Here is a 56,940-nt window from a genome sequence, read left to right as displayed (position 1 = left end):
TCATGGATCGCGACAATCGTCGTAGTACCGAGTTCGGCGACCAATTCCATCAGTTCGAGTTGAGCTCGGATGTCGAGGTGGTTGGTGGGCTCGTCCAAGACCAGCACCGACGGTTGTTGAGCGATCGCCCGGGCCAACATCACACGCTGCTTTTCTCCGCCGGACAGTTCGGCGAAGAGTCGTGATCCGAAGCCGTGCATACCGGTTCGTGCCAGTGCGGCACTGACGATGTCCCGGTCGATTTCACCGAGTCGAGAGAATGCGCTGTGATGCGGCGTCCGGCCCGTCGCCACCACCTCGCGGACGCTGAACGAGAAGTCGGATGAATGCTCCTGCCCCACAACACCGATGATGCGTGCTGCGGATCGTGGCGAGAGATCGTCCCACACGTTCACCTCGTCGACCTTCACGATTCCGCTTCTCGGCTTCATCGAGCGGTACAACGCGCGCAGGAGGGAGGACTTTCCACTGCCGTTCGGCCCGACGAGTCCGACCACGCTCCCCTCGGGCGCTTCGAGATTTACGCCGGAAACCACCAGACGCCCACCTCGAACGACGTGAATCCCGCTGGCCGACAATCTCATGACTGCGCACCTCCGTCGCGTCGAAGTAACCAGAGGAAGAACGGGGCACCCAATCCGGCGGTGATGATTCCGAGTGGTAATTCGTTGGGCGCATCCAACATCCGAGCCGCAAGATCGACGATCACCAGGAAGGTTGCACCGACCAGCGCGGTTGCCGGCAGCAGCTTGCGATGGTCGGATCCCACGAGGAGTCGTACGGCGTGCGGCACGAGCAGCCCCACGAAACCGATTCCGCCGGCAACGGATACAACAACCGCGGTCAGCAACGACGCGATCACCAGTAGTAGCAACCTGGTACGGCGCACGTCGACGCCCACCGATTGCGCGCTCTCGTCTCCCATCGCCAGCGCGTTGAGTTGGCGAGACTGCGTCAACAGCACTGCCGCACAGACGGTGATCACCGCGGCGGGCACACCGAGATCCGACCAACCTGCCCCGCTCACCGAACCGAGTAACCAGAAGAGCACTCCCGAAAGCTGACTCGGATCGGCGCGCAACTGCACAAAACTTGTTGCAGCCGAAAGCAGATAGCCGATGGCAACTCCGGCCAAGACCATGCGCAGCGGGACAAGCATTCCCTCGCGCCGACCCAGTACGAGAACCGCGATCAGGGAAACCATGGCCCCCAGGAAGGCTGCCACCGGAACACCGATCGACAGGCCGGTTCCGATGCCCGTCGTCATGATCAGCACTGCGCCGAAGGACGCTCCCGAACCGACACCCAAGATGTACGGATCGGCAATCGGATTGCGCACCAACGCTTGCAGTACCGCGCCGGCCAGTGATAACCCGGCACCTGCCAGTGCCGCGATCAGAATGCGCGGGACCCGCAGTCCCCACACGATCCGATCGAGCAGCGGGTCGACCGGCGGCCCACCGACGTGCGCGTACAACACCGCAAATACGTCGGCGAAGGACAGCGACGCAGCGCCCGACCACACCGCGACGGTAGAGACGGTGGCAAGGACCACGGCCGTGGCCAACATAAACGGGACGTATCCGCGGTCGCCGACGGGATGCGCACGCGACGGGGCATCAGGTACTGCTTCGCTGGTCAGCGTCATCGCACTCCTGAAGAGGTGGGGGTTCACAGGGATGAACAGGTGGATCTAACCATAACGACAGTCGTTTTCATTAATAGTGACATGCTCATCTGTGCGGACAAGGATCGGTCCGCAGGGCGCTCACCCACGCGAAGAGTGCCCCGACCAGCGCAAAGCTGCACGCAACGAGGTAGGCGGTGCCGATATCCCAACGTCCTGCAATTGCCCCGGCAATCAAGGCACCCACCGGCGAACCACCCCAGGCGACCATCCTCGCCGTGGTGTTCACGCGCCCCTGTAGACGATCCGGAGTCAGACGCTGACGTGCACCGATGCCGTTGAGGATCGTGACAGTCGCACAGCCGGAGTAGACGGTCAGAGCGGTGATCGCGGCGGCGGTGTTGCTGGTTGTCGCAACGACGAACAGCACCACCGGGGCGATGGTCAACGCACCGACAGTGATCGCGCCGACCGGCCATTGCCCCGGTAGGCGTGGGAGCAAGACTGCGCCGACCACACCACCCACGGAGACTGCCGTCCACACGGCCCCGATCATCGGACTCGACGTCGAAATCCCCAGCCTCTCGGACGCGTACACCACCAGGAGCGCCGTGACAGCACCCTGCGTCAGCGAATTGACGAAGCCGACGCCGGTCAAGGCTCGCAGGAGCGGAGACTGCCAGAGGAAGCTGAGGCCTTCGCGTATGTCACGCGCAATTCCGGGTTCCGACTTCTTCGGCGCCGCAGGAATACTCGAGAACGAGGCTCCGATCGACGCCATGGCCAGCCCGGCCAATACGTAGGCCAGTGCATCGGCACCCAATGCGTAGGCCGGGCCGATCGACGCCACGAGCACTCCGGCAATAGCCGGAAAGGCAACATCGACGAGCGTGCTGGAAGTCCACAGCGCACTGTTGGCGGCCGGTATTCTCTGCCGACCGACCAGGGCAGGCAAGGCTCCGAAAGCTGCGGCATCGAACCACACGAAACACGTTCCGATGCACATCGATACGCCGACCGCGTGCCATGCCGTCAACACACCGAGCGCCTGCGCCGCCGGAATGCTCGCCAAGGCAAGAGCAGCAACGGCCTGCGCACACAGGATGACTGTCCGTCGGTTGACTCGGTCTGCCACGGCGCCCGCGAACAAGCCGAACACGAGGTACGGCAGAACCGTCCCCGCAGCCGCGAGCGAGGTGAGAAACGGAGACCGGCTGATGTCGAACACCAGGATCGGCATTGCCACTCCGGTGACGGCCGCACCGGCCACGGCAATCGTGCGAGCCGTGAAGAACAATCGAAACGATCTGTCCCGAAACACATGTGGTTGCGCTTCGGCGGATCCCGTCGTCGAGGTCTCGCTCATGTATGCACTCTCTTGTACCTGTTGCTCTCCGTGGCGATCTTTCGTACGGTGGCATCGTAATGGAAATGGTTTCCATTACGGAAGGGATGACAATGAGCAACATTTCGTTCGACAGCGTCTCCAACTCGGCTCCGGCCAATGCACTCCAGGGCGTCGGCACCAACGCCCTCGTCGACAACCCGTTCACCTTCGAGCCGGTTGCCGAGGCGACGTCCGCACACGCTCTGCAGGGTGTGGGCACCAACGCCCTCGTCGACAACCCGTTCAGCTTCCAGAGCTGAAACCTTCCCTGATCCAGACCGTTTCGACGGTCTGATCTGCCGATGACCCCGCCCGCATCCGACTCGTCGGGTGCGGGCACCGACAAGGAGATCCGTGTACGCCCTCGCCGACGGACACCAGCTGTATCCGACACCGGACGGTGTTTGGCATTACCTGACACCGGACGAGAACGCGGTCACGATCGGTGCGCCGGCCGAAGACCTCGCGGAACTCGACAACTTTCTCCGGCGCTCTGGTTCGGTGCTCGGCCCGGGAGCGATCGAGATCGCCGACGCTCTCGTCTCTCGCGGCGTGCTGGCTGTTCCAGGTCAAGTGCCAGAGATTCCGGGTCCACAGCGTGTGCTGATGGACGGGGTCGGACCCGTTGCCGATGCCTGCATCGCTCTGCTCTCCAAGGCTCTTCCGGACCTCGACGTCGTATCCACCACTGCGCCAATCGAAGACGACGTTGCGTCTTCGGACCTCGTACTGTCGGTTGCCGACGCTCCTCCTCACGACGCGTGGTCGGAACTCGATACCTGGTGCCGCCACAGCCGAACTCCGTGGCAACGCGTCCACACGGAGCTGGGTGAGATCTGCATCGGTCCCTTCTTCGACGGCATCGACAGCGCGAGCTACCGGGACGCCTGCGGTCGACGACTAGCCGCGTCACGTGTACCGGATCACCTGCTGGCTCTGTGGAACCACCTCGCCGACAGCGAACGTCGTCCGCTTGGACTTTCACCCACCGCAGCCGCAATGGTCAGTGCACTTGCATGTTCGGACGTCGTGGCTAGTTCTTACGGCGCACCGCCATCACACATTCACCACCAGATCCGGATGAATCCACGAACCCTGATGATGACTCGACATCCCGTGCTACCACTGCCAGGCGGCGTTCTCGAACCTTCGCCGACGCTCCGGTGATCTCACTCGGAGTGAAGATCCCGGCAGCAGACGGCTCTTCGCTGGCTACGGATGTGCTTCTCCCAGATTCTTCACCGCGGGGACTGATCGTGATCCGAACCCCGTACGGACGCGGGTGGCATCTGGCCGAGGGGCTCGAATGGCGATCACGAGGAATTGCCTTCATCTGTCAGGACGTACGTGGACGGCACGATTCCACCGGATCTTGGGAACCCTACGTTCACGAGCGCGAGGACGCCGCCGCCCTTGCCGAGTGGCTGCAGGATCAGCCGTGGACACCCGAGTGCGTCATCGCAAGCGGGGCTTCGTATGCGGCCGGAACTGCGTGGGCGTTTACTGCCGAGACCAACGGCGCCGATCGGGCATTTCGTGCTCGCGGCGTCGTCTCCAAAGTGCCGACCATCGGAAGCGACCGCGTCAAACGTGATCCCTCGGGGATACTTCTCCTCGCCGAGCATCTGGCGTGGTGGGGCGAGCACGGAGATTCGTCTTCCTCTCGTGAGGGTTTCATCCCTGCCCTGATGCGCTCGGATTCGTCTTTGCTGGAACATCTCCCGGTGCAGTCGATGATCGAGGATGTTGGCCTGACCTCCGATTCACCGGGCTGGTTGACGCCGATCCGTCGCGCTCGCGAGCGCGAAGACTTCGGTGGCGATGATCTGGTGTCCGCGGACGAACTCTCCGAACTCGACGTCGCCGGGCTGCACATCGGCGGTTGGGACGATGCGATGATTCGGGAGACACTGCGGCACTTCGCATCCGTGTGGCGCGGGCCGCAGAGTTTGATCGTGGGCCCCTGGGCGCACGACCTCCGCCCGGGAAGGGTCGGCGAGACAAGTTTCGGCCGCCTTCAGGTCGAGTGGATGGAATCGATATTCTCGGCGCGGCCCGTGACCATCAATCGGGTATTCGACCGGGGTGCCGGCGAATGGTCGACCGAACCGTACGTCACGGGTGCGAACCGGATTCGTCTCGAACCAGACCCGAGGACGGCGCCTTTCAACTTCACGCACCACGCAGACGAGGGCCGAAACGACTGTGTTGTCTGGACTTTCGACATGGAGGTCGAGTGTGTGCTGTCGGGAATGCCTTCGGTGGAGTTGACAGTGCATTCACCCCAGGGCGAAGCCGATTGGATCGCCGAACTGAGCGTCGTCGATCCCACTCGAGTCACGAGATCGATCGCTCGTGGCGCGGGCGTCAGCCTTTGCTCCGGCACGTTGACCATAGATCTCGATCCCGTGCTCCACACTGTGCGCGCGGGTGATGTCTTGACGCTGCGGATCGCCGGCTCGGACTTCCCACGGCTCGCACGCAATCTCGGAGACGGTGATCGCTATCGAGGAACACGCAGTACCGCACTGCACCAATCATTTTCCGGGTCGTTGACCCTGCCCATACTCGGAGGAACTGCCGGTGGATGACTTGCTGGTCGACGCCCGAAGCGGCGTGCTGACCTCACTGGAACCACACATTCGCTCGGACATGCCGACAGGCTGGGTCGGTTGGGCCGCGAGGGTGGCCGACACCAGAAACTTCGGCGGCAGCGGTTCACTGTTTCGCGCGGACCCTTACGGATTCGGGGCTTCGATACGCGACGACGCAGCAGCTCGCGGTGCTGCAACCGGTGAGGCTGTCGAAAGATATTGCGGCAACGTAGTCCCCGAAGATCTGATCCGCAGCAGTGCGTCAGCGCTGGAACTGGCAGGCTCACGGGTCGTCGATCCCGCGAAATTTGCGTTGTACAGCGAGGACCAGTACCGCCTTCCCGGATTCCCCTTTGTTCCCTTCACATCGGCTCTGGAAATCCGCTGGGCGCTGGGTCACACCATGGACGAAAAAGTGCCCACCTATGTGCCAGCCGCCCTGACCTATCTCGGGTACTACACCGGCACCCGTCGCGGCGAACCACCGATCGCGTCGTTGCAGTACGCCGGAATCGCCGCGGGACGCTCACGCGCCGAGGCCGAGATGTCAGCTCTGCTGGAACTTCTCGAACGCGATGCCACCGCACTGTGGTGGTGCGGGGACCGGTCACAGCCGGCAATCGAACTCGCCGACTGGGAGCGGTTACCTGTGCACCGCCAACTCGGGGATCTGGAGAGCGACACTCGGAGCGTTCGAGTGCTTCTGCTCCCCTCCCCCTTCGGCATTCCCGTCGCCGCAGTGTGGATCCGGGATGACCGACGTGGATTGGTCGCGCTGGGCACAGCTTGTCGACCAACGGTGGAGGCGGCAGTCTCGAAGGCCCTTGTCGAGGCGTACGCCGTACTTGCCATCACGATCGACCTCGCCGACCCCGACGGGCCGACCTGGCGCAGCGTGGCGGACGGAACGCTGCCGGCGCACCTGTACAAACCCTTTCGGGCCGACCGTCGTTACCGGGACGAGTTCGATGCGCAGTGGAAGGACGTCGTCGATCTGCCGACCGTCGCCCAGCTGTATCTCGACCCCGTGATGGCTGGGGCAGCGGAAGAGCATCTCTTCGATTACACCGAAACACGCTCGGTATCAGAGATTCCCGACGAAGATCCTGTGAATCTTGCTTCTCTGGTAGCCCTTCTGACGTCTCGAGGGTACCAACCGATTTCCGTCGATCTCACCACCCGCGACATCTCGATTGCCGGGTTGCACGTCGTCCGCGTCCTGTCTCCCGGCCTCTACAACAATGCGCCGGCAGCTTTTCCCCTTCTTGGAGGTAGCAGATTGACCAGCGCATCGACCACCCATCTGCATCTGCCGGTCCCTCTCGCATGAGGTCTTTGCTCGTCGACCGCCGAACTGGGATCATTCGAGAGTTGGTCGACGCCGTTGTTCCCCAGCACTTTCCGCCGGAGTTCAAGCTGATTCACTCGTATGCCTCCGACTCGGCACGCTTCTCACCCTGGTCCAGCGACTCGGCGGGCGCCGGATATTGCTTCGATCTGGGTGACCGTGCGCGGCCTACCGCAGCTGCGATAGGCGAAGCGGTGGAACGATATTGCGGGAACATCGTCGCCAAACCGATCGTCCGCGGGTCGGCCGATGCATTGATCGGAGCAAGCATCGACCTGTCACAACTCGCGCGTTTCGACGCCGCCCAGTACGCGCGGCCACAGTTCCCGTTCGTCGAACCAACCGACGATCTCGAGTTGGACTGGACTCGCGGAGTCGACCTGATCACGGGTTCGGATATCTGGGTACCGGCCGAACTCGTCTGGGGTTCGTATCCTCATTTCGTCGCCCGGACGGGTCCGGCGATCTCTCCAGTAGCGCAGGCGGGTCTCGCTGCCGGTCCCACGACGGAATTCGCGATACGGAATGCATTGCGCGAGATAGTCGAGCGCGACGCGATGACGCTTTCCTGGACCGGAAGACGCGGCGTTCGGATAGTCACCGGCATCCCCGAGGTGCTTCGCCGCCTGGGCAATCACGGCAGCCTCTCGACCAGGTGGTTGTCATTCGACAGCGATTTCGGCATCCCGGTGCTCGGCGCCCTCGTCCACGACCGACTCACCGGATACTCGACCATGGGTACCGCCTGCCACGAAGAAGCGCAGACGGCTGCTTTCAAGTCGCTCGGCGAAGCGCTTCAGCTGCAACTGCTTTCCGCCGACTACGACAACCCGGAGAGCGGCATCGGTCGAGCCGCGGCCTCCCCGACCAGCCCGCTTGCGCCTTGGCGAGCTGACCGAAGCTATGCAGGCGCCTACCGATCGGACTTTGCCGACGTGATGGATTACGGGTGCCACTTGCAGCTCCACCTGGACCCGGAGATCCAAGCACGATTCGAGAGTGAGCTGGCAGGTGCCGTCGTCGGCGAGGTGGACCTCGACTCTCTGACGTCACCCATCGACACCGAAAGCGCACTGACAGGCTCGGGTTTCAGGCCGGCATGGGTCGATCTGACCACAACTGATGTTCTCCGCGCTGGCTTGCATGTCGTCCGCGCCGTCGTACCCGGTTGTCTCACCAATGCGGCCGCCGGATTGCCGTTTCTCGGATCACCACGACTAGTCGACAGTCTTGCCGGACATCCAATTCGCACCATCCCATTGCCGCACTGACAGTTCCGGAACTGCCAGTTGTAACGACTCTGCGGTCTCCACCGCGTGAAACCACGTCGGCTTCGAGATTGCACGGTCTCGAATCACCTGCACGGCACGCGCGGCGATGGTTGCCGTCGCGGCCGACTGGCTACGCCCCGAAACCCACAGCGCCGGAACGGTATCCGTTCGGGCCATCGCAACCCAACGATCCGAACCCCACAGCTTCTTCGGCACAACCTTCTGGAGGGCGGGCGCCCACGTCATGGCTGCAAGCCCGAGTGTCGCTGTGGACGTGTCCAATCGCAGGTACGTCCGCACCGGTACGCCAAGGTCGCGCGTCAGGGCATGTTGGTCCGAAAAATCGGCCCGCACAGCAGGACCGGTGCGGTAGCCGGTCGCGTCCGCCGGCATCCGAAACGTCTTCATCCCGGCGTAGTTCCGGATCGATCGCCCGTCGGGATCGGGAAACCTCGTTCCCAACATCCCGTACGTCCACGCCGTCGCGGCCGGTCCGTGTAGTTCTCCGCCGCCGAGGCCGATCACGATGTCCACGGGTCCGTCGCCGAGTCGATGCGCTTCGGCGGCAAGGACACTGGTCAATCCCGGTGCCAATCCGACGCCCATCAGAACTGGGCCGTCGACCGCTTCCAGTTCTTCGCAGTAGCTCGAGGTTGCCGTGATGTCGACGAATGCCGCCCCACCGCGTACCGCTTCTTCTGCCAGGCGAACATCCTCGAAACCCGAGGCATTCACCACGACATCGAAGTCTCGAACCGCAGCCGAATACGCGCCTGGTTCTTTAAGATCAACGACGACGTCAGCGCGAGCACGATCGCGCCCGGCGGAGTACGCGGAGATTTCGGGGACCTTCGCGAGTTGTTTCATCAGGGGAATCCCGACGGCACCGTAGCCACCGAGTACAAGAACCTTCGTCATTATTTCGCCTCCCGAGTCGCTAGAGTTCGACTCTAGAGTTAGACTCTAATCATGACTGAGGTACTTCGGGAAGACACGTCGGCGCGGCGCAAGATCATCGAGGCAGCGCGTGAAGTTTTTGTCGATCCCGGCTACGCGGCCGCCACGATCAAACAGCTTGCCGCGGCGGCGGGCGTGTCGGTGCAGAGTGTCTATTTTGTGTTCGGCAACAAGCCGAGCGTGCTGTCAGCATTGCTCGACGTGGCCGTTGCGGGCGACGAGGAAAAGACGGCAACTCTCGACCGTCCGTGGGTGGCGGCAGCACTCGGCGCCCCACATCCACTCGGGCAACTCCGGATTCAGGTTCACCACGGACGGCTCATTCTGGAGCGCACCGCAGACATCCTGTTGGCACTGCGGGCTGCCGCTTCCGCTGACGAGGACGCCGCCCGTCTGTGGCAAATCAACCGCACTCAGCGACGCACAGTCCAGGAACATCTGATGGTCGGCATAGTCGAAAAAGCGCCAACCGTCGACCTCGAGACAGCCGTGAACGTCGCACTCACGCTGCTCAGTCCCGAGACGTACACAGACCTCGTGGTCGGCGCGGGTTGGACCGGCCAAAAGTACGAAGAATGGGTGGTCAACACCCTTGCCGCCACCCTGGGCCTGGACCGAACCGTCAAATCCCGGAAGTAGCTGGGACTACTTGGTGGGCTTGTCGTCGATGTGCCGTGGGTTGTTCCACAGGCGTTCCGTCAGATCGTGAAGGACGGCGAGGGTGATCGTGTCGTCGTCCCGTCGGAGCAGAGACTGACTGACCGTCGCGCGCACCAACGTGGAGTCGGAGTGCACGAACTCCTTGACCGAGCCCGGCTCGGAACTCAGTTCACGATGAGCCTGCTCGGCACTGACGTCGTCGGCATCCTTGTCGTAGAGAATGTCCTGCAAACGCAACGCCGAGACGGCCTTCTTGGGATATCCCAGCATGTCAGCGAAGGACGGGTTGGCAAAAACGATGCTGCCGTCGCGGTGAACGGCCATGACCGGCACCGGAAGCCTGTCGAGGAGAATCAGAGCAGGCATCTGCTCCAGATCCGCAATCGGCGATTGTGGCGGCTGCGCAACATTGCGGCGGCGTTCCATAACACGTCCTCTCAAGTTGCCCGAGTCGACAACAGTCTAACTGCCCAGCAAATCGCGGGTTGACTTCCCGCCCGGATGCAGTGACGAATGCCCGAATCGTGCCCGCCTGAGTTACGCCGCGAGCGCCTCCTGGTCCTCCGCCAAGGAACCGTCAACAACACGATAGACAGTATCCATCCGAGACAGGTGACTTCGGTCGTGTGTCACGAGAAGGGTTGCCGCCTCGCGTTCCCGCACCACCCCGATGATCAGATCCATGACAGCGGCACCGCGCTCCTGATCGAGCGCGCTGGTGGGCTCGTCGACCACCAGAAGCTGCGGATCGTTCATCAATGCTCGCGCGAGATTGACGCGCTGTCGCTGCCCACCCGACAGCTGAGACGGCCGTTTTCCGCTCTGATCCGCGAGCCCGACAGCGTCCAGCAAATCCATCGCTTTTGATTTCACGGCTTTGCGACGGGTCCGTGACGTGAAAACGGACTGCCCCAGATGCGCCATCACCTCGAGCTGTTCCAGAGCCGTCAGCGACGACACGAGGTTGGACTGCTGGAAGACGATTCCGATCGACGAGCGTCGCAATTCCGACGCCGCCCGCCGACTCAGCGCCGCAATGTCGTTGCTGCCTTCCGGCGTCCGGAGATAGACGTGCCCGGAATCCGGACGGATCAGGGTCGACGCCACCGCCAACAGGCTGGACTTGCCTGAACCCGAAGGTCCGGTGATCGCGGCGATCTCGCCGCGGTGCAGTCGCAGAGACACGTCGTCCAGCGCCGTCACCCGCGATTGCCCGTCTGGAAACGTCAGATCGACGTTCTGGATGTCGAGAACTGTGGTGCCGGTTGTCATGGTCATCGTGCGCTCCCCAATGCTGTGAGTGGATCAGTGGTCGAGAGGAATCGAAGTGCAAAGGCCGCGCCGAGCAGGCCGAGTCCGATCAATGCCACGGCAGGTACGACGGTCGTGGATGCGTCCAGGACAAACGGCATGGCGTCTCCGATCAGCGAGCCGGCCACGGACGTCAGCCCGATTCCGACGGTGACGCCGGCGATCAGAACGATGAGCGCCTGGCCCAGTGCGTCGCGCACGAGAGAACCGGTGGTTGCGCCGAGCGCTTTCAACGTCGCGATATCCGGGGTTCGCTGGATCGTCCACACCGTGAAGAACGCACCGATCACCAGGGCCGAGATCGCGAACAACATCAGCGTCATCAGCGTCAACGACCCGTTTTCCGACTTGTACGAACCGATCGCGTCGAGCGAACCGCTGACCGTCGTCGACGTCGTCACGGCTGACTTGTCCGTTGCGGAAGCGTCAGAGGCTCCGGTGACAGCCAGTACTGTCGCAACTCCGCCGCGTGGATTGGCCGCCTGCCAGTCACCGAGCGTCATCCAGACGACGGGCGAATGGCTGTACCAGTCGTCACCGCGAACGTCGCTGACGGTGAACTGCTGCGTACCGACGCTCACCTGATCGCCGGCGCCCGCCCCCAGATCGCGGGCGGCACCTTCGCTCAACACCACCGTGCCTGACGCCGACGGCGTCACGTCACCGAAACCGCCGTCAGCACCGAACAGGGCCACCGACTTCTGATTTCCGTCGGCCAATCCTGCCTTCCCGCGGCCGATTCCGATGGGATCGACATCCTTCGCGGCCCCGGCCCAGGCGTTGACCTGGTCCTGTGTGAGCGCCGACTCGTCGAACGACGCCCCAGCTCCGGTGTCTGCAAACACCACCGTGTCGGCATTCATGGCCTCGATGGCCGACACGTTCTGATGGCGAAGTCCTGCAGTCAACCCGCTGAGAAAACTGACCAGAAGTGCAACCAACAGAACCACGACGGAGATCAGCGCGAAACGACCTCGCGCTGCCCGTAAGTCCCTCATTGCGACAAACACTGTGAATTCCTTTCCTGTGCTTGCCTCTACGCTCTCGCGGATGCAGACTCTTTCCATCGCACCTCGGATCGACATTCCAGCGCTCGAAAGAACCATCCCGGTTTACAACTTTTGATGGATGAACCAGGCCCGAACCTCGCTAAGCTGGGCGAGATGCACCGATCTCCGCTCACGCCTGTCTTCGCCGGCCTACAACTGGGCCTGCATGTCCTTGTCATGGCGCTGGCCGGTGTGGTGTTTCTTCGAGCGCTGATCGACGAATCCGACCTGACCGCAACAATCATCGCGTTGGCCGTGATCTTTGTTGCCGTCTATCTTTTCGGCGTTGCCAAAAGGCTGCGCGGCAACGCTGCCCGCTGGTGGCTGGCCGTGCTGACCCTCGTCTGGATCGCGACGATGGCGGTATCCGCCGACGCCGCCTACCTCGCATTCGGACTCTTCTTCCTCTATCTCCATATTCTGCGGCGCCCCTGGAGCCTGCTGGCCGTCACCGCGGCAACGGCCGTCGCCGTGATCGGCACCGGATTGCATCGCGGGTGGACAGTGGCCGGCGCCGTCGGCCCGATCATCGGCGCCGCCGTAGCCGTTGCTATCGGTCTCGGATATCAAGCGCTGTACCGCGAGGCAGCCGAGCGCGGACGTCTCATCGACGAATTGATGAACACCCGTGAAGAATTGGCGTCGACGTCTCGCGATGCCGGAAAATTCGCCGAACGTGAAAGGCTCGCGGCCGAGATCCACGACACCGTGGCCCAAGGACTTTCGAGCATCCAGATGCTCCTTCACGCTGCCGAACGCGCCGATCCGGAGAGCCCGGCCATCCGGCAGATCAGCCTCGCACGGGAAACTGCAGCGGACAGTCTTGCCGAAACCCGCCAACTCATCGCCGAATTGACACCGGCGGCCCTGGACGGTCAGTCGCTCGCCGATGCGCTTCGTCGAATCTGTGAACGCGCGAGCAGTCCTGAACTGGAAGCACGATCCGTGGTCGAAGGTGAGGCACTACGGCTGCCGATGCCCCTCGAAGCAACACTGGTGCGCATCGCCCAGGGTGCGGTGTCCAATGTTCTCCGCCACGCGGATGCAACCAGAATGGCTGTGACACTGACGTATTCCGACAACACCGTCAGCCTCGACGTGGTCGACAACGGCCGCGGCTTCGACGTGGCAGTTCTCGAACGTGGACCGGCGGAATCTTTTGGCCTCAATGCAATTCGACGACGCGTCGAACTGCAGGGCGGAACGTTCTCCATCGAGTCGGAGCCGGGACACACGGCCGTCGCGGTGACCTTTCCCCTCGATGTCGGTGAACAGTGATCCGCCTGCTGCTCGCCGACGATCACGCGATCGTGCGCGCCGGGCTGCGAGCGCTGCTCGAAAGCGAATCCGACATCGAGGTGGTCGGCGAAGCAGGGACCGCCGAGGAAGCCATAGCCTTCTGCGCCACCACGCCGGTCGACCTCGTGCTCATGGACCTGCGGTTCGGGCCAGGCAAGACGGGGGTCGACGCCACCCGCGCGGTATGCGCGCTGCCGAATCCGCCGCACGTACTCGTTGTGACCAACTACGACACGGACGCGGATATCTTGAGCGCCGTCGAAGCCGGAGCCAGCGGCTATCTGCTCAAGGACACACCCCCGGTCGAGTTGCTGTCGGCCGTCCGCGCCGCCGCAAGCGGGGACAGCGTTCTCTCACCTGCCATCGCGTCGAAGCTCATGACTCGCGTCCGTAAGCCCGAAACCAGCCTCAGCCCAAGGGAAATCGAGGTGCTGAAGCTGGTGGCGGCGGGTCGATCCAACCGCGAGATCGGTAAAGAACTGTTCCTGAGCGAGACCACGGTCAAATCGCATCTGGTCCACATCTTCGGCAAGTTGGGCGTGAAGTCGCGGACGTCGGCGGTAGCTCGTGCGCGGGAGCTGGGTTCGATCTGACGTTTGTCCGAATTGTCGAAAGTAGCTGGACAGCAGTAATTTTCGCTTGCAAGTCTCTTGTATTCGAAACTTTGTTCGATTACACTTTCGGTATGGACAGTCGGGAAGCGTGGCAGCTGGATGGCGAGGGCCTCAAGTGTGAGGTTCTGGATCTGGTGCGCGCCCGACACGAGTTGCAGTCGCGGATGGTGTTGTTGATCGTGGAGATGTTTTCCCGTGAAGTTCTCGGCGGGAAGGGTTTTCGGGCGATCGCGCAGTGGTTGCATGGTTCGACGAATCTGGAGATCGGTGAGTGCAGTCTGCTGGTCGGGTTGGCGCGGTTGTTGATGCTCGAACCTGTGGTCGGCGATGCGTTTCATCGTGGCGATGTGGATGCGTTGAAGGCGCGTCAGGTGGCGTCGTTTTGTCAGCATCCGCCGAAGAACATGACCCTGGCGGATGTGGACAAGGCCCGCGGGATCTTGTTGGGGTTGGCGTCGAAGAACATTGCGGATTGTGATGCGGTGCGGGCGGCGATTCGGCGGATCGAGAAGCAGTACGGCAAGCGTGAGGACGGTGTTCCGGTCGGGGAAGATTCCGAACGCAACGAGTTCTACGCCTCGAAAGGCTTGTACGGCAGAGTGACTGTGAAGGGTGATCTGGATGCTGTGAACGGGGCGCGACTGATCACGTTGTTGTCGAGTTTGTCGGCTCCGACGCCGGAGAAGGACGGTGTCAAGGACACCCGTACTCCGGCATTACGGCGTGCGGACGGGTTTTGCGAGTTGTTGCGCCGGTACGAGCGGGCGGGGTTGGGTCCGATCGAAGGCGGCGTGAAACCACACATCACGGTCACCGCATCGGCGAAAGACATGACCGATCTGCAAGCCTTGAAAGACCTCCTGCCGTCCACGGAGGAACTCGGGTTCGCATGGACGGACTGGGTGGGCCCGATCAGTATCGACACCGCACGGATGCTCGCCTGCGACTGCACCGTGACGCGGATCTTGTTGGACGAGAATGGTGTTCCGCTCGACTGCGGTAAGGAAGCGAGAACAGCAACGGTGCCGCAGCGGCGGGCGTTGGCAGTTCGGGATGGTGGGTGCGCGTTCCCAGGGTGCGGGACTCCGTCGGGGTGGTGCGATGCTCATCATATTGTTCACTGGAACGATGGTGGCCCAACGGATCTCGACAATCTGATTCTGTTGTGCGGTCATCACCACCGGACACTGCACCACACCGAGTGGCGTGTCGAGATCGGCCCGGATCGGAAGTCGGTGTTCTATCCGCCGATGTCCGTTGACCCGTATCAGCATCCGATCGGTGGGAACAGCCCACCGACAGCCGCCTGAACGGGCATAACTGAAAATGCCAGCGTATGCACCGGGGAATAACCATGCCTCGGGGCATACGCTGGCGTTTTCAGCTGCTTTCGATGTCCGTCTTGCGACAGCATCTGTCTCCACTTCGACACGCAGGACCAATAGGGTCGAGGCATGTCTTTCTGCGAACCCGCCCGCGTTGTCACCGTCACGTCCCTGACCCCGCACATGCGGCGAATCAGCATCGAGGCAGAAGGCGACTGGCACTGGCCGACCGGCGGACAAGGCGATGAGCGCATCGATATCGCGTTCCCGAAACCCGGTGAAACCGAAGCAGATTACGACTACTTCAACAATCCCGACTACGGCAAGGCCGATCTCGGAACCGAGCCACCGTGGCGGCACTACACCGTGCGCAAGGTGCACGACGGCGGCCGACGTCTGGACATCGACTTCGTCGTGCACCCTGGCGGTATTGCAGCGGATTGGGCCCTGCGGGCCGAACCAGGTCACCTACTAGGCGTCTTCTGGTCGGACAGTTCGCGGTCCCACTACCAAGCACCGGCGGGTCCTCGCTGGCAGCTGCTGGTCGCAGACGCCACGGGTCTCCCCGGACTGGGCAGGATTGTCGAAGAACTTCGAGAGGGCGATGTCGCACAGGCGATCATCGAGGTCGAAACCGAAGAGGATCGACAGGAATTTGTCACTCGCGGCGACGTCACGTACACGTGGCTCGTGGGGAGTGGCCTCGGAAAGGCGCCGAGCGCACTGTTCGAGGCTGTGGAGAGGGTCGAGTTTCCCGAATCCGAATCGGCCGACGTCTACGCGTGGGTGGCGTGCGAAAGCGCAACCAGCCGCCGTATTCGTAAGCATCTGAGGGAAGTTCGAGGAATTGCTCGCGACAAGCACAATGTTGTCGGGTACTGGCGAGAGGGCGCCGACGGCCACGTTTCCGGCATGAACAGCGAGGAAGTCACCGTCGGCGCCTGAGCGCCGTGATCACTCTGCCGGCAGTGTGTCGGTAGATTCTGCGTGAGCCTGCTGCACGTCAGCCGGCTTTTCCGCCAGCATCTCGAACAGTGCACGGCGTGCCTCGGCAAGAATTGCCTCTGCCTTGGCGACCTGCTCAGCGGTCCCACCTGCGGCTACCGCGACAGCGGCACCTCGGAGTAGACCCATCGCGGGACGGAGCGCTGCGCCGGCTTCACCGAAGTGAGGGCGGCCGTGTCCACGCTGGTCGGGTCGACCAAATCCGCGCTGACCTTCGCGACCGCGTCGGCCTTCGGGGCGTCCTTCTGCTCGGTCTTCGAAGCGACCCTCGGGGCGCTCTCCATCGAATCCTCGACGGAAACCGTGTCCACGATGCGGGCCTCGGCGGCCATGCTCGCGACGTTCTTGCATTTCTGGGTTGTTGTGTGGGGCGTACATGTTGTCCTCCTGGACTGTCTGTGTTTGTTTGACGTATCGACGATATATCGACAATAGATCGAACGCAAGGGTCCGGAGAATAATTCCCGCACCCTCGTCCGGATACGCTGAAGCCGTGAACACGGATCTACAAGCCCAGGCCGCAGACGTCCTACGCCGCCTCGCACTCGACGAATCCCTGAAAGAACGCACCATGGCGGACGCTGCGACTGCAGCACTCGCACGGAAAGTCGCCGCTCGCTACATCGGCGGCGAAACCATCGACGACGCTTTCGACCGCCTCCCCTCGATCTTCGCGCGAGGACACAAGGCGAGCATCGAATACACCGGGGAAAGCGTCCGGGATCCCGAGCTCGCGAACGCCGAAACCGATGTTTTCGTGGAACTCGCGGAACGAATCGGCACGTCGGGTGTCGAGAGCACCGTGTCGTTCGACCTCTCGCACATCGGCTTGGTGATCGATCCGGAGCAGTGCTTTCGCAATGTCGTGCGCCTGGCCGAGGCCACGGAACGCGCAGGTGCCGAGCTGATCATCTCCGCCGAAGCGTCCGATCGCACCGACCTGGTCCTCGACATGCACGCGCGACTGGCCGAGCGCTTCACTCACGTGGGGATCACCGTTCAGGCCCGACTGCACCGGACCGCAAAGGATCTCGCCGCTCTGCTGGACCGACCCGGCCGCATCCGTCTCGTGAAGGGCGCCTTCCTCGAAGCCGATTCCGTCGCCTACCCGCGCGGTAGTGCCGAACTGCGCAGCGCGTATCTCGACTACGCAGCCCGAATTGTCGAATCGGGTCACCAGGTTTCCATCGCGACGCATGACCGCGACATCCTCGAAGCATTACGTGCCGAGCGTGATTCGAAGCTCAGAGCCGACCACGTGGAGTTCGAGATGCTGCTTGGTCTCGGTACCGAGCAACTGGACGCACTCCGAGCCGCGGGCTTCACCACACGCGAATACGTCATCTTCGGAACACAGTGGTGGCTGTACGTACTCAATCGCATCGCCGAAGAGCCGGAGCGTGTCTACACCGCGCTCATCGACGCGGCTTCTACAGAACCTCGGATGGTCGTCGGATCGATGGAACCTCGATGAGCTCGACAATCGCGCCGACCGAATCCTGAGTGTCGTAGTACGCAAAACCTCCGTCCCCGTTCGCCCCATAGCCGTACCCCGACTGAATCAAATCGACGTCGTGTTCCGCCATTTCGATCATCGCGTCCTTGATCGACGGGACGACAAAACCCAGATGGTGCAATCCGAAACCGTGACGCGATTGCCATTCGTGGTACGAGCTGGGGCCTTCGAGGAGTTCGATCAGCTCGATTTGGGGACCGACACCGACAAAAGCCAAGCGCATGCCGAACCGTCCTTCCTCACCTCGGTAGCTCAACTCCGGAACGTTGTCGGGCCCATACGTGTAGATCGACCAATCGTCTCGGCCGAGAATGCCGCTCCACAGCGCAACGGCCGATTCCAGATCAGGCACAATCATGGCGATCTGTGCCACCGCGTTTCCCCGCAGGGGCTCAGGGAGCGAGTCTGCCTTGACGCCTATCACTTGCCACTCCTCGTTCGGTTCGGTTATCGGACCAATTCAACAGCAGTCCGTTCACAGATTGATCATGTGTCCGGCAAGCCCGTGGAAAGCCTCCTGCAGCGCCTCACTCAGTGTCGGGTGAGCGTGAACGTTGCGTACGAGGTCTTCAATTGTCAGTTCGAATTTCTGAGCGAGCGTCAGCTCTGGCAATAACTCGGTCACTTCCGGTCCGATCAGATGTCCACCGAGCAACTCACCGTACGTATCGTCGCTGATCAGCTTCACGAACCCGACAGCATCCCCTAGACCATGCGCCTTGCCGTTGGCACTGAACGGAAAGGTAGCCACCTTGACATCCCAGCCCATGGTGTCGGCCTTGTCCCTCGCTTGCTGCTCCGTCCATCCGAAGCTGGCAACTTGGGGTTGGCAGAAAGTTGCGCGGGGAATCATTGGGTAGTCGACAGGGACGGTGTCTACGCAGGCAATCGTCTCAGCCGCGACCACGCCCTGGGCCTCTGCGACGTGAGCGAGCATCAACTGTGCGGTGACGTCGCCGATTGCGAAGATTCCGGGCACTGAAGTACGCATGTACTCGTCGACCATCACGGCTCCTCGCTCGGTCAGTTCGACGCCTGTCGTCTCGAGGCCGTAGCCGTCGGTCCGCGGAACAAATCCGATCGCTTGGATCACCTTGTCCGTGAGCAGCGTTCGCGCCTCGCCACCCTGCCTCACTACTACCTTGACCTGGCCACCCGAATCGACGATCTCGTCCACCCCAGTGGAAACCAGAATCGTGATCCCGGATTTCTTGTATCGCTTCGACAGTTCGGCAGATACATCCGCATCTTCCAGCGGAAGGATCCGCTCTGCGTACTCGACCAGCGTGACGTCAACTCCGAAACTGTTCAGGACATAGGCGAATTCCACACCGATCGCTCCTGCACCGGCGATGACCACGCTCTTCGGCAGCTCGCGAGTGAGAATCTGCTCCTCATACGTGACTACATTGTCGCTGCGAGTCGTGCCTGGAAGTAGCCGTGGCTCTGCTCCACTGGCGATAATCACGTTGTTGAAAGTTATCGTCGCGGAATCGACCCCCGATACCTCGAGGGTATTCGGTCCACGAAATACGCCGCGACCGTTGTACTGCCGAATACCGTTCTTCTTCATCAGGTAATTGACGCCCTTGGTTCGGCCGTCCGCAACAGATCGACTGCGGTCGAACGCAACCCCGAAGTCAACCGAAGTGACACCTTCGATTCCGAACATCGAGGCTCCGTCGGTCACCAGGTGCGCAATCTCCGCGTGCCGTAGCAGTGCCTTCGACGGAATGCATCCGACGTTCAGACATACGCCACCCCAGTACTTTTCCTCGACCACAGCAGTGGAGAGCCCCAACTGCGCGGCCCTGATGGCCGCAACGTAGCCACCGGGCCCAGCTCCGAGTACGACCACGTCGTAGTGTGAATTCATACCTGTGCCTCCCACTTTCTCGCGATGTCTGCTCAGCCGAAGATCTGGATCGGGTTCTCGAGAACTGTGGTGAAATGCTTCATCCACTTCGCGGCGATCGCCCCGTCGATCGGACGATGATCAACCGAGAGAATCACTCGTAGGACCGTCCCGACGTCCAGCCGTCCCGCCACGACAACGGGCTGCTCGGTCGCTGCTCCAATTGCAAGAATCGACGATTGAGGAGGGTTGATTATGGCCGAAAATTCCTCGACCCCGAACATCCCGAGGTTCGAGATCGTCGTCGACCCACCTTCGAGTTCGTCCTGCCGAATCTTCCCTGCACCTGCTCTCGCTACTAAATCTTTTGTAGCGCTAGCAATTTCGGAAATGGACATGGCGTCGACCCCGCGCAGAACGGGAGTAAGCAACCCGCGATCGGAATCTATCGCGATCGAAATATCCACCTTGGCAAAGGTTCTCACTGCGTCTTCGACCCAGATCGAGTTCATCTCCGGCACCAGCGTATGCGCCTTCGCCATCGCTTTGATCAACAGATCGTTGACCGACACCTTGGAAGCGCTGACTTCGTTGAGCTGCCTGCGCGCCTCCAGCAACGCATCGACCCGAGCAGAACCAGAGATGTAGAAATGGGGCTGTGTCTGCTTACTCGATGTCAGCCGAGCAGCAATTGCACGCCGAAGTCTCGTGTGCGGTGTGTCCGTGAAGGCAGAGCCATGGCCCTTGACACCAGCGTCCTTCACACCAACATCTTTCACTGCGACGGCCTGTGCCGAAGCGCCCTTTACTGCTATTGCGGCATCGACATCGTTACGTACGACGCGTCCGTTCGGGCCCGATCCCACGATGTCACCGAGGTTCAGCCCTGCCGATTCCGCTAGGCGTCGCGCCAAGGGACTCGCGAAAATTCGCGGCGCCCTCTCATCGGCCACTTTCTCGCCCGGCACGGTCGGAGACGACGTACCGTCGGGTTCGTCTACAGCATTGGATGTTTCAGGCTTGGCAGAGCACCCATCGGCATCACGGACCCCGAGCTCGGCCAGCAATGCCGCAAGATCCTTCACGACTTCGCCCCGATCAGCGAGGACGGCGATCGGTGCACCGACCTCGACGGATGTCCCTGGTTCGACGAATGTGTGTACAAGTACACCCGCGGACTCGGCCTCGATCTCAACCGTCGCTTTGTCCGTTTCGAGAACGGCCAACGGTTCGTCGACATCGAATTCCGAATCGACAGCAAGCGGCCACTCGGAGAGGATTACGGTGGTAGCTCCGGCTGCCACCTCTGGCATGCGCAGTAATGTCGCCATGGCGGTTGATTGCTCCTAGAGAATTTCTGCCGATGAGGGTAAGTGGGTTCGGTTCGGTCGCTTCACGATCGAGTGATCCTCTTCAACGCTTCGACCACTTCATCCGTCTGTGCAATTGCCGCACGTTCGAGCACTTTGCTGATGCTCGGCGATGCCTCAGACCCCGTCACTCGCTGGATGGGCTGATCAAGCCAATCGAAGAATCGGCGCTGGATTTCATCACTGAGCCAGCCGCCGTATGACGTTCCGTATGCTCCTTGCTCAGCGATGACCACGTTGTTGGTCTTTCTGATGCTTTCGCCAATGGTGTCCCAGTCGATACTCGCTTGGTCGAGCCAACGGAGATCGATGACCTCGGCATCGACTGTCCCGATTTCATCCACTGCCTCGAGGCAATGCCCCACCATCGACAGGTAGGAAATGATCGTGAGATCGCTTCCGCGCCGACGCACTGCGGCCTTCCCGACCGGCAGGAAGTAGTCGTAGTCATCGGTCGGCGCCTGGCCGCTCGTGCCATATAGGTCTACGTGCTCGATGACCACCACCGGGTCGTTGCATTGCAAAGCGCTGTTCATCAAGCCGATGTAGTCGTACGGCGTGGACGGTGCGACGATGCGCCATCCCGGGGCAGTTGCAAACACGCCGGCAGGGTCCATGGAATGTTGCGAGCCGTAGCCGGTCCCCATAGCGACCTTGCTGCGCAATACGAATGGAATGTTGCTGTCCCCTCCGAACATATGTCGCGCCTTTCCGATCTGATTGAAGATCTGGTCGGCTGCCACCCACATGAAATCGGCGTACATGAATTCGACGACTGGTTTGTACCGTCCGTCCAATGCGATTCCGCCACCGAGGCCTGCGAACGCATTCTCACTGATCGGAGTGCCGAGCACTCTGCCCGGGTATCGATCAGCCAATCCTTTTGTAGCGCCGTTCGTTCCGCCCTTCAAGCGATGAATGTCCTCACCCATCACGACAATGGAGTTGTCGGCGTCCATGCGACGGTCCATCACCTCCGCCACGACGTCGATGAACTTCCGATCGACCATCTCGCCGGCGAACTCCTCTGGCTCGACGAATCGGGCACCCCCGAACTCACTGAGATCACCACGTATCCCGACATCGACGAAGTTCACATCCGGCCATTCCGATGCCTTGATTCTGGCCTCGCCAGGCTTGCCCCCTGGCACTGTTTCCAGCAGCTCGCCACCGATCTCCTGCATTACTCGGGAGGCTTGCGCGACCGCCTTGGCTACGTCGGCTTCCGTCAGCAGCTTCCGACGGACTACTTGATCGGTGAGCAGACGAAGCGGATCGCGCTTTTTCCAGGCCTTTTCTTCGTCCTTCGTGCGATAGCCGAAAGCGCTGCCCGGGAATGGACCGTTCTGGTGAAAGAAGCGGTAGACATCAGCTTCGATGATCGTCGGGCCCTTACCCGAACGCATATGGGTGAGGGCCTCCTGCATCGCGAGGTGGACCGCAAGTGGGTCCATACCGTCAACCTTCCAACTAGGAATGTTGAACCCGAGCCCGCGTGCCGACAATCGCGGTTCACCGGTCGCTTCCGCGACATGTGTGGAAACCGCATATTGGTTGTTCTCGATGAAGAAGCAGATCGGAAGATCCCAGGCTGCTGCCAGATTGAACGATTCGAGTACCGAACCGATGTTGACCGCGCCATCACCGAAATAGGTAACTGCGACGGCATCGGTTCCTGCCTGACGGTGCGCCCAGGCAAACCCTGCAGCTTGCGGTACCCCGCCTCCGACGATCGCATTCGTACCCATCGCGCCGGCTTCTTTCCACTGCAGGTGCATGGACCCGCCACGACCACGGCAGTAGCCGCGCGACAGACCACAGATCTCTGCGAGGCTGCGGGTCAGTACGGTACGGACCTCTGGCGAGAGTTCAGCGGTCGGATCCAAACCGTCGACAGCCACATGGGCCAGCGCCTTGGCAAGGAACTGATGATGTCCGCGGTGGGAACCGTTGATGGAGTCAGCGGATGTGAGGCCGACGATCGACCCCACAGCCCCACCCTCTTGTCCGATGCTGGAGTGGGCCGGACCGTGGATCAGTCCCTTCCCCGCCAACTCCAGGACGTATTCCTCGAAGGATCGGATCAAGATCGTCTGAGCCAGCATCGTGGCGAGAAGCGACGGGGCGGCCGCATCCCAGTCCTTGTTCGATGTTGCCAGTTCCACCCATGGTGATGCTGCGGTGAGTTTCTTGTGCGTGGTCATAGTCAGTCTCCGGATCAGGCCTTTGGACGGCCAAGCTTTGGCAGCGCGTCTGGACAGCGCGGAGGGACTCGCGCGGGGCGGTCCACTTTCCGTGTTGGGCCTCACATTGCCATCGAATGGATCCATTCGCAAACCCGACCAGGTCTCTATCGGAAGCAAATGTGGCCTGCCCCACTTGACGAACTGGTGCAACACCGCGCAACATACGAGCTGTGAGTTTTGTCCGGCATGCAAACTTAAGCGATTGGATCCAAAGCGGTGAAGCATTCGACCCAGATCGCACCCGCGGTCAAACATGCAAACAGGCACAATTGGATCCAATCCGCGACACGGATCATCCCGAACACCATCACGCATGTCCGCAGTGAACAATGAACTACGGCACCCGCTCGATCCGTGGCCGAGCAGAACTGCGCCCGTCCCCCATCTCGAGGAGCACCGTTGTCCGAAGCCGATTCTGCGAACGGCCCCACCACGGTCGCGAGCCACCGCATCGCTGCCCATATCCGCGAAGACATACTTTCCGGACGCCTACTCCCCGGAGTTCGAATCCGCCAGGAGGAGATAGCCGAACGACTCGGCGCGAGTCGACTACCGGTGCGAGAAGCGCTGCGCATGCTCGAATCCGAAGGCCTGGTCGAACTGAAGGCGAACAGCGGCGCGTGGGTGTCCTCGATGGATATGCAGGAATGCGATTTCGTGTATCGCATTCGCGAACGTATCGAGCCCATGGCGCTGGCGGAGAGCATCCCGCATCTGAACAGCAGTGTGCATGATCGACTCTGGAGTATCCAGGAAGAGATCGAAGCCAACGAGGACGTAGACCGATTCCTGGTACTGGACCGGGAGTTGCATCTACTCACTTACAGCGGTTGCGAGATTCCTCAGTTGATAACTATGGTGACGCGGTTTTGGAATACCACTCAGCATTACCGTCGGGCATATGCCCGACTGACGGGTCCCGATCGAACCTGGGTCATCAACTACGAACATCGCTTACTGATCGAAGCCATCGTGCGCAAAGACGAGATCGATGCCGAACGGTGCCTGACCGGCCACATACGAAGAACCAGAACCGAATTAACCAAGCATCCCGAACTTTTCGACAGCACCCATCCTGATTCTTCGCCGGGAGGTTCGTCGAAAGTGCGCTGATCAAAGGAAAGCGACTTGTACGACTTCACCGATCGCACCATTGCAATATCCGGAGCCGCAGGCGGAATTGCCAGGCAGGTATCCGAGCAGATGTACGCAGCAGGGGCGAATCTGGTACTCGGCGACCTGGATACACAAGCACTCTCCGCAATCAGAGCCTCCCTGGATCCTGACGGAAATCGTATAGCGACAACCGAACTCGATGCTGCTTCACCTGAAAGCAATGATCACTTCGTTGCGGTTGCGCAAAGGCATTTCGGGGGGATCGACCATCTGATCGTCGCTGCGGGGATCTATCCCGAACAGTCAGTGGAGTTGATGACCGACCAGCAATGGCGGACGGTCATGTCCGTCAACCTCGACGGGGCAATGTATTTGACACGCGCCGCCATTCCGGTGATGCGTGACGGCAGCTCGATCGTCAATCTGACATCCATGGCAGGCCATCGCGGCAGTCGAAATCACGCTCACTACGCGGCATCAAAAGGTGGACTACTCGCTTTCACTCGCAGTCTCGCTTGGGAACTGGGCGGATCGATCCGAGTCAATGCAGTATCGCCCGGCATCATCGAAACACCGATGACTGCAAATTTGGTCAACAGCCAAAACGACCACCTCATCCGTTCGACGCCGATGGGCCGATTCGGCCGCGCCGCCGAGGTTGCTTCCGTGGTCGGGTTCTTGTGCAGTCCAGCCGCGAGTTTCGTGCACGGCGAAGTGATTCATGTGAACGGCGGACTCCATATGGGCTGAACGCCCATATCCAGCGAACTTGTTGAACGACAAACATACTGACATCTCGAGAAGGCTCACATGAACAGCTCTGCACCTCCGGAAGAAACCCCCGCACTAGATCGCGCCCGTTCGCTCCGGGCAGCCGTGTCCGGAAACATCCTCGAATGGTTCGATTGGACTCTGTACGCAATCTTCTCCACATACCTGGCCTCGAACTTCTTCGATGACAGCGATCCCACTTCTGCCCTGCTGTCGACACTTGCGGTGTTCGCAGTCGGATTCGTGGCGAGGCCGTTCGGTGGCCTTGTCTTCGGGCGCCTGGCGGACCGCAAGGGTCGAAAATTCACGATGGTGCTCACGATGTGCCTGATGGCCGTTGCAAGCCTGGCAATTGCATTGATCCCGAGCTACGAGAGCATTGGGGTGTGGGCGTCGCTCGCGCTCTTGATTGCACGTCTGACGCAGGGCCTCGCGCATGGAGGGGAGGCCGGCGTTTCCTACACCTACGTCGGTGAGATCTCGCCTCGAGATCGCCGAGGGCTCTGGGGCAGTTCGGTATTCACGGCTGTCACCTTCGGAGTAATGCTGGCGACTCTCGTCGCAGCATTGTTGACGGGGATCCTCGGAAAAGACGACATGAGCAGATACGGATGGCGAATTGCTTTCGCCATCGGGGCCGTACTCGGTCTCTACGCATTGTTCTTGCGTCGTGCAGCATCCGAATCGCCTCACTTCGAAGAGAATTCGGATTCTGCAGCCACGGCACCTCCGATCGCACGAAAGGACATTGTCAAGATCGGTGTGCTGATTCTCATGCTGTCTGCGGGGCAGAACGCGGCCTACTACACTTGGGCCACCTTCGCGTCAGCGTATGCAATTTCAGCGAAGGGAATGGATCCCAACGGAGCCTTCATTGCAAGCTTGCTTGCCCAACTCGTTGTGCTGGCACTACTTCCACTCTCGGGTCACCTCTCGGACAAGTACGGTCGGCGTACCATGGCGGCAGCCTTCGGCATTTCCGGCGCTGTCCTCGTACTGCCGATCGCGGCTATCCTTACCGCCCAGCCGTGGACCTTGTTCGTGACGCAGGCGATGGGATTGGCGGTATGGTGCTGCGCGTCCGCGATGTATCCGGCGCTCATGTCCGAACTCGTCCCGACCCGTGCACGCGCGATGGGAGTCGGCTTCGCTACCTCGCTGTCCGTTGCGATCTTCGGCGGTACGGCGCCATACCTGAACACCTGGTTGACCTCGCGAGATCTCGGATGGGTGTTCTCTGTGTACGTCGGAGCACTGTGCCTGCTCTCCCTTATTGCCGCCTTGATCATGAAGGAGACCAAGGGAATCGACCTCCGTACGGTCGGCATGCCTTTCCGCAATGCCGGCAAGAACGAGAATCGGGTGTCGACTTCCGACATCGGCGAGCTGTCGAACAGATAGAGACAAAACAGTGGGGCTGCACTCGAATCGAGTGCAGTCCCACTTGTGTATGTTTCTAGCTCTCCAGAAACGCCTTGATGCGCGCCAGAGTGGTTTCCATTCCGGTCTGCATCAGCTGATCTCGACCCCGACCGAGTAGGCCGCTACCCGACATCATGCGGACGTAAAGCGCAGGCGTCGCATAGATCTCACGAGTCTCGGTAAGCACGGTGCCCGTTCCCGAAGGTTCGAGCACGTACGTCCACCGAGCCTTCGGCTCGTCCGATTCGAAGGAGAACTTCCGGCAGTCGACCACGTCGACCACCGTGCAGTGCGTGCTCCACCGAATCAGGCCGTGCTTGTTGGTGCCCTTGAACTTTGCGCCCACGGTGCCCGGGGTTCCGGAAGTCCATGTTCCACCGGTGTTTTCAGGGCTGAAGCGACCCATACCTTCGATGTCGCTGACAACCTTCCACACCGATACGGGAGTTGCCTCGATGTACGCGCTGGCGGTTTCCACCCGTTACCGGCCCGGAACCCAGGACATGATCTTGATTGCGTGAGGCATGAGCTTTGCCCACACCTTGGCCGGAAGTCCGCGCGGTCCACCGAGATTCATGACGCGGGTGGTGGCAACGGTCTGCGGCTCGGTGTACTTGATCAGCCCCTCGGCGCCGTGACGACGACCGACGCCCGAGACACCCATGCCGCCCATCGGTGCTGCGGTGCTGCCCCAGGTGGGTGCGTAACCCTCGTCGACGTTGACGGTGCCGGCGTGGATGCGCGCTGCGATGGCTTCGCCGGCAGCCTTGCTTCCCGCCCACACACTGGCGTTGAGGCCGTACTCGGTGTCGTTGGCCGCAGCGATGGCCTCTTCGACGTCCTTGACGGGGTAGATCGAGACGAGCGGCCCGAAGGTCTCGTCGCGGTAGCACTCGGCGTCTTCGGGAACCCCGGTGAGCAGCGTGGGCTCGTAGAACAGCGGTCCGATGTCCGGGCGGGCCTTGCCGCCGGCAATGACGGTGGCGCCCTTGACCACTGCGTCGTCGACATGCGCGGAGATTGCCTTGACCTGGGCCTCGGAGACGAGGCTGCCCATCTCGATTCCGAATTCGTAACCAGCGGCGAGGTTCATCTTCTTGACGCGGTCACCGAACATACGGATGAACTCGGGTGCGATGGACTCTTCGACGTAGATGCGCTCGATGGAGATGCACAGCTGACCGGAGTTGGAGAAGCACGCACGCACAGCGGCGTCGGTGACCTCGCGCAGGTCTGCGCCGGCCGCGACGATCATCGGGTTCTTGCCACCGAGTTCGGCGGAGAAGCCGATCAGTCGACGGCCGGCCTGCTCGGCGAGGAGCTGACCGGTCGCGGTGGAACCGGTGAACATGAGGTAGTCGGTGTTCTCGACCAACGCGGTGCCCACGACGGAGCCCGGTCCGGGAACCACGGCGAAGAGGTCGCGGGGCAGTCCCGCCTTGTAGAGCAGTTCGACGCAGGCGAGCGCGCAGTACGGCGTCTGGCTGTCCGGCTTGAGGACAACGGCGTTGCCCGCGAGCAGCGCGGCGATGGCGTCGGACACGGCCAGCGTCATCGGGTAGTTCCACGGCGAGATGACGCCGACGACACCCTTGGGCTGGTAGCGGACGACGGTCTTCGTCAGACCCGGGAGCATGCCGGAGACGCGACGCGGGCGCAGCAGCTTCGGAGCCACACGTGCGTAGTGACGCGACGTCATCGAGATGTCGAGGACTTCTTCCTGAGCTGCGGTACGCGACTTTCCGGTCTCGGCCTGAGCCATGTCCATGAGGGCGTCGCGGTTCTCGAGGATGAGGTCGCGGTAGCGGTGGAAGACGGCAGCGCGGTCGAGGACGGAGCGCTTGGCCCATTCCTTCTGGGCGACGCGGGCACGGGCGATGGCCGCAAGTGCGTCGTCGGCGGTGCCAACGGGGATGGTCGCCAGCTCCTTGCCGGTGAACACCTCGGTGATGGACTTCGTCGGGCGATCGGCAACATTGTCGATGGCGATCAGATCGGCGAGCCGCGAGAAGGTCGCAGCGGACGGAGCAGGCATTTCAGTACCCCTACTGGTGAGTAGTTCTTGGAGTTACACACAACTTACCCCGTCGGTGGTACCGATCACAGTGCCGAATCAGACAGAGTCAACCAATACTGCCTCTTTCGGACGTTTTGCGATCAACAACGACATGACTGCAGCGATCGCGCAGAGCGCGCCGGCCACCAAGAATGCAGCGTCGTACGAGCCGATCTGATCACGAACGAGGCCGGCCAAGAATGCCACCAGACCCGCGCCGATCTGATGAGATGCCAGCACCCAACCGAACACGATGGGAGCGTCGGCGCCGAAGTGCTGACGGCACAGCGCGACGGTCGGCGGAACCGTCGCCACCCAATCGAGCCCGTAGAAGATGACAAACGCGATCATCGGCGGATTCACAGTGTTGGCAAGCAGCAGCGGCAGGAAGAGCAGCGAGATTCCGCGGAAGAGGTAGTAGATGCCGAGAAGTTTTCGCGAGTCCATCCGGTCGGTGAACCAACCCGAAGCAATGGTGCCGACCATGTCGAGGATTCCGATCAACGCCAACAGGGACGCGGCCGTCGTGATCGGCATTCCGTGATCGTGCGACGCCGGGACGAAGTGCGTTCCGATCAGGCCGTTGGTGCTCGCGCCGCAAATCGCGAAGGTACCGGCGAGAAGCCAGAACACCTTGGTCTTCGACGCCATCACCAGCACCGAGATCGCCCGGCCTCCGGCGCCGCCGCGCTGGTAGACAGGCTTGGCGGGTGGGGCGTAATCGGCGGGCGCGCCGTACGGCGTCGTTCCCACGTCTGACGGATAGTTACGCAGGAACAGCAGAACGAACGGCACGACGGCCAGTGCGGCAAACGAAACTGTGAAGGCGACGCTCTTCCAGTCGTACGTTTCCGCGAGCTTCGCCAGGACCGGCAGGAACACCAGCTGACCGGCAGCACCACCGGCCGTCAGGATGCCGGTCACGAGACCACGCTTTTCGACGAACCAGCGATCGACGACGGTGGCGACAAACGCCAGCGCCATCGAACCCGTACCGAGGCCGACGAACACACCCCACAGCAGAATGAGCTGCCAACTCGAGGTCATGAAGATCGTGAGACCACTGCCGAGCGAGATGAGCGCCAACGCCGAAGTGACGACCGCCCGGATACCGAACCTTTCCATCAGGGCAGCGGCGAACGGCGAGGTCAGCCCGTACAGGATCAGGTTGACCGAGACGGCGGCCGAGATGCTGGCGCGCGACCACCCGAAATCCTCGTGCAGCGGATCGATCAGCACCGATGGGGCAGCGCGGAAGCTCGCCGCACCGACCAATGCCAGGAATGCCACGATCGCGACGGACCACGCGCGGTGAAAGCGCGGGGGGCTCACCTGCTGCGGGCCCGATTCGGGGAGAGCGGTCTCAGAAGTCACAGAGAGAATTCTGCAGTTCGGATTCGATCGAGAACAGTGGCCAGATTGCCAATATATGAAAGAATCGAGCCATGTCTGGTCCGCATCGCGTCGTCGTACTGGCTCTGAACGGAGTCATTCCCTTCGAACTCGGGATCCCCGCGCGTATCTTCGGGCGTGCCATCGACGTCGAGGATCGGCCGCTGTACGAGATCCTGACGTGCACAATCGACGGCAATCCCGTGCGGACCGACGCTGACTTCAGCATTTCGGTCGACCATGGGAGCGAGTTGCTCGCCACCGCCGACACCGTCGTCATCCCCGCGTCGTACGAATTAGGCCCGGCCTTCGACGAGGGGTATCTCTCCCCCGAATTGGCCGCAGCATTCGACCGCATCCGCCCGGGGACCCGGCTGGTCTCGATCTGCACCGGTTCGTACATCCTCGCCGCGGCAGGTTTGCTCGACGGACTCCGCGCTACGACGCATTGGCGCAACACCGACCATTTCCAGCGTGTCTATCCCAAGGTGAACGTGGATCCCGACGTGCTGTTCGTCGACGAAGGCCACATCCTGACCTCGGCCGGCGTGGCGTCAGGCGTTGACCTCTGTCTGCACATCGTCAGGCGCGACCACGGCATGGAAGTGGCGAACACCGTCGCGAGGCGTTGCGTCGTACCGCCGTGGCGCGACGGTGGCCAAGCGCAGTACATCCGCCGCCCACTGGCCGACAAGCCTTCGGAATCGACTGCCGACGCTCGGCACTGGGCCCTCGAACATCTCGGCGATCCGATCACGCTGGCAGACCTGGCGACGCGTGCCAACATGAGCGTCCGCACCTTCAGTCGTCGATTCCGCGACGAAGTCGGAACCACACCGAACCGCTGGTTGACCAGCAGACGCGTCGATCGGGCACGTGAATTGCTGGAGGAATCCGATCTGTCGATCGATGCAATTGCAGCTCGAACCGGCTTCGGGACCGCGACATCGATGCGTCAACACATGAACGAGGCGCTCGGCGTTTCACCGAGCGCCTACCGACGCACGTTCAAGGCACCGGCGTAAGCGGCAGTACCAGGCACTATCCTGGAGGCCATGGCCGAACAGACTCGCCCGAACTTCCCCCAGTACTGCGGATACCTCCTGGGGAAGACGCTCCCCGACCGGTACCAGGACTGGGTGCGGAACGATCTGGTCGGACCGGGTGCGCAGGCTCGCTACATCATTCGTTTCACCGTGCCGGCGACGCTGATTCTTCTGCTGTTCCTGTTGATTCCGGGACCGATCTGGATTCCCTTGGCCATGATGGCTTTGCTGCTCATCCCGCTCGCGTACTTCGTCGTGGCGCTCGGGACCATCTACCGCCGTCACCGCCTGCTGAGCCACGGACTCGATCCCGAACTGCTCGACGAGAAGGCCCAGCGCCGTGCCGATCGCACTCGCGAGGACTACGAGAAGCGGCACGGTCGCTGAGCACCCCTCAGCGGAACATCGTCACTGCGGCCTTGGCGAGGACCTTCGGATCCTTCTCGTAGTGATGCATCTTGGTGAGCTTGTCTTCCGGAATCCCCAGGAACTTGTAGACGGCCACCTGAGCGCACCGCACCGAGTACTGCTCTGTGAACACCATGTCGAACGGCAACTCCGCGAACTGACTGATGAAGGCCAGGTTCTTGGAGTGCTTCGGCACCACCAGCGGCCGGTCGCCGACGGCTCGCCGATTGAACAGCGCACTGGCGTAAGGCATGTGGCTGGGAATCGAATTCACGACGCTGTCCATAATCTCTTGTCGGCGCGCGGCGAGCGCACCGCTCTCGTCGAGTGCCTCGAGATGCCCGAGAGTCTCTTCCAGCATTTCCCGGCCGGTCATCTCGATGAACGGCTTCTTCACGTAGTCGCCGTCCTTGCGCGGGAACAGACAGTAACCCCAGAAGACTCCTTCGTTCTCCTTCTGCGCGTGGTAGTGCGGCTGATGGTGAACCACGATCGACAGAAGCACGTTCGAGTCCACGAACGTGTTGAGTGCATTTCCGGGGAGCTGCTTGGTGATTCGGGAAATCTCGTTGATGAGCTCGTGTGACGAAGTGGTGACGGTGAAGCTGGTCCACTCACTCTGCGCCCGGTCCCCGAAGAACTTGTCGGGATTCCCGAGATCGTAGAAATGCTCGGTGGCCTGCTTCCACAGCAGCGCACTCGGCGCGTATCTCATGTCTTCGACGATCGGGGTGTCGAGATCGCCGATCGACGAACTGTCGGTGATGCTGCCGTTGGTGTCGAAGACGAAATCGCCTTCCGCCACGTCGATTCGGCCCTTCTCGCCGGTGCGGACGTTCTCGTAATCGAGTCCCGTCACGATGATCTCGTCTCGAAGCGGGGTGTCCTTGAACACGAACTCCGTGATCTTCAGTTCGTTGACGAACTTCACGCCCTTACCTTCGAGGAAGGTCCGCATCGGCAAGACGATGCTCTCGTACTGGTTGTACGGGGACCTGGTGACACCCGCAAGCGTCTGAATGCGGCTGAACTCGAGAATCATTCGGTTCATGTACCGGCGAAGCTCCATCGCCGAACTCACCCGCTTGAAAGCGAAAGTGGTCTCCCACATGTACCAGAAGTTGGTGGTGAAGAAGTGCGGAGTGTCCTCGAACCACTGCTCGATGCTGATGTCGTCGAGTTTTGCCTCGTCCGACTCCGGCATCGTCATCAGCTTCGTCAACAAGTACCGGTCCTTGTTGTCGAATTGCATGTGCTTGTAATCGTTCTCGCCCTTGTTGCGAATACCGTCTCGGTCGATCAACCGTGCGACGTCATGCGTGGGGTGCGCGTGGTCGAAGTCGAGAATGTCATCCGTCACCGACTTTCCCGGGTTGTCCAGCGACGGAACCGCACTCAATATGTCCCAGAGGTTCTCGTAGGTTTCCTCGTTGAGCATGCGGCCGCCGCGGTTGATGAAACCCGCGTCGTTACCGAGTTCGCGATGGCCGTACTGGTGCTGAAACGTAGCGGCGGATTCGCCGTCGTTCGCTCCGTGCATGTCCAGGCCCATGATGGTGATGTCCTCACCGTTCCACTCACCGTCTCGAATCAGATAGACGGCAGCCGAGAGGTTTCCGATGCCGGCACCGATCATGTAGGCCTTGTGAGACAGATTGGAAGACATTGGGTTTCGTTCCTTACTCGAGTCGCGGTACGGATACCTTCCAAGCATGGACCCGTTTGTCCGCAGGCGCATCACCCGAACCGGATGACGTCCGTCACGGTCGCTGAAGGCGCACCAGATCGAGCGCAAAACGCACGTAGTCACGTGCAATTTCCTCGGGCGTTTGCGGCCCACTCGGCCGATACCATTGCGCGACAGAGACACACATCACGACAATCGCACGCGCGGCCTGTCGCGGCCGATCCGTCTCGAACACACCGGCGGCGATTCCGTCGTCCACTTGCTTCGTCATCAACCATTGCTGGTAGTTGCGTGATTCCGTGATGCGCAACCTGTTCTCGGCTGTGAGACTGCGCATTTCACTGGCGCCGAGAAATCCTTGATCACGCCGATAGATATGGAACAAGGTCACACATTCGACAAGGAAAGCCAATCTTTCGTCGGGACTTTCGCCCTCTTCGATAGCCGCCAACGATCTCGTGTTGAGTTCAGCCATGGTGAGGTCGAGAATTTCGGCCAACATCTGTTGCTTACTGGAATAGTGGTGATACAGACCCGGAACACTCATCTGCGCACGTTTGGCGATCTCACGCATCGCAGCGCCGTGATATCCGGTCTTCACCATCTCCGCGAGCGCGGCAGCCAACACCGGATCGAACGAACTCGGACCGAACCTTCGCCACTCGTTCGGGCGAAAATGTGCGTCCGGGTCGGCGTCGTCGCCTCCCCATCGCGGCTGTTCCGGCGGACGCACTATCGCAGCCGGGAGCAGAGCGTCGAAACGCACTCCGAGAATCCCGCCGATTGCCGCCAACCGGTCGACGCTGACTCTGGTCTTTCCGGTCTCGACAGCGCTGAGGGTAGCCGGGCTGACATCGAGACGCCTGGCCAATTCACGCAGCGAGAGCCCGCTGTGACGCCGCGCTTGCCGGATCGACGCCCCGATCAGGACAGCATTCTCAAATTCGGTCACAGTGTTCAGTATTGCCGAACATAGGATTTCCAACAATGCGATGACCACGGAAATCTATGAACGTGTTGACTACTAGTTATCGGCCTGAACATGATGTGGATCACAAAGACCCAGGTCCGCCCGAGCGATCGTTCGGTGTCGGTAGCGAGAGGATCGAATCACCATGACCGAGGCGCCATATCTTGGAGAACTCCTGCGCGACGCACCCAGCAACTGGGGCAAGTGGGGAGAGTCCGACGAGGTCGGTTCACTGAACTACCTCGACGCCGGACAGGTGCTTCGCGGCGTCGGAACCATCAAGCAGGGTTCCGTGTTCACACTCCAACGTCTTATCGGCGATCCCAAGGGTGATCCGGTCTGGCCGGGCCGGAGCCCCGCCGAGCGCACACAGATCTTCGACGAGAGCAGCTGGGACGGCGACGACGCCCCCAACTTCCCCGGCGGCCTGCATTACGCGGACGACAAGATCGACGCATTCCTGCAGGGCTCGACGCAGTACGACGCACTCGGCCACGTCTGGTACGACGGCGCCCTGTGGAACGGATACTCGGCTGATACCACTGTCGGCGGCCTGGAGAAGGCCAGCGTCGAACCGATTGCCGACCGCGGCGTCGTCGGACGCGCAGTACTTCTCGACATGGCGAAGTTCCGCGGCAAGGAAAACCTCGACAAGGCCGAAACCTTCACGCACCAAGATCTTTTGGCCTGCGCCGAAGCGCAGGGCGTCACCATCGAGAAGCGTGACATTCTCGTCATCCGCACCAACTTCCTCAAGCTGTTCTTCGACCAAGGCGAGGCCTTCTACGAGGGCTTCTGCGAGCCCGGCTTGATCTACAGCCCCGAACTCGTCCAGTGGTTCCAGGACATGGAGATTCCGAACCTCGTCACCGACACCATTGCCAACGAGGTCACCACCGACCCCGAAAACGGTGTGGCACTGGTTCTCCACAACGCATTGATGCGCAACCTCGGTGTGGTGTTCACCGAGATCTGCGATCTGGAGAAGCTGGCCGCGGACTGCGCGTCCGACGGCCAGTACACGTTCTTGTACGTCGCCGCACCGCTCAAGGTTGCCAAGGCCAGCGGCTCTCCCGTGAATCCGGTTGCCATCAAATGACATACGAAGATCGCCCTTGGTTGGCGTTGTACCGCAACGACGTTCCCCCCGACATCGACGTCGAACAGCCCACAATGCTCGAAATGTTGGCGGCGGCGGTCCGCTCTGATCCGGACGCCACGGCTGTGAAGTACTTCGACGGTCAACTCAGTTTCGCCGAACTGGATCAGCAGAGTGACGCCCTGGCCCGCGCACTACGAGCAGGTGGTCTGACGAAGGGAGACCGTGTCGCACTCTTCCTGCAGAACGTTCCGCAATTCGTGCTCGCCCTCGCCGGAATCTGGAAAGCCGGCGGCGTCGCAGTCTCGATCAATCCCATGAGCCGTGAACGAGAACTGGGATACCAACTCGAAGATTCCGGAGCAGCGGTTCTGATCGCTCTCGAGGGGCTCTACGAGTCCGTCGGCCGCAACGTCGTCTCCGACTCGCCGGTCAGGCGAGTCATCACCACCTCGGAACTCGAGTACCAAAGCCGCAACGATCCACGGGTTTTCGACGGAATCGTGAAGAAGGATCTCGGTACCGACGATCTCGCGACGCTGATCGACCAGCATCGTCTCGGCGATCCGATCACTACCGACGCTGCACCGGAAGACATTGCGGTACTGACCTATACGTCGGGAACCACAGGTCCGCCGAAGGGAGCGATGACCTCTCACGCGAATATGACCTTCAACGCCCAGGTCTACCGTGACTGGCTGGGGCTCACCCCGAAAGACACGGTTCTCGGCGTAGCACCGCTCTTCCACATCACGGGGTTGATCGGTCACATCGCGGTGTCCGTCCTGGCGAGAATGCCGCTGGTGCTGGCCTATCGCTTCCAGCCCGAGGTGATGCTCGACGCGATTCGTGAGCACCGCCCGACATTCACAGTCGGCGCCATCACTGCGTTCACCGCACTGCTCAACACTCCGGGTTGCGCGCCCGCAGACTTCACCTCCATGCGGTTGCTGTATTCCGGCGGCGCACCCATCTCGCCGACAGCCGCCGAGGCAGTCCGCGCCATGACCGGTGCTGCGCTGCACAACATCTACGGGCTGACCGAGACCACGTCGCCCACTCACGCCGTTCCCGTCGGGGCGGACACGCCCGTCGACCCCACGTCCGGGGCACTGTCCGTCGGCGTTCCAGTACCCAACACCGTGGTCCGCATCGAAGACGAGGGCGGTGCGGTCCTGCCGATCGGAGAGATCGGTGAATTGGTCGTCCGTGGTCCACAGGTGGTGCGCGGTTACTGGAACAAGCCGGAGGAGAGTGCGTCGGCCATTCGCGACGGGTGGTTCCACACCGGCGACGTTGGTTTCATGGACGAAGCCGGCTGGTTCTACGTCGTCGACCGTAAGAAGGACATGATCATTGCGTCCGGCTACAAGGTGTGGCCACGCGAGGTCGAGGACGTTCTTGCCGAGCACCCCGCAGTCCGTGAGGCGGCAGTCGTCGGGATCGCCGACGAATACCGCGGTGAGACGGTGAAGGCGTTTGTCAGCCTCGTCGCGGGGGCCTCGGTGACGCCGGAAGACTTGATCGATCACTGCAAGCAGCGGATGGCGGCGTACAAGTACCCACGCTCCGTGGTGCTGGTGGAGGAACTGCCCAAGACCGTCACGGGCAAGATCTTGCGACGGGAGCTGCGCACGACCTCTTGACGACGAAGGCGGGCGGGCCTCCAGGCTCGCCCGCCCTCCGACATGTCGTTCAGCAAGTACCTGGCGTCACGCGACCACCCGCGAGGATCCTGCTCGTGAAGTCCTTCGCGTCTTCGTAGGAAGCCGCGATTGCGCCACGGTGGTCGGCGCCCTCATAGGTCTTGAATTCGACAGCCGACCCTTTGGCGCAGAAATCCTCTACCGCGCCGGTGGTACTGGCCACCGACACCAGAACGTCAGCCGTCCCCTGCGCGAACAGCGTCGGCACCTTTGGCGCAACAGTCGTCAATTCCTGTTCGTTCAAGTTCGCCGTTAGAGCTGTCAGGTCTGCGCCCTCACGAAAGATCTGGTCGACGGGAACCGGCGGCACTGCTCTCACCGCCGCCAGGCAACCAGTCCGCGCTGCCTCGAGCAGCGGTTGCGCTTGATCCGAGAGAAGTTGCTCGGGGACGACCGACGGATCGACTGCCTGGACTCCGAGAAGAATGATCGGAACGAATGGCACTCCACCTGCCATAGATTGATTACCGGACGCGACCAGTTCCGGAATCTGCGCGGTTCCGTTCCCTGGAGCGATCGACACCGCACCCTTCAAGTTCAGCTCAGGTGCTCGGTCCTTGCCGATAGCCGAGGTGAAGACCACAGCTTGCCCGCCTTGGCTGTGGCCCATGGCAAACCAGTCCTTGCCGACGTGCTCGTCGATCTGACGCGCAGCGCGAACGATGTCGGTTACGGCATTGGCTTCACTGGTTCCGTTCATGTACGGATGACCGCCGGGTGTGCCCAGGCCCTCGTAGTCCGTCTGCACCACGACGTAACCGTTTTCGACCCACCGGTCAAGGGTCTGATCGACCACCGAGAGGTAGTCGTGGACCGGTCCGTTCGGCGTATCAGCGGAAGGTGCGCACGCATCGGCTACGCCGGTGGTTCCATGCGCCCAACTGACGACCGGCCAGCCTCCAACCGGAGCCGGCGTCTTGGGGATGGCGACCACTCCCGATACCAGAATGGCTTCGCCGGAGGCACTTTGGGATATATAAGTGACGCGCTGGTTCTTTGCTGCGCTTGGCAATGCGGCCGATTCCGTCAAGTCGTGCGACGTGACCAATGTTCCCGGCGACAGCGGTGCAGGCGGCTCTTCTCCGAACGAGAGAGACCCCTCGGCGTTCGCGTTGGAGCACGCCACCATGGAGACCATCGCACCCAAGGCGACGATGCAGCCGGCGGTACGGGTAAATCGTTTCTTCCGAACATCTTTCATTTACAAAATCCTCACGTTCAGTGGAGCGCAACCGTGGCGCCGATCAATCCCTGTGCTTCGTAGATCTTGGCCGCTACTTCGTCTCGCATGGCGACGAATTCCGGCGTCGAGCGGATTTCGGTGTCGGTCGACCGAGGGCTGCCTTTCTTGAACCACACCTTGCGGTCGTAGATCACCCGTCCAGGGCGCGCTCCCATCACGATGACCCGCGTGCCGAGGAAAATCGCCTCCTCGACACTGTGCGTGACAAAGAAGACCGTCTTGCGACGCTCACGCCACAACTCGAGCAGTTCCAGTTGCAGCCTCTCGCGTGTCATAGCGTCGAGAGCGCCGAAAGGCTCGTCCATCAGAATGATTCGTGGGTCGGTGATCAGGACGCGCGCAATCTGGCATCGCTGCTGCTGACCACCCGACAGCTGGTACGGCTTTCGGTTTCCGTACTGCTCCAGGCCGACGAGCTCCAACATACGTTCGGCTTCGTCAGCGCGTTCGCGGCGCGGAACACCCCTCATCTTGAGCCCGAACTCGACGTTTCCCCGCACCGACAACCATGGATACAGATTCGAATGCTGAAACACCACACCACGGTCCGGGTCCGGGCCTTTGATGTGGGTGTTTCCCACCATGATGGTTCCCTCGGTGGGCGTCTGGAACCCAGCCAGCATCTGGAGCAGCGTAGTCTTACCGCAACCGGAAGGACCTACGACACATACGAATTCCTCGGGCTCGAAGGTCAAACTCGTCGACGAGAGGGCGACGACCGTTTCGTCGGAGGTGACGTATTCTTTGCGCACCTCTGTGAGAACTACTCGAGTACTGAGGTCCGTACCTTCCGTTGTCATGACTGTCCCACCTTCGCGACCGCATCGTTGAAGATTCCGTCTGCATACTTGCCGGGCGTGCTGACCGCATCGATATTGCCCTGCTGTAGAAGGAACTCCGCTGTTCCTGCCAAACTCTGCGCAAAAGCCCCACCGAGATAGTCCGGGCCGGCCTGCTCTGCAGCCGAAAGATATGTGTACCCCACGAGCTGAGGAATGATCACGTCCGGTGCGATGCCGAGCTGTGCAGACATCGAGACGGCTGCTGCGGTGGGATCGGCGTTGATCCGTCCGACCGCAAAGTCCTGCAACTTCGTCCACATCTCCATGAACTCGGGGTTCGATGTAGTGAAAGCCGTTGTGGCTCCCGAAAGATCGAAGGTGGGTGCGCCCTGTTTCGCCACATCCCCACTACTCAGGATGACGCGACCGTCTATTGTCAACTTCGACAATGTCGGGTCCCAGACCCACGCCGCATCGATCTGGCCGCCCTGCCAAGCGCCGAGCATCGCATCCGGCTTCAGGCTCATCAAAGTGACGTCAGCCGACATGTTCGCGGCGCCGAGCGCGGCCAGCAGACTGTAATGAGAGGTGCTGCCGAAAGGTGTTGCGATCTTTTTGCCGCGCAACCCTTCCAGCGTGGTGATCGACGGATCCCTGACCACCAGAGACTCCGCTTTCCCGATCACATCCTGAATCCATATCACTTGCATCGGAATGTTCAGCGGCGACGACAAGGCCATGGTAGCGGGACTCGAACCGAGTGTTCCGAGATCGAGGCTGCCAGAACCGAAGGCTTGGACGACGTCTTGCCCCGAACTGAACTTGCTCCAAGTGATATCGGCATTGGGCATGCAGGCTTCCAGCAAACCTTGATCCTTGACGATCAGATCGCCGTTCGGGATGTCCTGGTAGCCGATCCGCGCGGTAGTCGTGATCGACTCGTTCACTGTCACGGGGCAACTGGTCGTGGCACCCGTCGATCGACTCATCTCACCGCGCCCCGTCTCCACGCACGCAGTCAGGCTCATGCCCAGAGTTCCGGACGCGATGACGGCGATGACAAGCTTTCTCGAATTGATTTTCATGCCTTACCTTTCCATGGCGCCACGACTGTTCCGATCGCTTTGATCACAGAGTCGAGAACGAGCGCAGCACAACCGATGACGATGATGCAGGCGATGGTCAACGGCGTATCGAGCTGAGTTCCGGCCAGATAGGCCAGTCCGCCGATGCCCGGAATACCGTTGTTGAGTTCGGCTGCCACCACAGTGGTCCACGCGAATCCGACTGCAATACGGATGCCGTTGATCACTTCCGGCAGCGTCGATGGAAAGACCACGTTGGTCAGAACCTGGGTTCGGCTTGCACCCAATGCTTTTGCCGCATTGATCTGGTCGACCTTGACCGAGGTGACTCCGTTCAACGTGGCGATGGCTATCGGAGGGAATGCAGCCAGGAACAGGAGCCAGATCTTCGAAGTGTCACCGATACCGAACCAAACGATGAGCAATCCGATGTAGCCGAGTGGGGGCAATGCACGAAGAAAGTTCAAGTACGGCTCGACGAAGGTGCGTATCGGCGCAGACATCCCCATGGCGAAACCGATGAGGGGGCCGACAATCACGGCCGCACCGACTCCGGCAGCGATCCGTTGGCCGCTCGCGATCAGATGCTCCCACAGGAAGTAGTTCTGCTCACCGAGGACTTCACGATCCACACCGGGCGCAATCTGGTGCCACGTGTTGGCTCTGACGAACGCGTCCCATACCGACTTCGGTGACGGGAGGAACAATTCGTCGATCACACCGGCAGCAGTGATTCCCCACCACAGAACCAGAAAGACGAGCAACGCAACTACACGAACGCCGATGGACCGCAATCGCTTCGACGACAGGTGTCTTTTTCTGCGCAGGGGTGTTCGATCAGGCCTCCCGGTCTCCAACGACGGCGCCACCGCGGTCGGCGGGGAACTGGTGGTGGTCATGCGGTCCTCCTGTGTACTCGCTGAGCCGAGGTCTGATCGCGGGCCAGTACAAGCATCGAGTCGACGTTGACCCGACTCGGGCGAGTGACGACCCAAGCAACGCAATCCGCGATATCGTCGGCGGTCAGTGGATCGGCGCCGGCGTACACGGCGGCGGCACGCTCCTTGTCACCGCCGAAGCGCACCATGCTGAACTCCGTCTCCACCATGCCCGGATCGATCTGACAGACACGGATCGGCTCTCCGAGAAGTTCGAGTCGCAACACCCGAGTGAGTGCTGTCACAGCATGTTTCGCAGCGTTGTACCCTCCCCCTCCCAGATACGGCTCGCGGCCGGCGATCGATCCGATACTCACGACGGTGGCGTTCCCGCTCTCACGTAACCGTGGCAGCAACCGTTGCGTGACGCGCAGGACACCCAGGACATTCACATCGAACATCGCGGTCCAGTCCGCCTCGTCGGTATCGGCGATACTGTCTGCGCCGAGCGCGCCACCGGCATTGTTGACCAACACGTCACAGCGCTCGATCAGGTTGCAGAAAGCATCAACCGAGGCGACGTCGGTCACGTCGAGAGGTAGAGCGCGAGCGCCCGTTTCGGCCGCCAACTCCTCTAGCCGATCCATCCTGCGCGCACCCATCACCACATCGAATCCCTCCTTGACGAGGTGCCGAACCGTCGCCGCGCCGATGCCACTGCTGGCCCCGGTGACCACAGCTACTGGAGTCTTCATGACGGACATAGTGGGGAACTCCTTCGAGAATGATGCTGCAGAATCCTGCTGGTGAATGTTGTTCATGCCCTGGGAGATTCCCATCGGCATCGAATGAACTGCTCACCAGTCTGCTCATAATCTGGCACCTGCTCCAGTGCCACCTGCAGGGTCATTTTCTCGGGCCAGTCGTAACGTACTCGACTCGTGTTAACGCGATGGTTCCTCTGTGTAACTGGCCCCTCCAGATCGCGTCCGATCTGGATCTGGCGACGGGCCACCACTGTTCTCCATCATTGAGTGGACTGAAGAAGTTCAACCCTCGATCAGGAGGTTTCTGCCATGGCAGCTCCCGCACTCAGCACGTCACAACGGACCTACGAACTGGATCGAGCGCATGTCTTCCACTCGTGGTCGGCTCAGAAGTCGTTGCAACCCATGGTTGTCGAACGTAGTGAAGGTTGCTACCTCTGGGATGGCGAAGGCAAGGAATATCTCGACTTCTCCTCGCAACTCGTCTACACCAACGTAGGACATCAGCACCCGAAGGTTGTCGCCGCCGTCCAGGAACAGGCAGCGAAATTGTGCACCATCGCACCTGCTCACGCGAACGAGGCTCGGTCCGAAGCGGCGCGACTGATCGCCGAGATCTCCCCCGAGGGGATGGATCGAGTCTTCTTCACCAGTGGCGGTGCGGATTCCAACGAGCACGCAATCCGCATGGCGCGCCTCCACACCGGTCGATACAAGATTCTCTCGGCGTACCGCTCCTACCACGGTGCGACGGCGGAGACTATCAATCTCTCCGGCGATCACCGTCGCTGGCCGAACGACTACGGCAACTCAGGAGCTGTCCACTTTCACGGACCGTTTCTCTATCGGTCCGAGTTTCGTTCCGAGACGGAGCAACAGGAGTCCGAGCGCGCACTGGAGCACCTCGAAACTCTGATCCGATTCGAAGGTCCGTCAGCGTTTGCAGCAATCATCGTCGAATCGGTTCCCGGCACGTCCGGCATCATGCCGCCACCGCCCGGATACCTGAAGGGTGTCCGGGACATCTGCGACCGATACGGCATCGTCATGATTTGTGACGAAGTCATGTCCGGCTTCGGTCGCACGGGAGCCTGGCTGGCAATCGACCACTACGATGTCGTCCCCGATCTCATCACCTTCGCCAAGGGAGTGAACTCCGGCTACGTGCCCCTCGGTGGAGTCATCGTCGGTGAGAAGATCTACAACTCGTTTGCCGAGCGTCCGTACCCCGGCGGCATGACGTACTCCGGCCACCCGCTCGCCTGCGCCGCCGCCGTGGCCACCATCACGACGATGCACGAGGAACGCATAGTCGAGAATGCCGAGTTCATCGGCCGCACGTCACTCGGTCCGGGGCTCGCTGCTCTCACTGACAAACACCCGAGCGTCGGAGACGTCCGAGGTCTCGGAGTCTTCTGGGCACTCGATCTCGTCACGAACCGTGAGACACGCGAACCACTGTCCCCGTACGGCGGCACCAACGCTGCGATCGGTCGGACCATGACAGCGGCGCGGGAGGCGGGGCTGCTGGTCTTCAACAACTACCACCGCATCCACGTGGTCCCGCCGTGCACCGTGACCCCCGCACAAGTCGACGCTGCGCTTGCCATGCTCGACACTGCGCTGGACGTAGCCGATTCCTACTACGACGGCCCCCGGTGACAGTGCCGACAGTTCAGGCGAATGCGCTCGACGACGCGCGTGTTCAACTCGCGGAGGCAGTGGCAGTCCTGGGCTACCCCGAAGGTTTGCACCGCATCCTCGGCGCTGCCAGGCGTGAAACGACCGTCAGCGTTCCTCTTGTCCGCGACAACGGCGACGTGGAGGTCTTCACCGGATACCGGGTGCAGCACAGCATCGCCCGCGGGCCGGCCAAGGGTGGGATCCGATACAGCTCCGAGGTAAATCTGGACGAAGTCCGTGCTCTGGCGATGTGGATGACATGGAAGTGTGCGCTTCTCGACATCCCCTACGGCGGGGCGAAAGGCGGAGTCGACGTCGATCCCCGGACACTGTCCCCCGCCGAACTCGAACGTCTCACCCGGACGTACACCCAGGGAATCTCACCCGTCATAGGGCCGGACAACGATATTCCCGCTCCGGACGTCGGCACCGACGAGCAGACCATGGCCTGGATGATGGACGCATATTCCGCAACTCGGGGTCGTGGTGTCCCGGGCGTTGTGACAGGCAAGCCCCTTGATCTCGGCGGCTCGCTCGGCCGACGGACGTCCACTTCTCGCGGCGTCGCTCACATCTCGCTGTTGGCTTTGGCGAAAGAAGGCATTGCACCGTCCTCGGCGACGGCAGTCGTTCAGGGATACGGCAAAGTCGGCGCGGATGCCGCAGACTACCTTGCCGAGGCGGGGGTTCGAATCATCTCCGTCAGTGACAGATTCGGCGCAGTGCACAACGCCGACGGTCTCGACTTGTCGCGTCTGCGGGCACATTCCGAAGAACGTGGCACAGTTGCGGCGTTCGGTGGAGGACTCCCGATTGATCCGGCGGCGGTACTCGAACTGGATGTCGACCTGTTGGTGCCGGCGGCAGTCGAGGGCGTTGTCAATGCCGACAATGCATCTCGGGTGTGTGCTCGCATCATCGTGGAGGGCGCAAACGGACCGACCACGGCCGAGGCGGACAGGATCCTCGAACGATCCGGAGTGCTTGTGGTGCCGGATATCCTCGCAAATGCCGGAGGAGTTGTGGTCTCGTATTTCGAATGGGTTCAGGCACAACAAGGTTACTGGTGGACGCTCTCCGACGTCGAGCGTGGACTGGATGATCGAATGACCGCAGCGTGGTCGTCGGTACTCGATCAGGCTGCGACTACCGGATCCACACTCAGACGCGCCGCGATGGCTCTCGCGGTCGGCCGGGTTGCCAGAGCACACCGAGCCAGGGGCCTCACCCACTGATTCGGCGAGTCTCGTCGAGCATTCGATGAGCAATACCCCCGAGCAGGGCGATGCCGGGCTCGATCGACTGCTGGGCTATCGAACCGAAGCCCAGCCGCAAGCAATTGTGCGAGCCGGTGCCGGGAAAGAAGTATCGCGATCCGTCAGCAACAAGAATCCCCTGCTTCGCTGCCCTTTCGGTCAACTCTGCAGCGTCGAGATCCTCCGGGCCGGTGTACCAGACACTGACACCGCCCGGAGGAAACGATGATGCTTCCACACGTGGCATGTACGTGTTGATCGACTCGGTGATGATCTCCCAATTCTGCTTGAGTCGACGACGGTGCGAGCGCAGAACCTTGTGGTAGTCCCCCGAGGTGATGAAAAGCGCGAGCGAGCGCTGGATGTGACCGGGCAGGTGTTTGGTTCGATGATGACGCTCGGCCCGAAGTGCGGCAATGACTGGAGCATCGGCGACGATGTAACCGATCCGAAGACCCGCCGAGAGAAATTTCGAGAAGGATCCGAGGTAGATGACTCGACGGTTGTCTCCGATCGATTTCAGCGAGGGGGTCGGCCGACCGCGAAAGCGGAATTCACTGTCGTAGTCGTCCTCGATCACGAAACCGTTTCTCTCTTCGAGCAATTCGAGAAGTAGCTTCCGGCGCGGCAGACTCAGCGTGACGTTGGTGGGGTGGTGGTGGCTCGGTGTGAGGTACATGGCATCGAACACCGTCGATCGATCGAACACCGCCCCCCTACCGTCCACCGGGACCGGGGACAATTCCACACCGGAGCGCTTGAAGATGTGCATCGCATCGAGGTATCCGGGGTTCTCAAAACCCATTATCTTGCCCGACCCGAGCAGAACATCGGCGATCAGCGAAAGCCCTTGCTGGGTGCCGCTGGTCACCAAAATCTCGTCGGAACTCGCTTCGATTCCTCGCGACGGCAGGATCTCCTTGCGGAGCGCCTCGACGAGCAACGGATCATCTTGATCGACGGCGTCACGGACGCTGTATCGCAGATGCGGCCCGGTCATTGCCTCACTCGCGGCGCGCAACCAACCGCGCACGGGGAAGGAACGCAATTCGGGCTGGGAGCTGATGAACGGGTACGGGTAGTCGAAAGCGTCGGGATGCCCGAGAGTACGAGTGAATTCGACGCTCTCACGGGGTCGGAGCAACGTGGACCAATCGACGGGTTCGGCCGACGAGACGGACTCGGCCGCGGCGCGTGTCAGCGGCGTTGCCGCGTAAAGCCCACTGCGAGGCCTGCTCTCGATCACACCGAGCGCAATCAACTCGTCGTATGCGGCAGCAACGGTGTTACGTGAGACCCCGAGTTCCTGGGAGAGGTACCGCGTCGACGGCATAGGCCGTCCGCCGTCGAATACTCCTCGGGCAAGGAGATCTTCGATCATCGCGCGCACGCGGCGGTACATCGGCATCGTGGTGTCTGCATCGAGATACGCCGACCGGCCCGCTAGAAAATCATCCAAATTCTCGTGTGATCTCAACTGCGGTTCCTCCTGGTACTGGCCCCCTCAATGCTTGCACGATCTGGATCTTCCGGCAGTGCCAGACTGCCCAGAGAATGGGAATGTGATTCTTATCCTGGTCGCCTGCGTACTCGTCGGCTCGTCTGCAATTCAGTCGGCAACGGGATCGGGCTTCGGTCTGGTCGCCGGCCCTGCCCTGATTCTGATTGCGCCACAGCTGGTTCCGGCACCACTTCTACTTCTCACGCTACCCATCATGGGCTTGGTCGCAATCCGGGAACGCCGGCACTGCGACCTGAAAGCGGTACTGATCGCCAGTGCCACAATGATTCCCGGAATTGCTGCGGGTCTGTGGTTCCTCGGCCGCGTCGAGGTAACCGTCGTGCACGTGTTGGTTGCCGTCGTCGCATTGGCCGCGGGAGCAGCCCTCCTCACGGGCAAGTCCTTCGGCGGCACCAGCCATGCACTCGCCGGCGCCGGCATCGCGGCAGGCTTCATGGGCGCACTGGCTGCCATGCCCGGCCCGCCACTTTCACTGACATATCGGACGCCGAACGCTGCCGAACTACGGTCGACGCTCTCGACGATCTTTCTCCTCATGGCCGCGGCCACACTGGCTGCATTGCAGTTTCAGGTGGGCATCACTCGCGCCGAACTGCTGACAGCCCTCGCACTGTCCCCACTGTTGCTGTGCGGTCACGCCCTCGGGACATTGGTCGCCCGCAGAATCTCTCTGCTCACCTCGAATCGGGTCACGACATACGTGATCATCGTTGCCGCAACCGCACTGCTCCTCCGTAGCGTCACTGTTGCAACTTGACCGATCCTGTCTGATCGCACACTTTTTCCCGTCGACCGCGCCATCGGGGTAATGGAACAGTAATATGTGCTGAGTACCCACGGACAAACGGGAGACATCAGTGAGCAAGTTCGGACGTAAGAAGCAGCCCACGCCCAAGAGCTACCAGTGGCTGGCCATGACCCTCATCGCGTTGTCGCTCTCCGTGTCGATCGGGATTGCCGCCAAACCCTCCTGAGCTCGGCGGATCCGAAACTTGTAACCCCGCGTCCATCTGCACATGGGCAAATAGGTGCAATTCGGACGCTTAGCTGTTCTAACTTTCCTTCCGTCGTGTCACCCCGGCACCGACGGAGAGGATCAACTCACCATGCGAAGCTCACGCTTCGGCGTGCTGGCCGCTGCCGGCGCTGTCGGACTCGTGCTTGTCACCAGCAGCGTCCAGTCCATCGCCACGGCGTCACCGTTCGGTTCGCTCGACGCCGGTTCGAGTTCCGGTTCGACAGAGACACCGACCGTCAGCAACGGCGGTTTCACCTCCAAGACGCCCTACACTCCCGGCCAGCGCATCGCCGACTATCAGGCGCCGCCGACCGGATACATCCCGGTGTACACGGAAAGTGTTGCGCGCCATGGTTCCAGAGCACTGTCGAGCCTGAAGTACGACGACCTGAGCCTGCAGCTGTGGGAAATCGCCGAAGCCGAGAACGCATTGACACCCGTCGGCAAGGAATTCGGCCCGGCGCTTCGTGATCTCATGGACGCCAACAAGAAGCTGGGGTACGGCAACCTCAGCGGACTCGGGGTCACCGAACATCGGCAGCTCGGAGCGCGCGTCACCGAGCGCCTCCCTCAATTGTTCGACGCCATCGCAGCGCAACAGGGCACCATCACTTTGACTTCGTCGGGCGTCGACCGTGCCGTGGACAGCGCCGAGAACTTCGCTCAGGGCCTGACCGGTGCGTTTCCGGCCGTCGCCGGTGACGTTGCGCCGGTGACCACGGATGCCGACCTTCTCTACTTCCACGACTCGGATGAAAACGCCGACTACAAGGACTACGAAGAGTCGGATCCTCGACTGAAAGCCGTCGACGACCAGATCGCCGATCTTCCCCGCACCCGCGAGGTCTCGCGGCACATGATGCTCAGGCTCTACTCGGAGGACTTCGTGAACCGGCTGAGTGCGGGCGAGTTCTCACTCGTCGACCGTGGCAAGGGTTCCAGCACGATCGACAACGAGGTCGACGCCGCGTACATGCTGTACAACACGTACATCATCACTCCGGGCATGGCCGAAGAAGGCAAGTGGAATTTCGAGCGGTTCATCGACTCCGACGACGCTCAGTGGCTCGCGTACACGAACGACGCCGAGGACTTCTACGCCAAGGGCCCTGGCTTCACCGGTGAAGACGTCACCTACCGGATGGCAACCGTCCTGCGCGACGAGTTCCTGCGCGGCTTGCAGGAACACACCGGCGACGCCGCCGTACCGGGAGCGGACTTCCGGTTTGCACACGCAGAAACGATCATCCCCTTCGCTGCGCTCCTGAAACTGCCGGGGAGCACCGTCTCGCAGGCCGAGGGTGATCTCTACACCTATGCGAACAACCCCTGGCGCGGAGCGAATGTCAGCCCGATGGCCGCCAACGTGCAGTGGGACGTCTACGCCGGACCGGACGGTGATCGGCTGGTCCGAATGCTCTACAACGAGCGCGAGACAGCATTTGCTGCCCCGTGCGCTCCGGTGAGCGCCGGGAGTTTCTTCTACACGCCGGCCGAACTGGCCCGCTGCCTACCGGAGATTTCACCGGCGGCCTGAGGTCCGGCAACTCGGGATCCAGCCAGCGGTCGACGAGGGCGCGCCCATGCCTGGTGCAACGCCAGCATGCGCGCCTTCTCGTCGTCTTCCATCAACAAGGCGTCGCAGATACGTACGATGACCGGAGCCGAAACACCAACGGACGTACCCTGTTCCAGCCGCTGATAGTGATTGAAACTGATGTCGGCTATCTGCGCGACATCACGCCGACTGAGGCCGTGCATGCGGCGAGCACCCTCGCAGCGCATGCCGACCATTTCGGGCGCAAGACTGTTTCGTTTCTCGACGAGCATCTGGCTCATCAACTGACGCGCGCTCGACCCGTTCACGTCGCCACCTTTTCCATCCCTGAAATATGCTTTCAACTAACACGTTTCAGAATATGGGATGGGACGGACACGGCGGTATCTCCGAGATGACAGATAATCACGCGATACCGCCAACCCTGTGCCCGTTCAGGCCGTGACGATCAGGGGCCGAAGATCAGGCTATGAACCTGCCGATCGTCGGATTCGACTGGCAGATGGGACTACTGCCCCAATTGATCGAACCGAACGCCGTCGCAACGACATTGCCGACGCCGGTATTCACCGTCGCAGAGAGATACGGGTACGCCCCTACCAGGTCGACGATTCCGGACTTACCCGTGTCGGTGTTGACCCACGCAACGGTCACCTGACCCGCCGCCGGAATGGGCGCGGCTGCCGGGAACGAATCGAAGCGAATATCACCCTTGGCGATGGGCGGATTGGACTCTGGTCCGGACTGGCCGGTGAGCCCGGTCAAGGAGGCCAGTGACCCCTGATTCGGGCACCCGATGGTGACGGCTGCGCCGCCGAAAGGGTGGGGCGGATCAGCCGAGGCGACTCCGGCGAACATGACGCTCGCGGCAATCGGTAATCCGATGGCCGCAAAAACCCCGGCCGTGCGTGTGACGCTCATAGCTGCTCCTCGGGTCGACAACACTCTCCGGATACCCCTGGTACAACGCCCGAAACGATGGAAAGTCGACTATTCACACCCCTAGACAACGCGTGTTGTCAGAACTACAGTCGGTGGTGCAGCTCACACCTACCTCTGCAGCGCGCAGACCAGTCCCAGGGAGTGTTCAGATGAAGCGCTACGACCTCCGCAGTCGCACGGATCGACTCGATCCCGAAACCGATTACGAAGAGATGTCGCGCATTCTCGCGGCGCAAGAGTTTCCCTGGGACATCAATCAGGCGCTCAGCTTCGCCCTCTTTCGCACGTACGCGGTTCCCTCGATCGGCAAGCTCCTCTTCTCGACGGGCGAGTTCACCGACAAGGTTCAAAAGCGCTACGACGACACCAGCCTGATCCTCGACGCCATCCTCGAGCACGGCCTCAGCAGCACCGAAGGCCGCAAGAGCGTCCGTCGAATGAATCAGATGCACGGTTCTTACGACATCTCCAACGACGACATGCTCTACGTTCTGGCCACCTTTGTCGTCACGCCGGTCAGATGGCTCGACGAGTACGGCTGGCGGAAGATGACCGACAACGAGATCGTCGGGTCGACGAATTATTACCGCCACCTGGGTCGGTACATGAACATCAAGGACACTCCTGACACCTACGAGGGGTTCGTCAGACTTCTCGACGACTATGAGCGCGAACACTTTTCATTCGACCCCGGCGCTCGGGCGGTCGCCGATTCCACCCTCGACCTGATGTGCACCTTCCCGCCCAACAACCTGGCGCCGAAGGCTCTGGTCAAGGGATTCGCCTTCGCCCTCATGGACGATCACCTACTCGACGCCTTCCACTACAAGCACCCGAGCACCGCGATGCGCGTCGTCTCGCGCGGTGCGCTGAAGGTCCGTGCGCGTCTGCTGCGCTTCTTCCCGGTGCGTACGAAGCGGAAATTCGCCCGCGAGCTACCCAACATCCGCAGCTACCCGAACGGTTACAAGGTCGAAGACCTCGGCACCTTCCCCACGGGATGCCCGGTCAAGCACCTGCAGGCAGACCAGCAGGCCCAAGCGTAGACGCGTTGGGATACTTGCACGGTGGCGCAACTCTGGATGCTCGAGGATCTCGAACCGTGGCGCGACACCCCCATGCCTGGCGATACTTGCGAACCGACGACCTACTGGGCCAGTCCCGAAATGTTGGACCTTCCTGCCGAGGTGTGCTGCGAAATCGATGCACGCATCGCGACCGTGACAATCGACGGCCGCACTGAGCACATAGCCCATATCGGACACGGATTTACGACACTGATCGGCGACGATGTCGGAAGCGTCGGCGAGGTGCGGTTGAGAGGTTGCCTGGTGTGGGATCGCTACCTCTGGACGCAATACCGCACTCAGCCCACCGGGCGCGTACGGGTGAAAGCGCGGCCCGGCCACCTCGTGCAACACGAAACACTCTTGACGACAATTCATTCCGGTCTCTTCAACGTCGTCTTCGACGGGCCGACGGTGTACTGCGAGACGGGTCAGGTCCCCACAAATTTCGGCGTCCGCTGGAACACGCTGGTAGTCGAACTCGAGACTTGGCCGTGATCGGTCGTCAGTGCCAATACGGCGGAACGATATCCGGGTCGTCGAGGACGGCATCGATCCGCGAATCGGCCACAATTCGAATGATCGCTTCCTCAGGGGCGGCGATGATCGCGAAATGTGGGTCGACATCATTGGTTATGCACCATGCATGATCCGCCGGCCAGATGAAGGCCGGATCAGGGGAAGAACCCCACGGCCAACGAGCTGAGTTCTCCACGCTCCAATCGGCGTAGTCGGCAAGCGTTCCACGGAAGAGCCAGTAGTCACGATTGGGGATCTCGAACCGCGGAACGTCATCACCGACTGCCGACCCCCACCCGGTCCACATGCAGAAATAGCACTCGTCGGGTGTGGTTGTGTAAGTGGACAACACATCCAGGGCGAAGCCGATCAGCACTTTCTCTTCCGGCCCGGTTTGATCGAAATCGACATCATTGGATTTCTGACCGGGAAAGCTCGGATCTGGGATGAACCGCAGGCGCGCATACTTCGGAAATCCGATCGGGCCGCGCCCAGCCAACTGATACCAAGGCAAATCCTGATCGACCAGCCAATCGGTAGCCGTCAGATCGGTGCACAGTGTCAGGCCCGTGCTGGGCTGATCCGTATTTCTCATGCCGGCGCTTGGGAGGAGTCGCGACCAGTACGACGCAGGGTGATCAATTCATGGTTTGTCTCGGCGTCGTGTCGGCGCCCCTCTTCTTCGAACTCCATCAGCGCATAGAACCTGCGTGCGCGATCGTTGAGTGTGTAAACCTCGAGTGTCACCTCGCCGTGCATGGTTGTGGCGTGTTCGACCAACGCCCGACCGACACCCAACCCCTGTGATGCCGGCGCGACGAACAGTCCCCCGATCTCGGAGCCGATCATTCCCAACAGGCCAACAACTTCGGAGTTGTGCTCAGCCACCCAATTGTCGGCCTGAATCAGATAGACCTCTCGCATCTTCTGCTCCCGCTCACCGGTCCCCTCGCCTGCAAGGAATGGATGGGCTTCACGGGCAGCGCGCGACCACAGGTCGACGACCACATCCTCATCCGAGGGTAGGTAGCGGCGAATGATCAGATCCTGGTTCACAATCCGACCATACCCTCCGGCATCAGAGAGATAGCCGGCGCTGAAAGTGACCAATTCTCGGTTCAACGCACGACGGCCTCGACGTAAACCAGTGGCAACAATTCCATTCGTTGCCACCCCACAATTACTGCCTTGTGCAAGGGTGATCCGATGACTGACGGTGATCCGACAACTGAGCGTGGAAGTCCGGCATCCTGGTGGAAGGTGGCAGCGATTGTCACCGCAGTACTTGTCGCTCTCACATGCGGCGTCATCGTGTGGTCCTTCATGCCGCCGGTTGTGTACTTTCCATTCTTTGCGCTCGCCGCCTCGGTATTACTCGGTTTGGGTGGAGTGTGGTTGATACTCAGCCTGATTGGTTGGATGAAGTACAAAACGCTCCGGTTGAGCACGATCGCGCCGGTGATAGTCCTCGTCACCGGTGCGCTCGTGACCTTGTCCGTCCCTTCTCGTGTTGCGTTTGCATTGTCGAAAGATTCGCTCGAAGCAGTGGCCGCGGATTGCCAGAAGTCGTTGGACAACCAAACAATTGGCGTCTACCGGGTCCTGCAGGTCTGGCCCGTCGGCAACGGGTGCCGCTTCCACATCGAGGGCGGTCTGATCGATTCGATCGGATTGGCGTACTTACCCGACGGCGCACCATATCTCGGCAAGCCCCGCCGCGACGGCGAGATCGGATACCAGGAGTTCGACGGCGACTGGTACTCGTTCGTTCAAGCGTTTTAGCGGCGCGCAACTAGTCGACGAGCTTGGCCTTCAGAAGTGCGATCGTGTCCGCAGTGAGTCCGAGACCTTCGGTGAGATAACCGTCGACGGTTCCGTAATCGCTGGCTATCTGCGCGAGTCCAGCTTCCAGGTACGACGCATCGACACCGAGGGCCGGCTCGAGATTGGTCGCTACCTGCGGGCTCAGAGCCTGAGAGATCTGCGCAAGGATCTTCTCGTTGGTCGCCTGAAGGTAGGTGTTGCTCAACAGATAGTCGTCCATGATCGTCTGGGCGGGGACACCCGCGATGGACTGCAACAACATCGCGGTCCAACCCGTGCGGTCCTTGCCTGAAGTGCAATGGAACAACTGCACCCCGTCACCAGCAGCGATGTCCGAGAGAACCTGCTTGAAGCCGGCGCGGCGCACAGGGTCGGTGACAAAACTGCGGTTGGTGTCGACCAAGAACTGCTTGGCCTCTTCCGGCGACTTGATCGTTGTGGCGAGCTGAGTGAGATCCTTGAACTCGATGGGGATGTTCGTGTACGTCACACCGTCCGGGAGCTTGTCCGCGCCACCGATGAACGGGTTGGAGATCTCGGTTGAACCGCGGAGGTCATAGGCGTCGGCAAGTCCGAGGCCGGTGAGCGTCGCCTTGTCTGCATCGCTGGTCGCGGTCAGCGCATTGGACCGGTAGATGACGCCGCGCTTGAGGTGCGAGCCGTCGACGGTGGCGTATCCCCTACCGTCATTGCCGGCGACGTCGCGAAAGTTGGCCACGGAGGCCAAGTTCGGTGTCGGCGCGAGCACAGGATCGAGCGAGCCGAGATCGACCGATCCCGTGTTGAGAGAGCCCAAGTCGAGCGGGATGGCCGTGGCGGGAGCGGCAAACAACAGACCTCCGGTGACAACAAGTGCGGCGGCCTTCGCAGTGCGAGCGAACAACATTCGTGAGCGTGTGGACATGTGGCAGTACCTCTCTCTGTAGTTTGGGATTTGTGGTTTGGCGAGCCGGAGTTACGGTGCGACGTCACCGATTCCGGTGAACCCGTATCGCTGATGGGGTCCGATGACTGCTACTTCGAACAGGCCTGTCCCGGTGCGGGTTACGCCGTCTTCTACAAGGGTGAACCGGGCCAAATTGTCGACCGGGCACAGCATCTTCTTCCACGGTTCGATGTCCGAAACCTTCTCTCGCAGGCCCTGAACCACCAGTTCTCCCTGCCACATCCCGTGGCGCCAATCCTGCTCGAGTCCGTAGCCCGTACCGACACCGATGTAGTTGGGCAGAATCGGTTCGCAGGTTATCTCCAGGATGTGGTCGGATTCTCCTGGTGCACCGGGACGCCGGAAGTACAGAGTTCCGCTCTTCACCTCGCGGGTGCCGGAAATGAAGGTGAGCTGGTGGTCCGGTCGACCCAACCACTCCGGCTCGCGCGAACGATCCGCCCAGACGCGTGTCGCATCCTCCAGAATTCGGCGTCCCTGCTGATCCTCTTGAACGACCGTGACCACGGTGAAGTCCCCGAATTGCATGATCGAGTAGATCCAGAAGAAGTTCTGACTACCGGCGATCGACGGATCCGCCTTGCGTCCAGGAGGTTCCGCCTCGCCGACCGGTCGAACACCCCAGGATCGATCGCGATTACCCCGCCACGTCTCCGGGGTGACCGGGATGACGTCGCCGTCGACGGTCAGGGATCCGGACCATGTTCCGGTCTGCACGAATCGTTGCGTGTCGAAGGTGACTCGTTCGAGCTGGCGATGGAAATGTCTGGCCTCGAGATTGGCGGGGCCGTCGGACTCGAAGGTGAGGTCGAAGCTCAGGTCCGGCGCTTCGGGACTCGGGTCCAACACCACCCGCAGACGGTGCAGACCCTCGATGATCTCGATCCTCAACGGGCCTACTGACAGGTCCATACGATCGTCACCCAAGGCGCGGGATGCCCGGAAGACGATATGGTCGTCGCCGCGCCGAAGAACCGCAAAGCCGTCGCACACACCAAGATTGGGGTACTGACCGAGACCGATGATGAGAAACAGCGGCTCGCTGTCGCCGTCGACGCCGGCATGGCAGTTGAAGTAGTAGCGGTCGTAGAAGTTTCGATCCGAGATGCCCACGTGGCGGATGGTCTCGGCGATCTGATGTACCGGGTAGTCGTCGAGCGGGGACAGTGTCATCGTGCATCTCCTGTTGCGACCGACGCTGTTGTGAGCGTGGCTGTAGCGAGCGATTCCCAATAGGTGCCGTCGAGCATGGCTTCGAGTGTCTTGTGGTGCAGGATCATCTCGTCCGGATTGTCGGGGAATTCCGCCTGACCGAAAGCCACTGCGCGACTTTGGACTCGGAACATGATCACCGCATGCCGCAGCGCGGCGTACACGATGTAGAAATCTAGATCCGCAACCTGGTGGCCGGAAAGCGAGCCGTAGACCTCTGCCACGGCCTCGCGACGAAGGAAGTCCGGCATTCCGGGGAGTCCGGCCATGGCAGCGAGATCCTCGAAGAACCTGTGCTGGAAGATCATCCAGCCGAGGTCCAGTTCACGCGGCCCCAGTGTGGCCATCTCCCAGTCGAGGACCGCCGCTGGTTCGAAGTCGCGGTAGATGACATTTCCGATCCGCGAGTCACCCCAGCAGAGCACTGCGGAACCGGCATCGGCGGGAAAGTTCGCTTCGATCCAGTCGAAGCCGCGCTCGATCAACGGAGATCCTGGTCCGTCGGCTGTTGCCCACTCGTAATAGCGTCGCTGGTCCTCGAGGTGCACGCGAAGAGCTTCTGCCCCAGTCGGTTCGGCACCATCGCGACACAACTCGGGGAGAGCGAGGTGTGGATCGGCCATAGCGTGCAACTCCGCCAGCACTCGGACCGAGGACTGCTGGAGCCGAGAACAGTCGTCCGCTGAAGCCTCCGAGAGCCAGGATCCGAACGTGTACGGCATGACGTCTGGCGGGATTTCGCCGTCGCGCCGTTCCATCACGAAGAACTCGCCGCCGAGCGCGTCCGGGTTGCTCTCGGACCAGTACACGCGCGGGATCGGCACCGACGTATGAGCTGCGACGGCGCTCATGACCCGAAACTGCTGGTCCAGGTTGTACGACGGGAAGATCGGCACCGCACTGTCTCGCGGGGCGATGCGGGCGACCAGGCGATGCTCGGCTCGAACCCCGTCCTCGATCCACGTCGCATCGAACAGCACGGTCTCGTTGGACATGCCGTTCGCAGCCGGCACCTCGACCGAGGTCACGGAAGGTTTCGAGCCTCGCCACAGCACGGTCGCGAGCCAGCCTTCGAGGCTGCGTCGCATCTCGGCCGGGTCGTTGCGGGATTCGCCGGGCCTGGCGAATTCGGCGTAGTCGGGATCTTCGCCTGAGGTTTCTGTTTCGGTTCGAAGGTTCATCACCACTCCTCGTGGTTCGGTGGCGCCGATGCGCACGTGCCGATAGTCGATACAATATGTATCGACTAAAGCCGTGACAGAATGTAACGGCCATCACAGCGATACCGCAAGGGATTTGCCCAAAATGTCCAAAGATTCCGAAACTCAGCACCGCCTGGGCCCGCAGCGAAACCCTGCAATCGACGACGCAGTACTGGACGCGACCAGGCAACTGTTGGAAGAAAAGGGGTACGCCGGCACGTCCATCGACGCCATCGCCACGCGTGCCGGAGTGGGGCGTCCGGCCATCTACCGTCGGTGGCCGTCGAAGGCACACATCGTCAACGACGCGATCTACCCCGTGCTCGACG

At 61.4% G+C, this 56,940-nt stretch carries 56 protein-coding genes (2 of these 56 running past the window's edge); 26 read left to right on the top strand and 30 right to left on the bottom strand.

The features are described 5' to 3' along the window. The 3 genes from AC3WQS_RS14180 to AC3WQS_RS14170 form a co-directional block, all read right to left on the bottom strand. Nucleotides 1-584, bottom strand: the 5' portion of a protein-coding gene (locus tag AC3WQS_RS14180) for an ABC transporter ATP-binding protein (RefSeq protein ID WP_020905693.1). 211 nt of this gene lie to the left of the window's left edge; the window shows 584 of its 795 coding nt (coding positions 1-584); its start codon is at nt 582-584; the stop codon falls past the left edge of the window. After that, nucleotides 581-1,648 carry a FecCD family ABC transporter permease gene (locus AC3WQS_RS14175; protein ID WP_492712050.1) on the bottom strand — a complete coding sequence of 356 codons (1,068 nt, stop codon included), beginning with the start codon at nt 1,646-1,648 and terminating at the stop codon, nt 581-583. Before AC3WQS_RS14175 ends, AC3WQS_RS14180 begins: the two co-directional genes overlap by 4 nt. 85 nt (nt 1,649-1,733) lie before the next feature. Then, the gene (locus AC3WQS_RS14170; protein ID WP_492712049.1) at nt 1,734-2,993 is read right to left on the bottom strand and encodes an MFS transporter; all 1,260 of its coding nucleotides are present in this window, start codon (nt 2,991-2,993) and stop codon (nt 1,734-1,736) included. Between the two features lie 92 nt (nt 2,994-3,085). Here AC3WQS_RS14170 and AC3WQS_RS14165 point away from each other — a divergent pair, with 92 nt between their 5' ends. The 5 genes from AC3WQS_RS14165 (at nt 3,086) to AC3WQS_RS14145 (ending at nt 8,227) form a co-directional block, all read left to right on the top strand. Continuing rightward, nucleotides 3,086-3,274, top strand: coding sequence for a streptamidine-related RiPP repeat protein (locus AC3WQS_RS14165; RefSeq protein ID WP_003943543.1), 189 nt, complete (start codon nt 3,086-3,088; stop codon nt 3,272-3,274). 94 nt (nt 3,275-3,368) lie between these two features. Further along, complete coding sequence (locus AC3WQS_RS14160; protein WP_092765656.1) at nt 3,369-4,181, top strand: hypothetical protein; 813 nt, start codon at nt 3,369-3,371, stop codon at nt 4,179-4,181. Further along, nucleotides 4,178-5,605, top strand: a complete 1,428-nt coding sequence (locus AC3WQS_RS14155; protein WP_070796733.1) for a CocE/NonD family hydrolase — start codon at nt 4,178-4,180, stop codon at nt 5,603-5,605. Before AC3WQS_RS14160 ends, AC3WQS_RS14155 begins: the two co-directional genes overlap by 4 nt. Further along, complete coding sequence (locus AC3WQS_RS14150) at nt 5,598-6,938, top strand: YcaO-like family protein (RefSeq protein ID WP_113683416.1); 1,341 nt, start codon at nt 5,598-5,600, stop codon at nt 6,936-6,938. The genes AC3WQS_RS14155 and AC3WQS_RS14150 overlap by 8 nt, the downstream gene beginning before the upstream one ends. Beyond that, a complete protein-coding gene (locus tag AC3WQS_RS14145; protein WP_492712048.1) occupies nt 6,935-8,227 on the top strand; it encodes a YcaO-like family protein in 1,293 nt (430 codons plus the stop codon). Before AC3WQS_RS14150 ends, AC3WQS_RS14145 begins: the two co-directional genes overlap by 4 nt. Here AC3WQS_RS14145 and AC3WQS_RS14140 read toward each other — a convergent pair. Then, nucleotides 8,174-9,145 carry a saccharopine dehydrogenase family protein gene (locus AC3WQS_RS14140; protein ID WP_113683414.1) on the bottom strand — a complete coding sequence of 324 codons (972 nt, stop codon included), beginning with the start codon at nt 9,143-9,145 and terminating at the stop codon, nt 8,174-8,176. The genes AC3WQS_RS14145 and AC3WQS_RS14140 overlap by 54 nt on opposite strands. A 51-nt stretch (nt 9,146-9,196) precedes the next feature. On the opposite strand from AC3WQS_RS14140, the gene AC3WQS_RS14135 reads away from it, so the two are divergent. Further along, complete coding sequence (locus tag AC3WQS_RS14135; RefSeq protein ID WP_019746303.1) at nt 9,197-9,823, top strand: TetR/AcrR family transcriptional regulator; 627 nt, start codon at nt 9,197-9,199, stop codon at nt 9,821-9,823. Nucleotides 9,824-9,829: 6 nt separating this feature from the next. On the opposite strand, the gene AC3WQS_RS14130 is transcribed toward AC3WQS_RS14135, so the two are convergent. The 3 genes from AC3WQS_RS14130 to AC3WQS_RS14120 all read right to left on the bottom strand — a co-directional run bounded on the left by AC3WQS_RS14130 (nt 9,830) and on the right by AC3WQS_RS14120 (nt 12,165). Then, nucleotides 9,830-10,270, bottom strand: coding sequence for a PAS domain S-box protein (locus AC3WQS_RS14130; RefSeq protein WP_003943598.1), 441 nt, complete (start codon nt 10,268-10,270; stop codon nt 9,830-9,832). A 111-nt stretch (nt 10,271-10,381) separates the two neighbouring features. Next, nucleotides 10,382-11,122, bottom strand: a complete 741-nt coding sequence (locus AC3WQS_RS14125; RefSeq protein WP_492712047.1) for an ABC transporter ATP-binding protein — start codon at nt 11,120-11,122, stop codon at nt 10,382-10,384. Further along, nucleotides 11,119-12,165 (bottom strand): ABC transporter permease, encoded by a 1,047-nt coding sequence (locus tag AC3WQS_RS14120; protein ID WP_492712044.1) that lies wholly within the window; start codon nt 12,163-12,165, stop codon nt 11,119-11,121. Before AC3WQS_RS14120 ends, AC3WQS_RS14125 begins: the two co-directional genes overlap by 4 nt. A gap of 114 nt (nt 12,166-12,279) precedes the next feature. On the opposite strand from AC3WQS_RS14120, the gene AC3WQS_RS14115 reads away from it, so the two are divergent. The 4 genes from AC3WQS_RS14115 (at nt 12,280) to AC3WQS_RS14100 (ending at nt 16,387) form a co-directional block, all read left to right on the top strand. Next, nucleotides 12,280-13,482, top strand: coding sequence for a sensor histidine kinase (locus AC3WQS_RS14115; RefSeq protein WP_020905682.1), 1,203 nt, complete (start codon nt 12,280-12,282; stop codon nt 13,480-13,482). After that, entirely contained in the window at nt 13,479-14,096 is a 618-nt protein-coding gene (locus AC3WQS_RS14110; protein WP_019746299.1) for a response regulator, read from the top strand. The genes AC3WQS_RS14115 and AC3WQS_RS14110 overlap by 4 nt, the downstream gene beginning before the upstream one ends. A 92-nt stretch (nt 14,097-14,188) precedes the next feature. Further along, nucleotides 14,189-15,427, top strand: coding sequence for an HNH endonuclease signature motif containing protein (locus tag AC3WQS_RS14105; RefSeq protein ID WP_492712043.1), 1,239 nt, complete (start codon nt 14,189-14,191; stop codon nt 15,425-15,427). Between the two features lie 144 nt (nt 15,428-15,571). Beyond that, nucleotides 15,572-16,387 carry a siderophore-interacting protein gene (locus AC3WQS_RS14100; RefSeq protein ID WP_020905680.1) on the top strand — a complete coding sequence of 272 codons (816 nt, stop codon included), beginning with the start codon at nt 15,572-15,574 and terminating at the stop codon, nt 16,385-16,387. A 9-nt stretch (nt 16,388-16,396) separates the two neighbouring features. On the opposite strand, the gene AC3WQS_RS14095 is transcribed toward AC3WQS_RS14100, so the two are convergent. Continuing rightward, nucleotides 16,397-16,825 (bottom strand): hypothetical protein, encoded by a 429-nt coding sequence (locus tag AC3WQS_RS14095; RefSeq protein WP_229757078.1) that lies wholly within the window; start codon nt 16,823-16,825, stop codon nt 16,397-16,399. A 115-nt stretch (nt 16,826-16,940) separates the two neighbouring features. On the opposite strand from AC3WQS_RS14095, the gene AC3WQS_RS14090 reads away from it, so the two are divergent. After that, nucleotides 16,941-17,921 carry a proline dehydrogenase family protein gene (locus AC3WQS_RS14090; RefSeq protein ID WP_492712040.1) on the top strand — a complete coding sequence of 327 codons (981 nt, stop codon included), beginning with the start codon at nt 16,941-16,943 and terminating at the stop codon, nt 17,919-17,921. Here AC3WQS_RS14090 and AC3WQS_RS14085 read toward each other — a convergent pair. The 4 genes from AC3WQS_RS14085 to AC3WQS_RS14070 form a co-directional block, all read right to left on the bottom strand. Then, the gene (locus AC3WQS_RS14085) at nt 17,878-18,387 is read right to left on the bottom strand and encodes a VOC family protein (RefSeq protein ID WP_019746293.1); all 510 of its coding nucleotides are present in this window, start codon (nt 18,385-18,387) and stop codon (nt 17,878-17,880) included. The genes AC3WQS_RS14090 and AC3WQS_RS14085 overlap by 44 nt on opposite strands. A gap of 51 nt (nt 18,388-18,438) precedes the next feature. Beyond that, a complete protein-coding gene (lpdA, locus tag AC3WQS_RS14080; RefSeq protein ID WP_084325557.1) occupies nt 18,439-19,839 on the bottom strand; it encodes a dihydrolipoyl dehydrogenase in 1,401 nt (466 codons plus the stop codon). 32 nt (nt 19,840-19,871) lie between these two features. Beyond that, nucleotides 19,872-21,149: a dihydrolipoamide acetyltransferase family protein gene (locus AC3WQS_RS14075; protein WP_492741499.1), complete on the bottom strand. Its 1,278-nt coding sequence runs from the start codon at nt 21,147-21,149 to the stop codon at nt 19,872-19,874. 62 nt (nt 21,150-21,211) lie between these two features. After that, on the bottom strand, nt 21,212-23,392 hold the full coding sequence (locus tag AC3WQS_RS14070; RefSeq protein WP_492712036.1) for an alpha-ketoacid dehydrogenase subunit alpha/beta: 2,181 nt from the start codon (nt 23,390-23,392) through the stop codon (nt 21,212-21,214). Nucleotides 23,393-23,833: 441 nt separating this feature from the next. Between AC3WQS_RS14070 and AC3WQS_RS14065 the strand changes: the two genes are divergently transcribed. The 3 genes from AC3WQS_RS14065 to AC3WQS_RS14055 are packed head-to-tail and all read left to right on the top strand — an operon-like array spanning nt 23,834 to nt 26,722. Beyond that, nucleotides 23,834-24,547 (top strand): GntR family transcriptional regulator, encoded by a 714-nt coding sequence (locus tag AC3WQS_RS14065; RefSeq protein ID WP_256065318.1) that lies wholly within the window; start codon nt 23,834-23,836, stop codon nt 24,545-24,547. A gap of 15 nt (nt 24,548-24,562) precedes the next feature. Continuing rightward, nucleotides 24,563-25,300, top strand: coding sequence for an SDR family NAD(P)-dependent oxidoreductase (locus AC3WQS_RS14060; protein ID WP_019746288.1), 738 nt, complete (start codon nt 24,563-24,565; stop codon nt 25,298-25,300). Nucleotides 25,301-25,360: 60 nt separating this feature from the next. Continuing rightward, on the top strand, nt 25,361-26,722 hold the full coding sequence (locus tag AC3WQS_RS14055) for an MFS transporter (RefSeq protein ID WP_259121297.1): 1,362 nt from the start codon (nt 25,361-25,363) through the stop codon (nt 26,720-26,722). Between the two features lie 55 nt (nt 26,723-26,777). Here the strand turns inward: AC3WQS_RS14055 and AC3WQS_RS14050 are convergent, their stop codons facing one another. The 3 genes from AC3WQS_RS14050 to AC3WQS_RS14040 form a co-directional block, all read right to left on the bottom strand. After that, the gene (locus tag AC3WQS_RS14050) at nt 26,778-27,221 is read right to left on the bottom strand and encodes an SRPBCC family protein (RefSeq protein ID WP_019746286.1); all 444 of its coding nucleotides are present in this window, start codon (nt 27,219-27,221) and stop codon (nt 26,778-26,780) included. A gap of 3 nt (nt 27,222-27,224) precedes the next feature. Next, the gene (locus AC3WQS_RS14045; protein WP_003943578.1) at nt 27,225-28,778 is read right to left on the bottom strand and encodes a succinic semialdehyde dehydrogenase; all 1,554 of its coding nucleotides are present in this window, start codon (nt 28,776-28,778) and stop codon (nt 27,225-27,227) included. A 78-nt stretch (nt 28,779-28,856) separates the two neighbouring features. Beyond that, nucleotides 28,857-30,173, bottom strand: coding sequence for an MFS transporter (locus tag AC3WQS_RS14040; RefSeq protein ID WP_021332663.1), 1,317 nt, complete (start codon nt 30,171-30,173; stop codon nt 28,857-28,859). A gap of 71 nt (nt 30,174-30,244) precedes the next feature. Here AC3WQS_RS14040 and AC3WQS_RS14035 point away from each other — a divergent pair, with 71 nt between their 5' ends. Together AC3WQS_RS14035 and AC3WQS_RS14030 are read left to right on the top strand one after the other, a co-directional pair. Next, the gene (locus AC3WQS_RS14035; protein WP_021342360.1) at nt 30,245-31,216 is read left to right on the top strand and encodes a GlxA family transcriptional regulator; all 972 of its coding nucleotides are present in this window, start codon (nt 30,245-30,247) and stop codon (nt 31,214-31,216) included. A 30-nt stretch (nt 31,217-31,246) separates the two neighbouring features. Next, complete coding sequence (locus tag AC3WQS_RS14030) at nt 31,247-31,624, top strand: DUF5313 family protein (protein WP_003943558.1); 378 nt, start codon at nt 31,247-31,249, stop codon at nt 31,622-31,624. A gap of 7 nt (nt 31,625-31,631) precedes the next feature. Here AC3WQS_RS14030 and AC3WQS_RS14025 read toward each other — a convergent pair whose 3' ends face one another. Both AC3WQS_RS14025 and AC3WQS_RS14020 read right to left on the bottom strand, forming a co-directional pair. Further along, nucleotides 31,632-33,359: an oleate hydratase gene (locus AC3WQS_RS14025; RefSeq protein ID WP_492712083.1), complete on the bottom strand. Its 1,728-nt coding sequence runs from the start codon at nt 33,357-33,359 to the stop codon at nt 31,632-31,634. A gap of 46 nt (nt 33,360-33,405) precedes the next feature. Continuing rightward, nucleotides 33,406-34,332 carry a TetR-type transcription factor C-terminal domain-containing protein gene (locus AC3WQS_RS14020; protein WP_029254130.1) on the bottom strand — a complete coding sequence of 309 codons (927 nt, stop codon included), beginning with the start codon at nt 34,330-34,332 and terminating at the stop codon, nt 33,406-33,408. Between the two features lie 115 nt (nt 34,333-34,447). Between AC3WQS_RS14020 and AC3WQS_RS14015 the strand changes: the two genes are divergently transcribed. After that, nucleotides 34,448-35,401, top strand: a complete 954-nt coding sequence (locus AC3WQS_RS14015; RefSeq protein WP_047889339.1) for a cyclase family protein — start codon at nt 34,448-34,450, stop codon at nt 35,399-35,401. Continuing rightward, on the top strand, nt 35,398-37,047 hold the full coding sequence (locus AC3WQS_RS14010) for a class I adenylate-forming enzyme family protein (protein WP_060938732.1): 1,650 nt from the start codon (nt 35,398-35,400) through the stop codon (nt 37,045-37,047). Before AC3WQS_RS14015 ends, AC3WQS_RS14010 begins: the two co-directional genes overlap by 4 nt. Nucleotides 37,048-37,096: 49 nt before the next feature. Here AC3WQS_RS14010 and AC3WQS_RS14005 read toward each other — a convergent pair whose 3' ends face one another. Genes AC3WQS_RS14005 through AC3WQS_RS13985 form a run of 5 tightly spaced genes read right to left on the bottom strand, consistent with a single transcriptional unit; the run spans nt 37,097 to nt 41,850 of the window. Beyond that, nucleotides 37,097-38,308, bottom strand: a complete 1,212-nt coding sequence (locus tag AC3WQS_RS14005; RefSeq protein WP_080909334.1) for a lipase family protein — start codon at nt 38,306-38,308, stop codon at nt 37,097-37,099. Nucleotides 38,309-38,325: 17 nt separating this feature from the next. Continuing rightward, on the bottom strand, nt 38,326-39,150 hold the full coding sequence (locus AC3WQS_RS14000; RefSeq protein WP_047889337.1) for an ABC transporter ATP-binding protein: 825 nt from the start codon (nt 39,148-39,150) through the stop codon (nt 38,326-38,328). Continuing rightward, nucleotides 39,147-40,217 carry a taurine ABC transporter substrate-binding protein gene (locus tag AC3WQS_RS13995; RefSeq protein WP_047889336.1) on the bottom strand — a complete coding sequence of 357 codons (1,071 nt, stop codon included), beginning with the start codon at nt 40,215-40,217 and terminating at the stop codon, nt 39,147-39,149. Before AC3WQS_RS13995 ends, AC3WQS_RS14000 begins: the two co-directional genes overlap by 4 nt. Then, nucleotides 40,214-41,116: an ABC transporter permease gene (locus tag AC3WQS_RS13990; protein ID WP_080909336.1), complete on the bottom strand. Its 903-nt coding sequence runs from the start codon at nt 41,114-41,116 to the stop codon at nt 40,214-40,216. Before AC3WQS_RS13990 ends, AC3WQS_RS13995 begins: the two co-directional genes overlap by 4 nt. Beyond that, nucleotides 41,113-41,850 carry an SDR family NAD(P)-dependent oxidoreductase gene (locus AC3WQS_RS13985; protein WP_080909426.1) on the bottom strand — a complete coding sequence of 246 codons (738 nt, stop codon included), beginning with the start codon at nt 41,848-41,850 and terminating at the stop codon, nt 41,113-41,115. The genes AC3WQS_RS13990 and AC3WQS_RS13985 overlap by 4 nt, the downstream gene beginning before the upstream one ends. A gap of 321 nt (nt 41,851-42,171) precedes the next feature. Here AC3WQS_RS13985 and AC3WQS_RS13980 point away from each other — a divergent pair, with 321 nt between their 5' ends. Then, nucleotides 42,172-43,524 (top strand): aspartate aminotransferase family protein, encoded by a 1,353-nt coding sequence (locus AC3WQS_RS13980; RefSeq protein WP_047889335.1) that lies wholly within the window; start codon nt 42,172-42,174, stop codon nt 43,522-43,524. Next, entirely contained in the window at nt 43,521-44,780 is a 1,260-nt protein-coding gene (locus AC3WQS_RS13975) for a Glu/Leu/Phe/Val family dehydrogenase (RefSeq protein ID WP_047889334.1), read from the top strand. The genes AC3WQS_RS13980 and AC3WQS_RS13975 overlap by 4 nt, the downstream gene beginning before the upstream one ends. Here the strand turns inward: AC3WQS_RS13975 and pdxR are convergent. Next, a complete protein-coding gene (pdxR, locus tag AC3WQS_RS13970; protein WP_157902070.1) occupies nt 44,770-46,260 on the bottom strand; it encodes a MocR-like pyridoxine biosynthesis transcription factor PdxR in 1,491 nt (496 codons plus the stop codon). The two genes, AC3WQS_RS13975 and pdxR, sit on opposite strands and share 11 nt — an antisense overlap. Before the next feature lie 103 nt (nt 46,261-46,363). On the opposite strand from pdxR, the gene AC3WQS_RS13965 reads away from it, so the two are divergent. Together AC3WQS_RS13965 and AC3WQS_RS13960 are read left to right on the top strand one after the other, a co-directional pair. Further along, nucleotides 46,364-47,080: a TSUP family transporter gene (locus AC3WQS_RS13965; protein ID WP_047889332.1), complete on the top strand. Its 717-nt coding sequence runs from the start codon at nt 46,364-46,366 to the stop codon at nt 47,078-47,080. Nucleotides 47,081-47,429: 349 nt separating this feature from the next. After that, nucleotides 47,430-48,878, top strand: a complete 1,449-nt coding sequence (locus tag AC3WQS_RS13960; RefSeq protein ID WP_047889331.1) for a histidine-type phosphatase — start codon at nt 47,430-47,432, stop codon at nt 48,876-48,878. Here AC3WQS_RS13960 and AC3WQS_RS13955 read toward each other — a convergent pair. Together AC3WQS_RS13955 and AC3WQS_RS13950 are read right to left on the bottom strand one after the other, a co-directional pair. Continuing rightward, complete coding sequence (locus tag AC3WQS_RS13955) at nt 48,824-49,207, bottom strand: helix-turn-helix domain-containing protein (RefSeq protein ID WP_029254127.1); 384 nt, start codon at nt 49,205-49,207, stop codon at nt 48,824-48,826. The genes AC3WQS_RS13960 and AC3WQS_RS13955 overlap by 55 nt on opposite strands. 154 nt (nt 49,208-49,361) lie before the next feature. Beyond that, the gene (locus AC3WQS_RS13950) at nt 49,362-49,820 is read right to left on the bottom strand and encodes a hypothetical protein (RefSeq protein WP_019746277.1); all 459 of its coding nucleotides are present in this window, start codon (nt 49,818-49,820) and stop codon (nt 49,362-49,364) included. Between the two features lie 170 nt (nt 49,821-49,990). On the opposite strand from AC3WQS_RS13950, the gene AC3WQS_RS13945 reads away from it, so the two are divergent. Both AC3WQS_RS13945 and AC3WQS_RS13940 read left to right on the top strand, forming a co-directional pair. Further along, on the top strand, nt 49,991-50,887 hold the full coding sequence (locus AC3WQS_RS13945) for an oxygenase MpaB family protein (RefSeq protein WP_047889330.1): 897 nt from the start codon (nt 49,991-49,993) through the stop codon (nt 50,885-50,887). 21 nt (nt 50,888-50,908) lie between these two features. After that, the gene (locus AC3WQS_RS13940; protein ID WP_042950233.1) at nt 50,909-51,406 is read left to right on the top strand and encodes a hypothetical protein; all 498 of its coding nucleotides are present in this window, start codon (nt 50,909-50,911) and stop codon (nt 51,404-51,406) included. A gap of 7 nt (nt 51,407-51,413) precedes the next feature. Here the strand turns inward: AC3WQS_RS13940 and AC3WQS_RS13935 are convergent, their stop codons facing one another. Next, complete coding sequence (locus tag AC3WQS_RS13935) at nt 51,414-52,022, bottom strand: hypothetical protein (protein WP_042950232.1); 609 nt, start codon at nt 52,020-52,022, stop codon at nt 51,414-51,416. After that, a complete protein-coding gene (locus tag AC3WQS_RS13930) occupies nt 52,019-52,483 on the bottom strand; it encodes a GNAT family N-acetyltransferase (protein WP_492712031.1) in 465 nt (154 codons plus the stop codon). Before AC3WQS_RS13930 ends, AC3WQS_RS13935 begins: the two co-directional genes overlap by 4 nt. 150 nt (nt 52,484-52,633) lie before the next feature. On the opposite strand from AC3WQS_RS13930, the gene AC3WQS_RS13925 reads away from it, so the two are divergent. After that, the gene (locus AC3WQS_RS13925) at nt 52,634-53,209 is read left to right on the top strand and encodes a hypothetical protein (protein ID WP_492712030.1); all 576 of its coding nucleotides are present in this window, start codon (nt 52,634-52,636) and stop codon (nt 53,207-53,209) included. A 10-nt stretch (nt 53,210-53,219) separates the two neighbouring features. On the opposite strand, the gene AC3WQS_RS13920 is transcribed toward AC3WQS_RS13925, so the two are convergent. From AC3WQS_RS13920 to AC3WQS_RS13910, 3 genes are read right to left on the bottom strand one after another with little or no spacing between them, the layout of a single operon-like run. Next, a complete protein-coding gene (locus AC3WQS_RS13920) occupies nt 53,220-54,155 on the bottom strand; it encodes a tyrosine-protein phosphatase (RefSeq protein ID WP_020968031.1) in 936 nt (311 codons plus the stop codon). 51 nt (nt 54,156-54,206) lie between these two features. Continuing rightward, nucleotides 54,207-55,370: an Rv3169 family protein gene (locus AC3WQS_RS13915; RefSeq protein WP_047889515.1), complete on the bottom strand. Its 1,164-nt coding sequence runs from the start codon at nt 55,368-55,370 to the stop codon at nt 54,207-54,209. Further along, nucleotides 55,367-56,590: a phosphotransferase family protein gene (locus AC3WQS_RS13910; RefSeq protein ID WP_047889518.1), complete on the bottom strand. Its 1,224-nt coding sequence runs from the start codon at nt 56,588-56,590 to the stop codon at nt 55,367-55,369. The genes AC3WQS_RS13915 and AC3WQS_RS13910 overlap by 4 nt, the downstream gene beginning before the upstream one ends. A 124-nt stretch (nt 56,591-56,714) precedes the next feature. Between AC3WQS_RS13910 and AC3WQS_RS13905 the strand changes: the two genes are divergently transcribed. Continuing rightward, a protein-coding gene (locus tag AC3WQS_RS13905; RefSeq protein WP_020968028.1) for a TetR/AcrR family transcriptional regulator crosses the window boundary here: on the top strand, nt 56,715-56,940 show its start. Its footprint extends 398 nt past the window's final position; 226 of the gene's 624 nt are visible here — the first part of the coding sequence; the start codon lies at nt 56,715-56,717; its stop codon lies beyond the right edge, outside the window.

Source organism: Rhodococcus sp. FW305-130 (genome assembly GCF_058788335.1).
This window is presented reverse-complemented; position numbering and strand designations above follow the sequence as displayed.

Excerpts from the sequence above, each read along its gene's own strand:
- AC3WQS_RS14175 (WP_492712050.1), bottom strand. The coding sequence starts at position 1,648 with ATGACGCTGACCAGCGAAGCAGTACCTGATGCCCCGTCGCGTGCGCAT.
- AC3WQS_RS14170 (WP_492712049.1), bottom strand. The coding sequence starts at position 2,993 with ATGAGCGAGACCTCGACGACGGGATCCGCCGAAGCGCAACCACATGTG.
- AC3WQS_RS14165 (WP_003943543.1), top strand. The coding sequence starts at position 3,086 with ATGAGCAACATTTCGTTCGACAGCGTCTCCAACTCGGCTCCGGCCAAT.
- AC3WQS_RS14145 (WP_492712048.1), top strand. The coding sequence starts at position 6,935 with ATGAGGTCTTTGCTCGTCGACCGCCGAACTGGGATCATTCGAGAGTTG.
- AC3WQS_RS14140 (WP_113683414.1), bottom strand. The coding sequence starts at position 9,145 with ATGACGAAGGTTCTTGTACTCGGTGGCTACGGTGCCGTCGGGATTCCC.
- AC3WQS_RS14135 (WP_019746303.1), top strand. The coding sequence starts at position 9,197 with ATGACTGAGGTACTTCGGGAAGACACGTCGGCGCGGCGCAAGATCATC.
- AC3WQS_RS14130 (WP_003943598.1), bottom strand. The coding sequence starts at position 10,270 with ATGGAACGCCGCCGCAATGTTGCGCAGCCGCCACAATCGCCGATTGCG.
- AC3WQS_RS14125 (WP_492712047.1), bottom strand. The coding sequence starts at position 11,122 with ATGACCATGACAACCGGCACCACAGTTCTCGACATCCAGAACGTCGAT.
- AC3WQS_RS14115 (WP_020905682.1), top strand. The coding sequence starts at position 12,280 with ATGGATGAACCAGGCCCGAACCTCGCTAAGCTGGGCGAGATGCACCGA.
- AC3WQS_RS14105 (WP_492712043.1), top strand. The coding sequence starts at position 14,189 with ATGGACAGTCGGGAAGCGTGGCAGCTGGATGGCGAGGGCCTCAAGTGT.
- AC3WQS_RS14100 (WP_020905680.1), top strand. The coding sequence starts at position 15,572 with ATGTCTTTCTGCGAACCCGCCCGCGTTGTCACCGTCACGTCCCTGACC.
- AC3WQS_RS14095 (WP_229757078.1), bottom strand. The coding sequence starts at position 16,825 with ATGTACGCCCCACACAACAACCCAGAAATGCAAGAACGTCGCGAGCAT.
- lpdA (WP_084325557.1), bottom strand. The coding sequence starts at position 19,839 with ATGAATTCACACTACGACGTGGTCGTACTCGGAGCTGGGCCCGGTGGC.
- AC3WQS_RS14075 (WP_492741499.1), bottom strand. The coding sequence starts at position 21,149 with ATGGCGACATTACTGCGCATGCCAGAGGTGGCAGCCGGAGCTACCACC.
- AC3WQS_RS14070 (WP_492712036.1), bottom strand. The coding sequence starts at position 23,392 with ATGACCACGCACAAGAAACTCACCGCAGCATCACCATGGGTGGAACTG.
- AC3WQS_RS14055 (WP_259121297.1), top strand. The coding sequence starts at position 25,361 with ATGAACAGCTCTGCACCTCCGGAAGAAACCCCCGCACTAGATCGCGCC.
- AC3WQS_RS14045 (WP_003943578.1), bottom strand. The coding sequence starts at position 28,778 with ATGCCTGCTCCGTCCGCTGCGACCTTCTCGCGGCTCGCCGATCTGATC.
- AC3WQS_RS14035 (WP_021342360.1), top strand. The coding sequence starts at position 30,245 with ATGTCTGGTCCGCATCGCGTCGTCGTACTGGCTCTGAACGGAGTCATT.
- AC3WQS_RS14030 (WP_003943558.1), top strand. The coding sequence starts at position 31,247 with ATGGCCGAACAGACTCGCCCGAACTTCCCCCAGTACTGCGGATACCTC.
- AC3WQS_RS14025 (WP_492712083.1), bottom strand. The coding sequence starts at position 33,359 with ATGCTTGGAAGGTATCCGTACCGCGACTCGAGTAAGGAACGAAACCCA.
- AC3WQS_RS14015 (WP_047889339.1), top strand. The coding sequence starts at position 34,448 with ATGACCGAGGCGCCATATCTTGGAGAACTCCTGCGCGACGCACCCAGC.
- AC3WQS_RS14010 (WP_060938732.1), top strand. The coding sequence starts at position 35,398 with ATGACATACGAAGATCGCCCTTGGTTGGCGTTGTACCGCAACGACGTT.
- AC3WQS_RS14005 (WP_080909334.1), bottom strand. The coding sequence starts at position 38,308 with ATGAAAGATGTTCGGAAGAAACGATTTACCCGTACCGCCGGCTGCATC.
- AC3WQS_RS14000 (WP_047889337.1), bottom strand. The coding sequence starts at position 39,150 with ATGACAACGGAAGGTACGGACCTCAGTACTCGAGTAGTTCTCACAGAG.
- AC3WQS_RS13995 (WP_047889336.1), bottom strand. The coding sequence starts at position 40,217 with ATGAAAATCAATTCGAGAAAGCTTGTCATCGCCGTCATCGCGTCCGGA.
- AC3WQS_RS13990 (WP_080909336.1), bottom strand. The coding sequence starts at position 41,116 with ATGACCACCACCAGTTCCCCGCCGACCGCGGTGGCGCCGTCGTTGGAG.
- AC3WQS_RS13985 (WP_080909426.1), bottom strand. The coding sequence starts at position 41,850 with ATGAAGACTCCAGTAGCTGTGGTCACCGGGGCCAGCAGTGGCATCGGC.
- AC3WQS_RS13980 (WP_047889335.1), top strand. The coding sequence starts at position 42,172 with ATGGCAGCTCCCGCACTCAGCACGTCACAACGGACCTACGAACTGGAT.
- AC3WQS_RS13960 (WP_047889331.1), top strand. The coding sequence starts at position 47,430 with ATGCGAAGCTCACGCTTCGGCGTGCTGGCCGCTGCCGGCGCTGTCGGA.
- AC3WQS_RS13950 (WP_019746277.1), bottom strand. The coding sequence starts at position 49,820 with ATGAGCGTCACACGCACGGCCGGGGTTTTTGCGGCCATCGGATTACCG.
- AC3WQS_RS13945 (WP_047889330.1), top strand. The coding sequence starts at position 49,991 with ATGAAGCGCTACGACCTCCGCAGTCGCACGGATCGACTCGATCCCGAA.
- AC3WQS_RS13935 (WP_042950232.1), bottom strand. The coding sequence starts at position 52,022 with ATGAGAAATACGGATCAGCCCAGCACGGGCCTGACACTGTGCACCGAT.
- AC3WQS_RS13925 (WP_492712030.1), top strand. The coding sequence starts at position 52,634 with ATGACTGACGGTGATCCGACAACTGAGCGTGGAAGTCCGGCATCCTGG.
- AC3WQS_RS13920 (WP_020968031.1), bottom strand. The coding sequence starts at position 54,155 with ATGTCCACACGCTCACGAATGTTGTTCGCTCGCACTGCGAAGGCCGCC.
- AC3WQS_RS13915 (WP_047889515.1), bottom strand. The coding sequence starts at position 55,370 with ATGACACTGTCCCCGCTCGACGACTACCCGGTACATCAGATCGCCGAG.
- AC3WQS_RS13910 (WP_047889518.1), bottom strand. The coding sequence starts at position 56,590 with ATGAACCTTCGAACCGAAACAGAAACCTCAGGCGAAGATCCCGACTAC.